General features: G+C 71.4%; 52 protein-coding genes, 4 tRNA genes, 1 other RNA gene and 1 pseudogene (2 of these 58 running past the window's edge). 17 read left to right on the plus strand and 41 right to left on the minus strand.

Translation table 11 applies throughout. The annotated features are described in order from the left end of the window. Positions 1-224, plus strand: partial view of a phosphate ABC transporter ATP-binding protein PstB gene (gene pstB / locus FHS08_RS01885; protein WP_167034963.1) — the final stretch only. 556 nt of this gene lie to the left of the window's left edge; the window shows 224 of its 780 coding nt (coding positions 557-780); its start codon lies off the left edge, out of view; its stop codon occupies positions 222-224. A gap of 105 nt (positions 225-329) precedes the next feature. On the opposite strand, the gene FHS08_RS01890 is transcribed toward pstB, so the two are convergent. From FHS08_RS01890 to FHS08_RS01915, 6 genes and pseudogenes are all read right to left on the minus strand, one after another. After that, positions 330-1,217, minus strand: coding sequence for an aminotransferase class IV (locus FHS08_RS01890; protein ID WP_167034965.1), 888 nt, complete (start codon positions 1,215-1,217; stop codon positions 330-332). Between the two features lie 266 nt (positions 1,218-1,483). Then, complete coding sequence (locus FHS08_RS01895; RefSeq protein WP_167034967.1) at positions 1,484-2,119, minus strand: DNA-directed RNA polymerase subunit beta; 636 nt, start codon at positions 2,117-2,119, stop codon at positions 1,484-1,486. Positions 2,120-2,350: 231 nt separating this feature from the next. Then, positions 2,351-2,623: pseudogene (locus FHS08_RS01900) on the minus strand (VOC family protein); the annotation flags it as partial. Between the two features lie 60 nt (positions 2,624-2,683). Further along, complete coding sequence (locus tag FHS08_RS01905) at positions 2,684-3,031, minus strand: helix-turn-helix transcriptional regulator (RefSeq protein ID WP_167039509.1); 348 nt, start codon at positions 3,029-3,031, stop codon at positions 2,684-2,686. 89 nt (positions 3,032-3,120) lie between these two features. Continuing rightward, positions 3,121-5,073: an anti-sigma factor domain-containing protein gene (locus tag FHS08_RS01910; RefSeq protein WP_167034969.1), complete on the minus strand. Its 1,953-nt coding sequence runs from the start codon at positions 5,071-5,073 to the stop codon at positions 3,121-3,123. Continuing rightward, on the minus strand, positions 5,070-5,597 hold the full coding sequence (locus tag FHS08_RS01915; protein WP_167039511.1) for a sigma-70 family RNA polymerase sigma factor: 528 nt from the start codon (positions 5,595-5,597) through the stop codon (positions 5,070-5,072). Before FHS08_RS01915 ends, FHS08_RS01910 begins: the two co-directional genes overlap by 4 nt. A 78-nt stretch (positions 5,598-5,675) precedes the next feature. Here FHS08_RS01915 and FHS08_RS01920 point away from each other — a divergent pair. The 3 genes from FHS08_RS01920 (at position 5,676) to FHS08_RS01930 (ending at position 7,102) form a co-directional block, all read left to right on the plus strand. Beyond that, positions 5,676-5,748, plus strand: a tRNA-Lys gene (locus FHS08_RS01920). Positions 5,749-5,785: 37 nt separating this feature from the next. Further along, positions 5,786-6,169 carry a hypothetical protein gene (locus FHS08_RS01925; RefSeq protein ID WP_167034971.1) on the plus strand — a complete coding sequence of 128 codons (384 nt, stop codon included), beginning with the start codon at positions 5,786-5,788 and terminating at the stop codon, positions 6,167-6,169. Positions 6,170-6,178: 9 nt separating this feature from the next. Then, positions 6,179-7,102 carry a phosphotransferase gene (locus tag FHS08_RS01930; protein ID WP_167034972.1) on the plus strand — a complete coding sequence of 308 codons (924 nt, stop codon included), beginning with the start codon at positions 6,179-6,181 and terminating at the stop codon, positions 7,100-7,102. 205 nt (positions 7,103-7,307) lie between these two features. On the opposite strand, the gene FHS08_RS01935 is transcribed toward FHS08_RS01930, so the two are convergent. Then, a complete protein-coding gene (locus FHS08_RS01935; RefSeq protein WP_341800287.1) occupies positions 7,308-7,979 on the minus strand; it encodes a M23 family metallopeptidase in 672 nt (223 codons plus the stop codon). A 19-nt stretch (positions 7,980-7,998) separates the two neighbouring features. Further along, a complete protein-coding gene (locus FHS08_RS01940; RefSeq protein WP_167034976.1) occupies positions 7,999-8,580 on the minus strand; it encodes an isochorismatase family protein in 582 nt (193 codons plus the stop codon). A gap of 309 nt (positions 8,581-8,889) precedes the next feature. On the opposite strand from FHS08_RS01940, the gene FHS08_RS01945 reads away from it, so the two are divergent. After that, positions 8,890-9,837: an EamA family transporter gene (locus FHS08_RS01945; protein ID WP_167034978.1), complete on the plus strand. Its 948-nt coding sequence runs from the start codon at positions 8,890-8,892 to the stop codon at positions 9,835-9,837. A gap of 216 nt (positions 9,838-10,053) precedes the next feature. Here the strand turns inward: FHS08_RS01945 and FHS08_RS01950 are convergent, their stop codons facing one another. From FHS08_RS01950 to FHS08_RS02000, 11 genes are all read right to left on the minus strand, one after another. Then, positions 10,054-10,446 (minus strand): hypothetical protein, encoded by a 393-nt coding sequence (locus tag FHS08_RS01950; protein WP_167034980.1) that lies wholly within the window; start codon positions 10,444-10,446, stop codon positions 10,054-10,056. A 50-nt stretch (positions 10,447-10,496) separates the two neighbouring features. After that, a tRNA-Thr gene (locus tag FHS08_RS01955) sits at positions 10,497-10,572 on the minus strand. 71 nt (positions 10,573-10,643) lie between these two features. Then, positions 10,644-12,203 carry an alpha/beta fold hydrolase gene (locus tag FHS08_RS01960; protein ID WP_167034982.1) on the minus strand — a complete coding sequence of 520 codons (1,560 nt, stop codon included), beginning with the start codon at positions 12,201-12,203 and terminating at the stop codon, positions 10,644-10,646. After that, positions 12,200-13,387 (minus strand): DNA polymerase III subunit delta', encoded by a 1,188-nt coding sequence (locus FHS08_RS01965; protein ID WP_167034984.1) that lies wholly within the window; start codon positions 13,385-13,387, stop codon positions 12,200-12,202. Before FHS08_RS01965 ends, FHS08_RS01960 begins: the two co-directional genes overlap by 4 nt. Before the next feature lie 10 nt (positions 13,388-13,397). After that, entirely contained in the window at positions 13,398-14,051 is a 654-nt protein-coding gene (tmk, locus tag FHS08_RS01970; protein ID WP_167034986.1) for a dTMP kinase, read from the minus strand. Beyond that, complete coding sequence (topA, locus tag FHS08_RS01975; RefSeq protein ID WP_167034988.1) at positions 14,048-16,780, minus strand: type I DNA topoisomerase; 2,733 nt, start codon at positions 16,778-16,780, stop codon at positions 14,048-14,050. The genes tmk and topA overlap by 4 nt, the downstream gene beginning before the upstream one ends. A 92-nt stretch (positions 16,781-16,872) precedes the next feature. Then, complete coding sequence (locus FHS08_RS01980) at positions 16,873-17,199, minus strand: helicase (protein ID WP_167034990.1); 327 nt, start codon at positions 17,197-17,199, stop codon at positions 16,873-16,875. 55 nt (positions 17,200-17,254) lie between these two features. After that, on the minus strand, positions 17,255-17,578 hold the full coding sequence (locus FHS08_RS01985; protein ID WP_167034992.1) for a TadE family type IV pilus minor pilin: 324 nt from the start codon (positions 17,576-17,578) through the stop codon (positions 17,255-17,257). Next, entirely contained in the window at positions 17,575-17,769 is a 195-nt protein-coding gene (locus FHS08_RS01990) for a DUF4244 domain-containing protein (protein WP_167034994.1), read from the minus strand. The genes FHS08_RS01985 and FHS08_RS01990 overlap by 4 nt, the downstream gene beginning before the upstream one ends. Positions 17,770-17,823: 54 nt before the next feature. Then, entirely contained in the window at positions 17,824-18,702 is an 879-nt protein-coding gene (locus FHS08_RS17060; protein WP_167034996.1) for a type II secretion system F family protein, read from the minus strand. Then, positions 18,687-19,763, minus strand: a complete 1,077-nt coding sequence (locus tag FHS08_RS02000) for a TadA family conjugal transfer-associated ATPase (protein ID WP_167034998.1) — start codon at positions 19,761-19,763, stop codon at positions 18,687-18,689. The genes FHS08_RS17060 and FHS08_RS02000 overlap by 16 nt, the downstream gene beginning before the upstream one ends. A gap of 431 nt (positions 19,764-20,194) precedes the next feature. On the opposite strand from FHS08_RS02000, the gene acs reads away from it, so the two are divergent. Next, the gene (acs, locus tag FHS08_RS02005; protein ID WP_167035000.1) at positions 20,195-22,162 is read left to right on the plus strand and encodes an acetate--CoA ligase; all 1,968 of its coding nucleotides are present in this window, start codon (positions 20,195-20,197) and stop codon (positions 22,160-22,162) included. Between the two features lie 137 nt (positions 22,163-22,299). On the opposite strand, the gene FHS08_RS02010 is transcribed toward acs, so the two are convergent. Together FHS08_RS02010 and sp36 are read right to left on the minus strand one after the other, a co-directional pair. Then, positions 22,300-22,767: a RidA family protein gene (locus tag FHS08_RS02010; protein ID WP_167035002.1), complete on the minus strand. Its 468-nt coding sequence runs from the start codon at positions 22,765-22,767 to the stop codon at positions 22,300-22,302. Continuing rightward, the gene (gene sp36 / locus FHS08_RS02015; RefSeq protein WP_167035004.1) at positions 22,767-23,018 is read right to left on the minus strand and encodes a Sp36 family protein; all 252 of its coding nucleotides are present in this window, start codon (positions 23,016-23,018) and stop codon (positions 22,767-22,769) included. Before sp36 ends, FHS08_RS02010 begins: the two co-directional genes overlap by 1 nt. Positions 23,019-23,132: 114 nt before the next feature. Here sp36 and FHS08_RS02020 point away from each other — a divergent pair, with 114 nt between their 5' ends. The 4 genes from FHS08_RS02020 (at position 23,133) to FHS08_RS02035 (ending at position 27,603) form a co-directional block, all read left to right on the plus strand. Beyond that, positions 23,133-25,724, plus strand: a complete 2,592-nt coding sequence (locus FHS08_RS02020; protein WP_167035006.1) for a transglycosylase domain-containing protein — start codon at positions 23,133-23,135, stop codon at positions 25,722-25,724. Then, on the plus strand, positions 25,724-26,680 hold the full coding sequence (locus tag FHS08_RS02025) for a metallophosphoesterase (protein ID WP_167035007.1): 957 nt from the start codon (positions 25,724-25,726) through the stop codon (positions 26,678-26,680). The genes FHS08_RS02020 and FHS08_RS02025 overlap by 1 nt, the downstream gene beginning before the upstream one ends. A gap of 16 nt (positions 26,681-26,696) precedes the next feature. After that, positions 26,697-26,773, plus strand: a tRNA-Pro gene (locus FHS08_RS02030). A gap of 59 nt (positions 26,774-26,832) precedes the next feature. Further along, positions 26,833-27,603, plus strand: a complete 771-nt coding sequence (locus tag FHS08_RS02035; protein WP_167035009.1) for an HAD-IIB family hydrolase — start codon at positions 26,833-26,835, stop codon at positions 27,601-27,603. A gap of 57 nt (positions 27,604-27,660) precedes the next feature. Here FHS08_RS02035 and FHS08_RS02040 read toward each other — a convergent pair whose 3' ends face one another. Together FHS08_RS02040 and FHS08_RS02045 are read right to left on the minus strand one after the other, a co-directional pair. Beyond that, complete coding sequence (locus FHS08_RS02040; RefSeq protein WP_167035011.1) at positions 27,661-28,947, minus strand: alpha-hydroxy acid oxidase; 1,287 nt, start codon at positions 28,945-28,947, stop codon at positions 27,661-27,663. A 16-nt stretch (positions 28,948-28,963) separates the two neighbouring features. Next, positions 28,964-29,671: a FadR/GntR family transcriptional regulator gene (locus FHS08_RS02045; RefSeq protein ID WP_167035013.1), complete on the minus strand. Its 708-nt coding sequence runs from the start codon at positions 29,669-29,671 to the stop codon at positions 28,964-28,966. Positions 29,672-29,776: 105 nt separating this feature from the next. Here FHS08_RS02045 and FHS08_RS02050 point away from each other — a divergent pair, with 105 nt between their 5' ends. Then, on the plus strand, positions 29,777-30,607 hold the full coding sequence (locus FHS08_RS02050) for a DUF1295 domain-containing protein (RefSeq protein ID WP_167035015.1): 831 nt from the start codon (positions 29,777-29,779) through the stop codon (positions 30,605-30,607). Here FHS08_RS02050 and galE read toward each other — a convergent pair. The 8 genes from galE to FHS08_RS02090 form a co-directional block, all read right to left on the minus strand. Beyond that, entirely contained in the window at positions 30,592-31,611 is a 1,020-nt protein-coding gene (galE, locus tag FHS08_RS02055) for a UDP-glucose 4-epimerase GalE (RefSeq protein ID WP_167035017.1), read from the minus strand. The genes FHS08_RS02050 and galE overlap by 16 nt on opposite strands. Positions 31,612-31,678: 67 nt before the next feature. Then, the gene (locus FHS08_RS02060; RefSeq protein ID WP_167035019.1) at positions 31,679-32,317 is read right to left on the minus strand and encodes a thymidine kinase; all 639 of its coding nucleotides are present in this window, start codon (positions 32,315-32,317) and stop codon (positions 31,679-31,681) included. Positions 32,318-32,364: 47 nt separating this feature from the next. Then, positions 32,365-33,837 (minus strand): malate:quinone oxidoreductase, encoded by a 1,473-nt coding sequence (locus FHS08_RS02065; protein WP_167035021.1) that lies wholly within the window; start codon positions 33,835-33,837, stop codon positions 32,365-32,367. 106 nt (positions 33,838-33,943) lie between these two features. Beyond that, positions 33,944-34,669 (minus strand): VIT1/CCC1 transporter family protein, encoded by a 726-nt coding sequence (locus tag FHS08_RS02070; protein WP_167035023.1) that lies wholly within the window; start codon positions 34,667-34,669, stop codon positions 33,944-33,946. Between the two features lie 7 nt (positions 34,670-34,676). Then, positions 34,677-34,889, minus strand: a complete 213-nt coding sequence (locus tag FHS08_RS02075; protein WP_167035026.1) for a PLDc N-terminal domain-containing protein — start codon at positions 34,887-34,889, stop codon at positions 34,677-34,679. 10 nt (positions 34,890-34,899) lie between these two features. Then, positions 34,900-35,988, minus strand: a complete 1,089-nt coding sequence (locus tag FHS08_RS02080) for an aspartate-semialdehyde dehydrogenase (protein WP_167035028.1) — start codon at positions 35,986-35,988, stop codon at positions 34,900-34,902. A 71-nt stretch (positions 35,989-36,059) separates the two neighbouring features. Beyond that, on the minus strand, positions 36,060-36,365 hold the full coding sequence (locus FHS08_RS02085; protein WP_208382186.1) for a hypothetical protein: 306 nt from the start codon (positions 36,363-36,365) through the stop codon (positions 36,060-36,062). Positions 36,366-36,489: 124 nt separating this feature from the next. Beyond that, positions 36,490-37,776, minus strand: a complete 1,287-nt coding sequence (locus tag FHS08_RS02090; protein WP_167035030.1) for an aspartate kinase — start codon at positions 37,774-37,776, stop codon at positions 36,490-36,492. A 169-nt stretch (positions 37,777-37,945) separates the two neighbouring features. Here FHS08_RS02090 and FHS08_RS02095 point away from each other — a divergent pair, with 169 nt between their 5' ends. Further along, entirely contained in the window at positions 37,946-38,434 is a 489-nt protein-coding gene (locus FHS08_RS02095) for a hypothetical protein (RefSeq protein ID WP_167035032.1), read from the plus strand. Between the two features lie 36 nt (positions 38,435-38,470). On the opposite strand, the gene FHS08_RS02100 is transcribed toward FHS08_RS02095, so the two are convergent. From FHS08_RS02100 to ffs, 8 genes are all read right to left on the minus strand, one after another. After that, positions 38,471-39,403 carry a DMT family transporter gene (locus FHS08_RS02100; RefSeq protein WP_167035034.1) on the minus strand — a complete coding sequence of 311 codons (933 nt, stop codon included), beginning with the start codon at positions 39,401-39,403 and terminating at the stop codon, positions 38,471-38,473. Between the two features lie 15 nt (positions 39,404-39,418). Then, complete coding sequence (gene recR, locus FHS08_RS02105) at positions 39,419-40,012, minus strand: recombination mediator RecR (protein ID WP_167035036.1); 594 nt, start codon at positions 40,010-40,012, stop codon at positions 39,419-39,421. Between the two features lie 3 nt (positions 40,013-40,015). Continuing rightward, entirely contained in the window at positions 40,016-42,370 is a 2,355-nt protein-coding gene (locus FHS08_RS02110) for a DNA polymerase III subunit gamma and tau (RefSeq protein ID WP_341800288.1), read from the minus strand. Between the two features lie 107 nt (positions 42,371-42,477). Continuing rightward, complete coding sequence (locus FHS08_RS02115; protein WP_167035039.1) at positions 42,478-45,000, minus strand: glycoside hydrolase family 65 protein; 2,523 nt, start codon at positions 44,998-45,000, stop codon at positions 42,478-42,480. Further along, positions 44,997-45,728, minus strand: a complete 732-nt coding sequence (locus FHS08_RS02120) for an HAD-IA family hydrolase (RefSeq protein WP_167035041.1) — start codon at positions 45,726-45,728, stop codon at positions 44,997-44,999. The genes FHS08_RS02115 and FHS08_RS02120 overlap by 4 nt, the downstream gene beginning before the upstream one ends. A 170-nt stretch (positions 45,729-45,898) precedes the next feature. Next, positions 45,899-47,140 (minus strand): acetate/propionate family kinase, encoded by a 1,242-nt coding sequence (locus tag FHS08_RS02125; RefSeq protein ID WP_167035043.1) that lies wholly within the window; start codon positions 47,138-47,140, stop codon positions 45,899-45,901. Positions 47,141-47,198: 58 nt separating this feature from the next. After that, positions 47,199-49,328, minus strand: a complete 2,130-nt coding sequence (gene pta / locus FHS08_RS02130; protein WP_167035045.1) for a phosphate acetyltransferase — start codon at positions 49,326-49,328, stop codon at positions 47,199-47,201. 73 nt (positions 49,329-49,401) lie between these two features. Beyond that, positions 49,402-49,498, minus strand: an RNA gene (ffs, locus tag FHS08_RS02135) — signal recognition particle sRNA small type. 216 nt (positions 49,499-49,714) lie between these two features. Here ffs and FHS08_RS02140 point away from each other — a divergent pair. The 5 genes from FHS08_RS02140 to FHS08_RS02160 all read left to right on the plus strand — a co-directional run bounded on the left by FHS08_RS02140 (position 49,715) and on the right by FHS08_RS02160 (position 55,359). After that, positions 49,715-50,659 (plus strand): AAA family ATPase, encoded by a 945-nt coding sequence (locus FHS08_RS02140; protein WP_167039515.1) that lies wholly within the window; start codon positions 49,715-49,717, stop codon positions 50,657-50,659. 7 nt (positions 50,660-50,666) lie between these two features. Further along, positions 50,667-51,914, plus strand: a complete 1,248-nt coding sequence (locus tag FHS08_RS02145) for a DUF58 domain-containing protein (protein ID WP_167035047.1) — start codon at positions 50,667-50,669, stop codon at positions 51,912-51,914. Beyond that, entirely contained in the window at positions 51,901-54,255 is a 2,355-nt protein-coding gene (locus FHS08_RS02150; protein WP_167035049.1) for a transglutaminase TgpA family protein, read from the plus strand. The genes FHS08_RS02145 and FHS08_RS02150 overlap by 14 nt, the downstream gene beginning before the upstream one ends. 91 nt (positions 54,256-54,346) lie before the next feature. Further along, positions 54,347-54,431 (plus strand) — tRNA-Ser (locus FHS08_RS02155). Positions 54,432-54,495: 64 nt separating this feature from the next. Beyond that, positions 54,496-55,359 carry a hypothetical protein gene (locus FHS08_RS02160; RefSeq protein WP_167035051.1) on the plus strand — a complete coding sequence of 288 codons (864 nt, stop codon included), beginning with the start codon at positions 54,496-54,498 and terminating at the stop codon, positions 55,357-55,359. 209 nt (positions 55,360-55,568) lie between these two features. Here FHS08_RS02160 and FHS08_RS02165 read toward each other — a convergent pair whose 3' ends face one another. Further along, positions 55,569-56,642, minus strand: a complete 1,074-nt coding sequence (locus FHS08_RS02165; protein WP_167035053.1) for a Gfo/Idh/MocA family protein — start codon at positions 56,640-56,642, stop codon at positions 55,569-55,571. Next, positions 56,639-57,227: the 3' portion of a Gfo/Idh/MocA family protein gene (locus FHS08_RS02170; RefSeq protein WP_167035055.1), read on the minus strand. Its footprint extends 566 nt past the window's final position; 589 of the gene's 1,155 nt are visible here — the last part of the coding sequence; its start codon lies beyond the right edge, outside the window; it ends in the stop codon at positions 56,639-56,641. The genes FHS08_RS02165 and FHS08_RS02170 overlap by 4 nt, the downstream gene beginning before the upstream one ends.

Consider the following 57,227-nt stretch of genomic DNA (forward strand, 5'->3'; position numbering starts at 1 on the left):
ACGCGATCGAGGAGCTGATCGAGGAGCTGAAGCAGGAGTACACGATCGTCATCGTGACCCACAACATGCAGCAGGCCTCGCGCGTGTCCGACAAGACGGCGTTCTTCAACATCGCCGGCACCGGCAAGCCCGGCAAGCTCATCGAGTACGACAACACGTCGGCGATCTTCACGACGCCCTCCGTCCAGGCGACGGAGGACTACGTCTCGGGCCGCTTCGGGTAGGTCCCGCCGACACCGCGGCGGCCTCCGGTGGTGGTCTCTCGCGGAGCGCCGGGTGCGGCATCCGCCCGTCGGCGCGTCGTGCGGCACCCTCCCGCCGGCGCGCGCTCAGTCGCGCGGGCTCAGCAGGTATCGGTTGAAGGCCGCGGTCAGCTCGCCGTCGACGGCGATCGGCGCTGCGTCGATCGCCGAGACAGGGGCGGCGAGCCGCACGCTCGAGACGAGCCACGCGGCATCCGCCTCGGCGAGCGCCGCGACCGGGATCGTCTCGTACGCCGTCTCGTGGCCCAGGGACGCGAGGTGCTCGAACAGGCTCAGCTGGGTCGTCCCGGGCAGGATGCCGCCATCGTGCGCGGGCGTCACGAACCGGTCGCCGAGACGCAGGATGACGGACGCGGTCGGCGCCTCCAGCACGATGCCGTCGGACGACACGAAGATCGCGTCATCCGCCCCCCGTCGCCTCGCCTCGCGGATCGCGGCCATGTTGACCGCGTACGAGAGCGTCTTGGCGCCCAGCAGCAGCCACGGAGCACGCGCCGGCGCTCCGCTGTCGAGTCCGCGATCGAGGGTCACGATCCGGATGCCGCGCTCCCGCGCGCCGCGGAAGTCCGCGGCATCCGCCCCCGTGACCCATGCGGTGGGGGTCGGCCCGTGCTCGATCCCGCGGCTGAGGATCAGCTTGACGACGCCCTCCCCCACCCGGGGGGCCTCTGCGGCCGCCGCCGCGATCGCCTGACGCCACTGCTCGACGTTCGGGATCGGCAGATCGCACAGGCGGGCGGAGTGCGCGAGGCGTTCGAGGTGGGCCGCGACCTCCTGCGGGTGGCCGTCGACGACGCCGATGGACTCGAAGATCCCGTCGCCGCGCTGCGTGCTGAGCTCGCCGACGCTCAGCGCGGGCGTCGCGGCGTCGACGACCTCGAAGGTCGCGGCGAAGTCCGTGCGAGGGTCGTCGGCCGGTGCGGGCTCGATCAGGAGGGCGAAGCGCCAGGTCATGCGTCGAGCCTAGGGTCTGGCCCGCGCGGCACGCCCGGGCGCCGTCGCCGGGAATGTCCTCGGCTCCGTCTCGGTTACACTGGAGCAGCCGGGCCGCAGTAACCCCGGGCTCCATCTTCTGCCGCCGAGAGCGGCCTTGCGCCGAGAGGCGTTCTGCGGCCCGGCTTCTCTTCGCCCGCCGTCAGGTCAGCGCGTCGACGTGGAACGGCTCCCGCCCGAGGCGGGACGGCGCGGAGCCCCTTGCCGCTCGGTCCCGCCACCCGTCGTCAGGTCAGCGCGTCCAGACGCCAGAGCGCCGCCGCAGCGCTGAGATCGCGCGCATAGTCGGAGAGCCGCGCCGCGCGGGTCGTGAACGCCGACGCCCGCTCGGGCTCCGTCGTCTCGTAGTCGTCTGCGAGATGCGCCGATCCGGAGGCCTGAACCCGGCTGAAGGCGGCGGCACGGTCGAGCGCGACGGCGAAGTCCCCTTCGAACAGCCCTCGCAGGATCGTGTCGATGAGCGCGACGAGCTCGTCGGGCCCTGCGGGCACCGGGGCGCCCGCGACGACGGGATCGGCCGAGTCGACCGCCGTCCGACCCCGCTCGTAGAGGAGCGCGGCGGTCTGCGGATCGTCGTGGATCATCAGCTGCAGCAGATAGAGCCGCCAGAGCGTGCCCGGGAGCGACCGCGACGGCGAGCGCGACCAGAGCTCGGCGATGTCGTCGATGCCGTGGTCGGACGTGAACGCGACGAGGCGGTCGACGACCGCGCTGTCCGGGTCGGAGCGCACGCGCGAGAGGAGGGCATGGGCCGTCGAGTGGGCCACACGCGACACCTCTGCAGGGTCCTCGGCCGCGAAGAGCCTGTCGAAGAGCTCCGCGGGCCGACGCACTGGCTTGTGGAACTCCCTCGCGTCGCTCATTCCATCCAGGCTACTCGCGAACTCCGGGAAGGTCCGCGAAGGGGCCGGATGCGGCATCCCTCGCGCGGCGATCGCGAGGGATGCCGCGCGCCGGTCACGCGGACTGGTTGACGCGGACGTGGTTGCCCGCGGGGTCGCGGAACGCGCAGTCGCGCGGGCCCCACGGCTGCTCGATGGGCTCCTGGAGCACTTCGCGCCCCAGCCCCGGACGCGCTCGAACGTCGCGTCGAGATCGTCGGTCGCGAAGACGAAGGGACCCGGGCCCGACCCCTTCGCGACGAGCCGGTGCAGCGTGTCGCCGTCGTCGGGCGAGCGCCCTGCGCCGGGGTCGGACAGCACGAGCCGGAGCCCGTCCTGGCCCGCGAGGCCGAAGCTGACCCAGCGGTGGCCGTCGGAGGCCACGTCGCTCACGAGCTCGAGCCCGAGCGCGTCGCGGTAGAAGGGGATGGCGGCGTCGATGTCGTCGACGGTGATGGGGCAGTAGGCGAGAGAGATGCTGGACATGCATGCCACGCTAGGTCGCCCGCGGGCGGAATGCTTCTCCGATCCTGCTCGACCGGCGGGTCACACGAAGCGGGCGGGACGCGTCAGCAGCTTCGCAATGCACGACGGCATCGCCTCGGCCGCGTCGTGCGGACGCGCGCGATACGCGCTCGGCGTCTCGCCGACGATCTCGGTGAAGGTCGAGCTGAAGGATCCGAGGGATGTCGCGCCCACGGCGGTGCAGGCATCCGTCACGCTCGCGCCTGCGCGCAGCAGCGCCATGGCCCGCTCGATGCGACGGGTCATGAGGTAGGCGTACGGGGTCTCGCCGTACGCGGTCTTGAACTCACGGGAGAAGTGCGCGGGCGACATGAGGGCCTGCTGCGCCAGCGTGGGGACGTCGAGCGGGCTCGCGTAGTCGCGATCCATGAGGTCGCGCGCCCGCCGAAGGTGCGCGAGCGTCTGCGGAGACTGTTCCGTGCGCGAGCGGGATGCCACGGCTCGACGATACCCGCGGGTCAGGACGTCGGGATCGTCGCGATCGGATCCGTCGTCGGCTCCGTCGAGCCCTCGACGGGCTCGACTGTGATCGTGATGCTGTCGCCGGTGGCGGGTGCGCCCGCGAGGAGCACCGTCGCCGTGCCGTCGGCCGCGGTCGAGAACAGCTCCGCGGGCGTGGACCCCGTGGTGCTCGTGAACCACGCCTGATACGTGTCGGCGGAGTCGACAGGGGCGAGCCCCGTCACGACGAGGACCGTCTTGGCGGCCTCCTGCGACCAGTGGGCGGTCACCTGTCCCCCTCCCGTCGCGTCGGCGGTCGCCTCGCGCGCGTCCGACGCCGCACGGATCTCGTCGAGCGCGACGACGGCGTCCGGCCTGTCGTAGAGAAGGTTTCCGACGAGCGCCGCGAGGAATCCGAGCGCGACCAGGACGACGAGGGATGCCGCCACCGCCAGCAGCGCGCGCGTCCAGGTGCGCCGCTGGACGGTCTGGATGATCTCGGTCGACGGGGCGGAGCCCGTCCCGGCACGCCGCACGGGCGGGCCGACGAGCTCGGGGGCGAGCTCTGCCAGTGGGTTCGTGACGACCGGGATGTCCGGGGCGGTCTCGGGGTGCGGGGCGGTCTCGGGGTGCGGGGCGGTCTCGGGGTGCGGGGCGGTCTCGGGGTGCGGTTCGTGCGGGGGCGAGTCCGCGACGCTTGCGCCCTGCGCGGGCCAGGGCGCGGGCTCGGCCAGCGGCTGTGCGGGCCAGGGCTCAGTCAGCGGCTGCGCGGGCGAGGGCTCAGTCGGCGGCTGCGCGGACCAGGGCTCGGTCGGCGGCTGCGCGGGCGCGGGCTCGGTCGGCGGCTGTGCGGGCGAGGACTCGGGTTGCGGCTGTGCGGGCGAGGACTCGGGTTGCGGCTGCGCGGGCGAGGACTCGGGTTGCGGCTGTGCGGGCGAGGACTCGGGCGGCGGCTGTGCGGGCGAGGACTCGGGCGGCGGCTGTGCGGGCGAGGACTCGGGCGGCGGCTGCGCGGACCAGGGCTCGGCCATGGCCAGCGGCTGTGCGGACCGGGGTGTAGGTGCGGTCGGCGGGCTCGCCGGCGAAGAAGCTTCAGACGGCGGGTTCGGGACCAGCAGCGAGTCGAAGAGCGCTCGCAGCTCATGCGCGCCTTCGGACCTCGGCTCGGACTCTGGGGCGTCTCCCGACTCGGGCTCGGATTCTACGCGGTCACCAGGCCCGGAGTGGGCTCGAGCCGACTCTCCGACGGCGACACCGGGCGGTGCCGGCGTGCCCCCGAGGGGAATTTCCCGAGCGACCGGCGGCACCCCGGGCCGCGTCGGCGGGGGAACCTCGGGCGGCGGGATCGGGGTCAGCAGCGAGTCAAAGAGCGCTCGCAGCTCGTGCGCGTCGTCCGACCCCGACTCGGTTGCCGCCGCCCCTTCTGGCGCAGGCTCGGCCTCTGCGCCGTCCTCGGGCGCGGACGCGAGCTCTGCGCCGCGCACGGGCCCGGACTCGGCCTCTGCGCCGCGCACGGGCAGGGGCTCAGCCTCTGCGCCGCCCACGGGCACGAGCTCGGTCTCTGCGCCGTCGTCGGCCCCGGATCGGGGGTGGGCCGTCCCACTGGAGGGGGCGACGGGCGGAACCGGGGCGCCCAGGATCGGGATCGCCTGCGCGAGCGCGACGGAAGGACCGAGCGGCTCGGCGCTCTGCAGCGCGCCCGCGGTCGGGTCTGCAGACCCGGGCGCGCGGCGCGCGGCCTGCTGCGCGCCCGCCGCGATCGCCGCGAGGACATCGGCGCGCACGTGCTCGGGGGGCTCGACCTCCGCGACGCCGTCGGCGAGCGCGGCGGCGGTCTCGGCATCCGCACGCGCGATGCCGTCCCACTCGGGGTGCTGCGCGAGCGCGGCGCGGAACGCCCGCTCGTCGTCGGGCGAGAGCGCGTGGAGGGCGTGGGATGCCGCGAGATCGGCGAACTCGTGCACGTTCACGATGCCGCCCCGAGCTCGGAGCGCACCCGCGACAGCCCGTCGCGCAGTCGCGCGCGCACGGTCTCGGCCGTCGCCCCTGTCAGAGCCGCGATCTCGGCCTCGCTGCGGCCGCCGAAGTACGCGTGGGTCAGGGCGACGCGCTGCTCGTCGGACAGCGCGACGAGAGCGCGCGCGAGCCGGCGGCCGTGCACGCGCGGCTCTGCGGCGTCGAGAAGCTCCGCCGATGCGCGCGGACCGCGTTCGTCGACCGCGCGCCTGTGCGCGATCGCGAGGAGCCAGGCCCGCCCGGAGGACTCCACCGGGTCGAAGCCGGCGGCGGTTCGCCACGCCTCGAGGAATACGTCTCGCAGCACGGCCTGCGCGCGATCCGGGTCGTGGACGATCCTGCCGACGATGCCGAGGACGCGCGGCGCTCCCAGGTCGTAGAGGCGGGCGAAGCCCTCTCGATCGCCGCGCGCAGACGTGACGATCAGCATTCCGATCCGATCCTCGGCCTCGTCGCCGGGACCGCCGACACCGTCCATGACCACCAGCCCAGCATGCCGCAGACGGCGCCGGCGCGCACGATGCCGTGGATCGCACGAAGTAGGCTTGGACGTCGAGGGCCTCTAGCTCAGTCGGTAGAGCATCGGACTTTTAATCCGCGGGTCGTGGGTTCGAGCCCCACGGGGCCCACTCATCGGCCACCTCCCCCACGAGGTATGCGACCGACGTGTTCAGCGTGCGCGCCGCCGACACGAGATCGGTCGAGTTCCCGCTGATCCGTCCGCGGCGTCGACGGGCGATGCCCGTCTGGCTCGTGCCGAGTGCGACGTCTAGCGGGTGGACAGCCGAACCCGCCGACCTCGGCGATCTCCTGTCACGGGATGCGCAGACGATCGTCCGCGTCGTGCATCCGCCGTCCGGGACAGTCATCGACTACCCGCCGGGCGCCGCGTACGACTCGGTGCAGCAGGGCGATCGCGACGGGACGGCCGATGGTCGTCCGAGCGAGTACGGCGCCGACTGGGACGCTTCCTGCGCCATCCGAGCGGTGCGGGCAGCGCGTGTCATGGATCGCGGCGAAACCGGGATCTCGATGAACGGGGGACCTTAGGTTGGTGGGGTGGAGCTCTCGCACCTCGGCGTGCCGGTCGGGCCCTTGACGCGCATTCACGGCGGGTTCGCCAATCGGGTTTACCGGCTCGACACCGACCAGGGATCGTTCGCGGTGAAGGAGCTGAACCTCCTCGACCGACGCCGGCCCTATCGCGTCGAGGATGTGTTCAAGTTCGAGCGGGCGGCCTTCGCTGCCGGCATCCCGATGCCGGAGCCGGTCTCGGCAAGCCAGGACACGCTGGTGCACCGGTGGGTCGAGGGGGAGACGGTGCCCGAAGCGCCGGTGTCGGCGGAGTACGCGTTCGAGATCGGTGAGATCCTCGCGCGCATCCACGCGCTCGATGTCGAGTGGACGCACGAGCCGACCGACGACCCGACACCACGGGACTGGCCCGAGCTCGCCCAGCGGGCCACCGCGACCGGGCAGCCGTGGGCGGACGAGCTCGCCTCACAGGTCGACACGTTCCTCGCGATCGCCCACTTCGTCGACACCTGCGAACGGCCGGGACCGGTCGTGCTGACCCACAAGGACATTCAGCCGTGGAACCTGCTGGTCCGAGACGGCCGGCCGGTCGTGCTGGACTGGGAGCTCTCGGGGCTGCTGGACCTGTCCGGCGAACTCGGCTCGACTGCGCTGAGTCTGGCGAAGGGACCCGGCTTCGACGACATCGAGCCCGCCGTCTTCCGCTCGGTTCTGGACGGCTATCTCGCAGGGGGTGGGGCGCTGCCGCCGTCGGGTCCGAGCTGGTTCGTGTTCATGATCGACGGCTGGCTGGGGCACACGAGGTGGAACATCCGGCGTTGCCTCGCCGGCGTAGAGGCGCGCACCGGTCCCGACCTCGCGGTGTCGCACGAGTCGGTGCGTCACGGCATATGCGGCCTCCCCGACCTGTTCAGCCGACTTCCGAGCCTTGACGCGCTGCTCCTGTGACAGCGAGCGTCCAGCACCTGATGCACTTCCGGGCATGTGCACGGCTCCAAGACGCCCGCGAAAGGTCCTGGACAGTTCTCGCCGACCATCGCGCGATGGCTCACCACGTTCTCGACGTGACACTCGGAATCGAGGTCTGGACCACCCCAGGGGGCATCACCCGCGTCTGGTCCGACCCGCTCCGCAGCGGGTGCTGTCGCGATCCTCAGGGTCGCAGCGGTTCGACGATCGATCCGCTGTCCGGAAGTCCGACCTCGACCGTCTCGAAGCGATCGCCGCCGACACGCTCGCGGTAGCCCGCGAATCGGAACGGGATGCCGCGCGCGACGCGGGCATCGGCATCCGTCATCGCCTGCACGTGGACGTGCGGCTGCGTCGAGTTGCCGGAGTTGCCGCACTCCCCGACGAGGCCGCCCGTCGCGATGCGATCGCCGGCGACTCCCCTGACGCTGCCTTCGCGCAGGTGTGCGAGGAGGACGAAGACCGACCCCTCCCCTCGGCGGATGACGACGTGGTTGCCCGCGATGGCGCTCGGACCACCGCGGATGCGCCCGCGTTGTGTCACGGCGTACGCGAGCAGCGCGGGGACGGATCGCCGCGCCCGATGATCGGCCTCGCCGTCATGGACGGCCACGATCGTGCCGGCGCAGGGTGACAGCACGGGCCTGCCGAAGCCCGTGAAGCGCTCGGGCGGCTCGGCCCCGACGAGCGCGCCCCATCCTGGCGGCGCCGAGCGGCCCCGTTCGTCGACGGGGACGAGGTCGATCGCGAAGGTCGTCGCGAACAGATCGGTGCCATGGCTCGGCACTCGTCGCGCGGGACTGTTCTCGACGAGGCTGAGACCGTCGAGGGGAAGCCGCAGGATGACGTCGCTCACGCGAGCCGAATCCGGCGGATCAGGCGCCCGACTCTGCAAGCTCGGCCCCCGCGTGCGCCAGCTCGGCCAGCGCCGCCTCGCTCGTGCCCGGGGCGACGCCCGCCACCAGGTCGGTGAGAACGCGCACATGCCGCCCGTGCTCGATCGCGTCGAACGCGGAGGCGCGCACGCAGTAGTCGGTCGCGATCCCCGTGACGTCCACTTCGACGACGCCGTGCTCGTCGAGGATCTCCGAGACCGTCCGGCCGTCGTCCGTGACGCCTTCGAACAGCGAGTACGCGGGCTTGCCCTGGCCCTTCTTGACGTGGTGGGTCACGGCATCCGTCACGAGCCCGGAGTCGTACTCCGCACCCTCCGTGCCGCTCACGCAGTGCACGGGCCACGTGTCGACGTAGTCCGGCTCGCCCGACGCGAAGTGGCCGCCGTTGTCGTTGTCTCCGTCGTGCCAGTCGCGCGACGCCACCACGACGGCGTACTCCCCCGCGTGCGCCGCGAGATGCCGCGAGATCCCTGCCGCGACGGCGTCGCCGCCCGTCACGCCGAGAGCTCCGCCCTCCGTGAAGTCGTTCTGCACGTCGACGATGAACAGTGCCTTGCTCATGATCCGAGCGTACGCCCGCGCGCGGGGACGTGCCCCGACCGGTGCATCGTGCGTCCACCGCCCGCTCCACGCGACGCGACCTCTGCCGGGCGACCTCTGCCGGGCGACCTCGGCCGGGCGACCTCGGCCGGGCGACGATGGAGCAGCGGCAGGCGCCCCGCGCTCCCGAGCCGTGTCAGGAACGACGGAGGCGCCCCGCGCTCCCGAGCCGTGTCAGGACCGACGGGTGCGCCCCGCGCTCCCGAGCCGTGGCGGCGACAACGCCCGCACCCGGCGCCCGGGCCGGGGCGTCCATATGCTGGAGCGACGATGCTCTCCGCCGCGCTCGCCCTCGTCGGCGCCCTGGTCTACGGCTCGGCCGACTTCCTCGGCGGGCTCGCGGCCAAGCGCCTCCGCTCCATCGTCGTGACGGCCGTCGCGGCGGTCGCGGGACTCGGGATGCTGCTGCTCGCCTTCCCGTTCATCGGCGGCGAGTGGCGCCCCGCCGACATCGCGTGGGGTGCTCTCTCAGGCGCGACGGGGGCCGTCGCGATCGTGCTCCTCTACGCGTGCCTCGCGATCGGGCCGATGAGCATCCTGTCGCCGCTGACGGCGGTCGTCTCCGCGATCGCCCCGATACTGTGGGGGCTGATCGTCGACGGCGAGTCCCTGTCGCCGATCGCGGGCGCGGGCCTCGGTGTGGCGCTCGTCGCTGTCGTGCTCGTCGGATTCGTCCCGGGCGACGGCGTCGTGCGCCCGAGCGTACGCGGACTCGCGATGGCGATCGGCGCAGGCCTCGCGATCGGCGCGTTCCTCATCATCATCGATCAGACCAGCGACGAGAGCGGCCTCGTTCCGCTCCTGCTCAACCGCGCAGTGAACGGCGCCATCACGTTCGGCGCCGTGGGCGTGCTCGCCCGCGCGGCGGTGCGCGCGGGCAGGACCGCGGCATCCGTCCTCGAGGCGTCTGGCGATGCGCCGGGTGCTACGCAGACCGGACACGCCGACCTCGAGCACGCGTCCGCTCGCATTGCGCTCTCGCGCACGCGCGCGTGGTGGCTCGCCGCGGGATGCGGAGTGCTGGATGCCGCAGCCAACGTCCTGCTGCTGCTCGCCCTGCGCGCCGGCGACCTGTCGATCGTGTCCGCGCTCACGGCGATGTATCCCGCCGGGACGATCCTGCTCGCCGCCGTCGTGCTGCGGGAGCGGATCGCGGCCGTGCAGTGGCTCGGCCTCGTGCTCGCCCTCACGGCGGGTGTGATGCTCGCCGTCGCGTGACCCCGACGGTCCGATGCTCGCCGTCGCGTGACCCCGCGGCCGTGCAGTGGCTCGGCCTCGTGCCCGGCCTCACGGCGGGCACGCTGCTCGCCGTCGCGTGACCCCGCGACCGTGCAGTGGCTCGGCCTCGTGCTCGCCCTCACGGCGGGCGCAATGCTCGCCGTCGCGTGACCCCGACGGTCCGACGCTCGCCGTCCCGTGACGTGGGGCCGCTGCTCAGCCTCGCGTGAAGAGCATCGTGAGCGACACGATGACGGCTGCGATGCCGAGCGTCAGGAGCCCGACTCCGAGGAGCACGATCGACCGCACCGCCGGCGAGCGCCTCGTGAGCCGGATGCGGTCGTGCACGGCCGCGCGCGTGTAGACCTCGGCGGCGTCCTTCCCCGCCAGCGCATGCTCCTGCTCGTGCGTCAGGCGGGCCTCGCCGACACCGCCGTCGTCCGAGAACCAGCGCGCGACACGGCCGCCGTCGGCATCCTCGAGCACGACCGCCGTCGGCACCCAGACGCCGTCCGCGAGCTGAGCGAGCGAAGCGACGAGCAGGGCGAGGAGCCCTGCGCCGAGACCGACCCACGTGAAGACCTCGACGACGGCGTCTAGCGCGTGCACCGGGCCTCCCGTGTGACGAAAACGGGCCGCGAAGCGCGACCCGTTCTCTGTGGAGCCACCAAAGGGAATCGAACCCTTGACCTATTCATTACGAGTGAATCGCTCTGCCGACTGAGCTATGGTGGCGTGTGCCTGCTCCCGCATGCACGATCATCGATCTTACAGGGTCGGAAGGCCGCTCGCGAATCGAGCGCGGGTCACTCGCACCGCACGTCGCCGTCGGGCACCGTCCCGTCGATGAGGTACGCGTTGACGGCGGCGTCGACGCACGCGTTGCCCTTGTTGAACCCCGTGTGGCCTTCGCCGACGCGCGTGATCAGGATGCCGGACTCGAGCTGCTGCGCGAGCGCGACGGCCCACTGGTAGGGCGTCGCAGGATCGTTCGTCGTGCCGACGACGAGGATCGGTGCGGCGCCCGCCGCGACGATCGGACCGCGCACGCCCGTCGCGGGATGCGGCCAGACCTCGCAGGGGTCGGGTCCGTCCCAGTACGGGGCGAACGTCGGCGCCTCCCTCTCGATGAGCGCCGCCGCTGCCGCCTCGGCGGCAGGGTCGATCCCGCGCGGATAGTCCATGCAGTTGTACGCGCGGAAGGCCTCGGTCTGGTTGTCGAGGTACACGCCGTCCTGTCGCGAGTTGTAGGCGTCGGCGAGCACGAAAGCGATGTCGGGGTCGCCTTCCAGCGCCGAGGACAGCGCGGCGGAGAGGTTCGTCCAGTTTCCGGGCGAGTACATCGCGAAGACGATCGCCGTGAGCAGCGTGTCGGCACCGAGCATGCGGCCGTCGGAGCCGCGGAGCGGCCGCGCATCGACGCTCTTCAGCAGGGTCGACACGTCGGCGAGCGCGTCGTCGACCGTGCCGCGGAAGGGGCACTCGCTGGTCGTGAGGCAGTCGGCCATGTACGCGCGCAGCGCCGACTCGAAGCCGATCGTCTGGATCGTGCTGACCTCCAGCAGCGACGTCGTCGGGTCGATCGCGCCGTCGAGCACGAGCCGCCCGACACGGTCGGGGTAGAGCTTCGCGTAGGTCGCGCCGAGGAACGTGCCGTACGAGTAGCCGAGATAGTTGAGCTTCGTGTCGCCCAGGACGCCGCGCAGCAGGTCGAGATCGCGCGCCGCGTTCTCGGTCGTGATGTACGGCAGGATGCCGTTGCTGTTCGCCTCGCACGCCTCGGCGAAGCCGCGATGCGCGTCGAGGAGCTCCTGCGTCCACGCCTCCGAGCCGCGGGGGTTCACCGGGACGTCGTACAGGTAGGCGTCCATCCCCGCCGTGTCGAAGCAGCGGACGGCCGTCGACTCGCCGACGCCGCGCGGGTCGAAGCCGATGACGTCGTAGGACTGCACGGCACGCTCGCCCACCATGAACTGGAGGGAGTCGCGGACGATCGAGATGCCGCTCGCTCCGGGGCCGCCGGGGTTGGTGAGGAGGGACCCGATGGGTGCGCCGCCCGTCGCACGATGACGGATGACCGACAGCTCGAGCTCTCCCCTGCCCGGGTCCGCCCAGTCCAGCGGTGTGCGGACGGTCGTGCAGTCGAACCCGTCCGTCGCGCACGCCTCCCACGTCAGCGTCTGTCCATAGAACGGCAGGAGCGCGTCGTCGACGCCGCCCGTGTCGGGGGCTGCCGTGGGCGGCGCGGTGGGGTGCGATGCGGGCAGGAGTGTGGAGAGGCACCCCGAGAGCGCGAGGGATGCCGCGGCGGCGAACGCGACGACGGCGACGAGGCGCCGCACGCGGCGCCGGGGCGTAGAGCTCACGGGATCCTTCCGCTCGCGACAGTCACGAGCATGCTCTCGAGTGCGAGGGCGGGTGCGACGTTCTGGTCGAGGTTTCGCCGCGTCTCGGCGATGCGGTCGAGCACCGTCAAGGTGCGCTCGGGCGTCCACGCGTCGGCGAGCGCGCGCAGGTCGACCTCGAGCTCGCGATTGATGAGGTCGTCCTCCCGTCCGAACTGCAGCACGACGACATCGCGGAACATCGACTGCAGATCGGTCAGCACCCGGTCGATGCCATCGCGCAGGCTTCGCGTCGCGCGGCGCTTCTGATCGTCGTCGAGCGCCGAGAGCTGCGACCTCACGGCGGGCGGCACGGCCGCCCCCTCGGCGATGCCGAGAGTGCGCAGCAGGCTCGCTCGTTCGGCGTCGTCGCGCTCAGCTGTGAGGGCTCTCGCATCGTCGGTCGCGGCCTGGACGATGCGGCCGGCCACCTCGACCGCGTCGCCGACACCGCGCACGCGGAGAACGCCGCGCAGCGTCTCGTCTCGTCGTCCGCGGGCCGCGGCATCCGTCGCGAGCCGCTGCGCCATTCCGATGTGACGCTGAGCGTGCCGTGCGGACTGCTCGGCGATCGCCTCGTCGACGCCCGTGCGGGCCGCGATGAGTCGTGCGACATCGGCGATCTCAGGATCGCGCAGCCGCAGCGTGCGCACCCGGGAGCGGATCGTGGGCAGCAGGTCTGCGTCGCTCGGCGCGCACAGCACCCACACTGTGCGCTCGGGCGGCTCTTCGAGCGCCTTCAGGAGCACGTTGGAGGTGCGCTCGGCCATGCGATCCGCATCCTCCATCACGATGACGCGGTACCTCCCGAGCGAGGGCGCGAAGTAGGAGCGCTCGACGAGGGCGCGCGCGTCTTTGATCGAGATGATGACGCCCTCCGTGCGCAGCGCCGTCAGATCGGGGTGCGTGCCCGCGAGGACCTGGCGCATCGCGAGCCGGTCTCCCGGCTCGGCGATGAGCGCCGCCGCGAACGCGTACGCGAGAGTCGAGCGGCCCGAGCCCGGGGGTCCTGTGATGAGCCACGCGTGGGTCATGCTCGCGGGGTCGGATGCCGCGGCCTGCAGCGCCTCGACGGCGACGTCCTGACCCCACACGGCGCCCCACGGGAGCGCGACGTCGGCATCGGCGGTCGAACCGGCGCGCTCGGTGCTGGCGACGGCATCCATGTCGATCAGCCTAACCGCGCCCGCCGACGCTCTCCCCGAGCAGGCGGGCGACGCGAGAACGGATGCGGGCTGCCAGCTCGGCCGCCGGCTGCGCCGCGTCGAGCACGAGGAAGCGGTCCGGCTCGGCCTGCGCGAGAGCGAGGAACTCGGCCCGCACGCGGTCGTGGAACGCCGACTCCTCCGCCTCGAGCCGGTCGAACGGCTTGTCGGCCGCGTCGAGGCGCTCCCGCGCCCTGGCGTGGTCGAGGTCGAGCAGCACCGTCAGGTCGGGAAGGAGCCCGTCGGTCGCCCACAGCGAGAGCTCGCGCACTTCGTCGCGCCCGAGCACGCGGCCCGCGCCCTGATAGGAGACGGACGAGTCGAGATAGCGATCCTGGATCACGACGTCGCCGCGGTCGAGCGCGGGGCGCACGACGGTCTCGACGTGGTGCGCCCGGTCGGCGGCGTACAGGAGCGCCTCCGCGCGGGGGGCGACCTCGCCACGGTGGTGCAGCACGATGTCGCGGATCAGCACGCCGACCTCCGTGCCCCCGGGTTCGCGCGTGCGCACGACCGTGCGCCCCTCCCCCGCGAGCCACTCGTGCAGCAGGGCCGCCTGCGTCGTCTTGCCCACGCCGTCGCCGCCTTCGAGCGTGACGAACAGTCCGGCGTGCGGCCGCGTCACTTCTTCGCCGGGGTCTTGCGCGTGGTCGTCGTGGCCCGTCGCGTCGTCGTGCGCTTGGGCGCAGGACCCTTCGCCCGCTTGTCGGCGAGCATCTGCACGGCGATCTCGAACGTGATGTCGTCGGGCGTCTGCCCTCGCGGGATCGTCACGTTCGTCGTGCCGTCGGTCACGTACGCACCGAAACGGCCGTCCTTGACCCTGATCGGCTTGCCGCTGACGGGGTCGGCCTCGAACTCCTTGAGAGCGCTCGTCGCGCCGCGAGCCCCGTACTTGGGCTGCGCGTAGATGGCGAGCGCCTCCTCGAGCGTGATGTCGAGCAGCTGCTGCTCGCTCTGCAGCGTCCGCGAGTCCGTGCCCTTCTTGAGGTAGGGCCCGTACCGGCCGTTCTGGGCCGTGATGGGCTCGCCCGACTCGGGATCGAGACCGACCGTGCGGGGCAGCGCGAACAGCTGGAGGGCCGTCTCGAGCTCGATCGTCTCGGGCGACATCGACTTGAACAGCGAGGCACGGCGCGGCTTGGGCGCGGCATCCTTCTTCGCCGCGCTCTTCGCAGCGGTGCCCCGCTTGGCTGCTGCGCCCGTCTTGGGCGCTTCGACGATCTCGCCCGTGTCGGGGTCGACCGCGACGGGCTCTGCGGGGAGGGCCTCTTCGAGGTACGGCCCGAACCGGCCGTCCTTCACGACGATGAGCAGGCCCGTCTCGGGGTTCTCGCCCAGCACGCGGTCGCCGCCGATCGGCGCGTCGATGAGCTCCTGCGCCTTCTCGGGCGTGAGCTCGTCCGGGGCGAGATCGTCGGGGATGTTGACGCGGCGGGGGTCGGCATCCGGGTTCTGCGCGTCCGTCACCTCGAGGTACGGGCCGTACCGGCCGATGCGCAGCGTGACTCCCTCCGAGATGCGCGTCGAGTTGAGGTCGCGCGCGTCGATCTCGCCGAGGTTGTCGACGACCTGACGAAGCCCCACCTGGTCGCCGGACCCGAAATAGAAGGAGCGCAGCCACTCGACGCGGTTCTGCTCGCCCCGCGCGATCGCGTCGAGATCGTCCTCGAGGGCGGCCGTGAAGTCGTAGTCGACGAGGTCGGCGAAGTGCTGCTCGAGCAGCCGCACGACGCTGAATGCGATCCAGCTCGGCACGAGCGCCTGGCCGCGCTTGGTGACATACCCGCGATCGAGGATCGTGTCGATGATGCTCGCGAACGTCGACGGGCGGCCGATGCCCTTCTCCTCGAGCGCCTTCACGAGCGAGGCCTCGGTGTAGCGGGGCTTGGGGTTGGTCGCGTGGCCCTTCGGCTCGACCTCGTCGAGGCGGACGACGTCGCCGACCGCGAGGATCGGCAGCGACTGCTCCTCGACCTTGTCGGAGTCGCCGCGCTTCTCGTCGCGCCCCTCCTCGTAGGCCTCCATGAAGCCCTTGAAGGTGTAGACGGTTCCGGATGCCGTGAACTCCGCTGTGCGCCCACCCGCGTCGACGGCGATCGTGACGGTCGTCGTCTCGTACTTCGCGTCGGACATCTGGCTCGCGAGCGTGCGCTTCCAGATCATGTCGTACAGGCGCATCTCGTCGCGGTCGAGCTGAGCCGAGACCTCCGACGGCACGCGGAACGTCTCGCCCGAGGGGCGGATCGCCTCATGCGCCTCCTGCGCGTTCTTGCTCTTGCTCTTGTACAGACGCGGCTGCAGCGGCACGGCCTGCGCGCCGTAGAGCTCGACGGCCTGTGCACGGGCCGCCTCGATCGCCTGCTGCGACAGCGACTGCGAGTCGGTGCGCATATAGGTGATGTAGCCCTTCTCGTAGAGTCGCTGCGCGACGCTCATGGCGTGCTTGGCGCTCATCGAGAGCTTTCTGCCGGCTTCCTGCTGCATCGTCGACGTCGTGAACGGCGCGCCGGGCCGGCGCGTGCCCGGCTTCGCCTCGACCGCCGACACGGTTCCGGATGCCGCGACCGCCACCTGGTCGGCCAGTTCGCGCGCCGCCTGCTCGTCGAGCACGACGACGGCCTTCTTGAGCTCGCCGCGGTCGTCGAAGTCGGCGCCGCGCGCGACGGCGGCTCCGGCGAGGCGGGCGAGCTGGACCCCGAAGGAGTCGGACTCCTTCGCGGCCTGCGCGACGACATCCCAGTACGACGCGGAGACGAACGCCATGCGCTCGCGCTCGCGGTCGACGACGAGGCGCGTCGCCGCGGACTGCACGCGGCCGGCCGACAGCCCCTGCTGCACCTTGACCCACAGGACGGGTGAGACGTCCCACCCGTACAGGCGATCCAGGATGCGCCGCGTCTCCTGCGCGTCGACGAGCGAGAGGTCGAGATCGCGCGTGTCGTCGACGGCGGCGCGGATCGCGTCCTTCGTGATCTCGTGGAACACCATCCGCTTGACGGGGATCTTCGGCTTGAGGGTCTCGAGGAGATGCCACGCGATGGCTTCGCCCTCGCGGTCTTCATCGGTTGCGAGGAAGAGCTCGTCGGCGCCCTTGAGGGCGCGCTTCAGCTCGGCGACGGTCTTCTTGCCGCGCTCCGACTCGACGTAGTAGGGGGCGAAGTCGTTCTCGATGTCGATCGAGTACTTGCCCACGGACGTCTTCTTGAGCTCGGCCGGAATCGCCTTGCGGTCGGCGAGGTCACGGATGTGGCCCACCGAGCTGAGAACCTCGTAGCCATCGCCGAGGTACCCCTGGATCGACTTCATCTTCGTCGGTGACTCGACGATGACGAGCTTCTTGCCTTCTGCCAACGGGGCGTCCTTTCTTCGATGCACACCATACACACCGGTCATGCAAGAGGCGCTGTGAGGATGAGGACCCGCAACGCCGCGACCGCCTCCGGCTATTCCGCAGCCGGCGGCGGCCCCGCCCGCGCCGACGCGCTCACGACGAGCACGCCGAAGCGCGCCGAGACCGTCACGGTCGCGACGAGTCCGTCGACCCGGCAGTCGGCGACGACGGCGTCTCCTGTCGCCGCCAGCTCGGCCGCGCGTTCGCACGGAACGCCGTCGACCGCACCCGAGGCGGCATCCGCGGCGGCCAGGACCGCGGCATCCGCCGTCGCCGCGAGGCGCTGCCCGAAGGCGGCAGCGCCGGCCATCGAGCACAAGCCCACGGCGAGCGCGGCCGTGCACGCGACGACGCCGACGGCGAGCGCCGTGCCGGGCATCAGGCTCCTCCCGTGCGGACGCCGGAACCCGCCCGCGCCGGGGTCGTCGAGCGCATCAGCGCCCTCCCGCGAGCGCGCAGGACGACGCAGACACGTCGCCGAGCATCGACGCGGCGGATGCCGTGACGCACACGAGGTCTGCGCGCTGCTCGAGGTGGGTGCGTGCGCCGGGGACCGCGTCGGCGACGGCTGCGACCGCGCGCGCGTCGGACTCTCCGCGCGCGGCGAGCCGCGCCGCGTCGGCCGCGGCATCCTGCAGCCGTACCGTCGTGGCGCCCGCCGCGAGCGCTCCCGCCCCCAGGAGGAGCACGAGGCCCACGGCGGGCAGGGCGATCGCGAACTCCGCCGTCGCCGAGCCGCGCTCGCCGAGCGGCCTCATGCCACCGTGAGCGCGCGTCGCACGAGATCGGTCAGGATGCCGCGCACCTCGTCTGAGCGCATGATGACGACCAGGAGGCCGGCGAACGCGACGGCGGCCATCGTCGCGATGGCGTACTCGGCCGTCGCGGCGCCCGTGTCGTCGAGGAAGAGGCGGGCGGCACGGCGGTGGGTGAGGGGTGGGAAGGACATGTTCTGCTCCTTATTCATTGGGGTGGACTGCGGGCACGACTGCGGGACGGGGGATCACACCGTGAGCGACATCGTCGACATGACGCTGAGGATCATCGGCGCGACGCCGAGGAGGAGGAAGGCGGGAAGCGTGCAGACGCCGAGGGGCAGCAGCAGCCGAGACGAGAGCTTCGCGGCTCGAAGGCGCCCGTCGACGCGGGCACGGTGACGGGCGTGGGATGCCGCGGCCCGCAGCAGCTCGACGGCCGGCACACCGGCCGACCGCGACAGCGCGAGGACGCGCTCGGCCTCGGCGTCGGGGGCCCCGGCGCCGGACTCGGCGAGGAGCGCGCGCGCTCGATCGAGCGAGACCCCTCCGCTCAGCGCGATCGCGAGGAGCTCGGCGCCGAGTCCGGCAGCCGTGTCGCCGGCACCCGCCCGGCGCACGAGCAGCGCTGTCCATCGGTGCGCCGCGACCAGGAGCGCCAGTCCGGCGCCGAGGCAGGCGAGTCCCGCGGGGTGCGTCAGCAGGACCGCGAGCGTGTCGAACCCGAGCGCGGCGCCGAGCCCGATCGTGACGAGCGGCAGCCAGCCCATGAGCTTCGCGGTGCCGGCGGGCTCGGCGAGGGCGATCCGCACCTGATCCGCGGTCTCCTGCGCGTCGCGGAGCACAGCGGCGAAGCCGCGGAGCGTCTCGGCCAGCGGCGCGCCGACGGTCGCCGCGACCGACCACGCCGCGCCCACGTCCGCCCACGCGCCGCCGTCCGCCGCGATGGCGGCGGGAAGCGGCATCCCCTCGTCGAGCCGCTCCCTCATGCGGAGCGCGACGGGATCGCCCGCCTCGGCGAGGTGCGTCCACGCTCGCGCGGGCGAGACGCCGGCCTGCAGCAGGACCGCGAGTCGCAGCACGGCGTCGGGCGCGGCCGCCGGGTCGCCCTTCACCGCGCGAGCCATGGCAGCTCCTCCATCGCAAGGCGCCCGTCGGGCGCGACGACGGGTCGCCCCGCCCCCGCCAGCCGCCGCACGCCGTCGGCGCCGCGGGCGACGTGCAGGACGCAGCCCACGGCGCTGGCCGCCTGACGCGCGAGCGCACGATCGTCGAGTCCGCACAGCGCCGCGAGCGCCTCGAGGCGCGCGGGGACGTCGGCGAGCCCGTTGGCGTGCACCGTCCCCGCGCCGCCGTCGTGTCCCGTGTTGAGCGCGGAGAGGAGCTCGCGCACCTCCTCGCCGCGGCACTCGCCGACGATGAGCCGGTCGGGGCGCATCCGCAGCGCTTCGCGCACGAGCCGGGCGAGCCCGATGCCGCCCGCACCCTCGAGGTTCGGCTGGCGCGCCTCGAGCCGGACGTGGTGGGGGTGATCGATGCGCAGCTCCGCCACGTCTTCGATCGTGACGATGCGCTCCCCCTCGGACGCCTCGGCGAGGAGCGCGGCGAGAAGCGTCGTCTTGCCCGCCCCCGCTGCCCCGCTCACGAGGAGGTTCTCCCGTCGCGCGACGAGCGCCTCGAGCTGCTCGCGGACGGCCGCATCGAACATGCCCCGCCGCTCGAGATCGATCAGACGCGGCGCGGCGAGCCTGGGCACGCGGATCGAGATGGCCGTGCCCTCGGCCGAGATGGGGGGCAGCACGGCGTGCACGCGGATGCCGCCGTCGAGCCGGACGTCGACACAGGGAGCGGCATCGTCGATATGTCTGCCTCCGAGCGCGATCAGCGCCGTCGCGAGCTCTCGCACGTCGGCCTCGGTCGTGCGCCAGCCGGCGACCCGGCGCGGCCCCGCGCCGCGGTCGACGTACAGGCCCGCGGCCCCGTTCACGAACAGGTCGGTGACGTCGGAGTCGTCGAGGAACGGGGCGAGCGCGCCGAGAGCGGGATGCCGCGCCACGACCGCCCGCGGAGCAGGAGGCTCACCCGGCGCCGGCGCATGCGTCATGCCGGGGAGCTCGAGGACCGCGCCGTCGTGCCGGGCACCCGCGGCGCGGGGTGCGCGGGGCTGGACGACGAACGGCTCGGGCATGCGTCGACGCTAAGGCGGCGCCTGCAGCGGCGCGCGGCATCCGCTCTCCGCCGTGGAGGGCACGACTAGAGCGCCTTCTGGGGAGGAGTGCCTGCGAGGCCTCGGGTCGAACGCGGCCACCCCGGAAAACGAGGGGCGGCATCCCATGGGGGGAATGGGATGCCGCCACGCGCGACATCCGATTTCGGGGGGGGTGGTCCGGATGCCGCAATGCCAGAATCGAATGTTCGGCCGGGATTGAGCATACGCAACTTGTCGCAACGTTTTCAAACAATCTCGACCACTTGCCGAGTGATATATCAGTGGTGTCGCGGACGGCGTGCACCACCCACTATCGGAGGTGGTGACACGAGCCTCGTCTGGGTAAATTGCTCGTGGCATCGACCCCCGGACACGGACTCGTCCACTCCGCACGCAAAGGAGCGCGCTGTATGACCAGCCAGATCGACCACCTCCTCACCGAGAACCGCCGTTTCGCCCCTCCTGCGGCCTTCGCAGCGGACGCCGTCGCCACGGCGGCGCTGTACGAGGAGGCCGCAGCCGACCGCGAGGCCTTCTGGGCGCACCGTGCACGCGAGCTGCACTGGCACACGCCTTTCACGGAGGTGCTCGACTGGTCGACACCCCCCTTCGCGAAGTGGTTCGCCGACGGAGAGCTCAACGTCGCCTACAACTGCCTCGACCGCCACGTCGAAGCGGGCGACGGCGACCGGGTGGCGCTCCTGTGGGAGGGCGAGCCCGGCGACTCCCGCCGCGTCACCTACGCGGAGCTGACCGACGAGGTCAAGCGCGTCGCGAACGTGCTGATCGGCCTCGGGGTGGGGCACGGCGATCGGGTCGCGATCTATCTGCCGATGATCCCGGAGGCGATCGCCGCGATGCTCGCCGTCGCGCGCATCGGCGCGATCCACTCGGTCGTCTTCGGCGGCTTCTCCGCCGACAGCCTGCGTACCCGCATCGATGACGCGGGCGCCAAGATCGTCATCACGGCCGACGGCGGCTACCGCAAGGGCAAGGTGTCGCCCCTCAAGCCCGCCGTCGACCTCGCCCTCGACGGCCGCTCGGGCGCCGGCCCGCAGGAGACCGTCGAGCACGTCCTCGTCGTCCGCCGGGGCGGCAACGACGTCGCCTGGACGGAGGGCCGCGACCTGTGGTGGCACGACGTCGTGCCCGAGGCGTCCGCCGAGCACGAGGCTCAGCCCTTCCCCGCCGAGAACCCGCTGTTCATCCTCTATACGTCGGGGACGACCGGCAAGCCCAAGGGCATCCTCCACACGTCGGGCGGATACCTCACGCAGGCGGCGTTCACCAACAAGGTCGTGCACGACATCCACCCCTCCACCGACATCTTCTGGTGCACGGCCGACATCGGCTGGATCACGGGCCACTCGTACGTCGCGTACGGACCCCTCGCGAACGGCGCGACGCAGGTGCTCTACGAGGGAACCCCCGACACGCCCCATCCGGGGCGCTGGTGGGAGATCGTCGAGAAGTACGGCGTCACGATCCTCTACACCGCCCCGACCGCCATCCGGTCGTTCATGAAGATCGGGCGGAAGATCCCCAGGAAGTTCGACCTGTCGTCGCTGCGCCTGCTCGGCTCGGTGGGCGAGCCGATCAACCCCGAGGCGTGGATGTGGTACCACAAGATCATCGGCGGCAAGACGGCGCCGATCGTCGACACGTGGTGGCAGACCGAGACGGGGGCCATCATGGTGTCGGCGCTCCCGGGCGTCACCGAGACGAAGCCCGGCAGCGCGCAGGTGCCGCTCCCCGGCATCGCGATCGACGTCGTCGACGAGGACGGCACGCACGTCGGCAACGGCAACGGCGGTCTTCTCGTGGTCACGAAGCCGTGGCCGAGCATGCTCCGAGGCATCTGGGGCGACCCCGAACGGTTCAAGGAGACGTACTGGGACAAGTTCGAGAAGCAGGGCTACTACTTCGCAGGTGACGGAGCCCGTCTCGACGACGACGGCGACGTGTGGTTCCTCGGCCGCGTCGACGACGTCATGAACGTCTCGGGGCACCGGCTCTCGACGACCGAGATCGAGTCGGCGCTCGTCGGGAACGAGGCCGTCGCCGAGGCGGCCGTCGTGGGGGCGTCCGACGAGACGACGGGGCAGGCGGTCGTCGCGTTCGTCATCGTGAAGGAGTCGTATCTCGCCGAGCATCCGATCGACGGCCTCGGGAACACGCTGCGCCTGTGGGTCGGCGAGCAGATCGGCCCCATCGCGCGGCCGCGCGACATCTACATCGTGGGTGAGCTCCCCAAGACGCGCTCGGGAAAGATCATGCGGCGCCTGCTGCGGGATGTCGCGGAGGGCCGCGAGGTCGGCGACACGACGACGCTCGCCGACACGGCGGTCATGAGCGTCATCTCCGCGCAGGTGAAGTGACGTTCATCCGACGACCGAACGGACGACTGCGAGCGGTCGGGTGAGCGCGGAGGGATGCCTCCGCCAAAGCAATAGGGTGCAGGGGTCCCCGCTCCTGCCTGGGTGGAGGCATCCCGGAGCGCGTTGCCAGAGCGAAGTCAGGCGTACGAGAAGACGACCTCGACCTCGACGGGGCTGTCGAGCGGCAGCACCGGAACGCCGACGGCGGACCGGGCGTGCTTCCCCGCGTCGCCGAAGATCTCGCCGAGCACCGCGCTCGCGCCGTTGACGACGCCCGGCTGACCCGTGAACTCGGGGACGGATGCCACGAACCCCGTGACCTTGACGACACCCGTGAGGCGGTCGACGCCGCCGACGGCCGCGGCCGCCGCGGCGACGGCGTTGAGCGCGCACTGGCGCGCATAGGAGCCGGCGTCGGATGCGGGGACGAGTCCGTGCCCCTCGCCGACCTTGCCCGTCGCGGGCAGCGATCCCGAGACCATGGGGAGCTGACCCGCCGTGTAGACGAGGTCGCCGTGCACCTTCGCCGGGACGTAGGCGGCGACGGGCGGCACGACGTCGGGGAGGTCGATGCCGAGCTCTGCGAGGCGCTGGGAGACAGACATCAGGCCTGCTCGAGCTGCGCGGTGTCGTCGAGCTGCGCGGTGTCGTCGAACTGCTTCGCGGCGACGGCCGCGGCATCCAGCCCCGCGTTCGCGGCGCCGCCGCCCGACGGACGCTTGAGGTACGCGACGAGTCCGCCCTCAGGGCCCTGCACGATCTGCACGAGCTCCCAGCCCTGCTTGCCCCAGTTGTTGAGGATCGCCGCGGTGTTGTGGATGAGAAGGGGCGTGGTCAGGTACTCCCACGTGGTCATCGCTGCTCCAAGAAGATCGGTCGCCGACGGCGGGGGAAGGCGGCACATCACGGTGCGATCGCGCCCGTGTGCCTGTGAAGGGATCGCCCAGGGTTCTCCCTTACGATCAACCCTATGCCTGAAACGAAACGGACTGCCAGCGGCGTGCTCGGGGGCCTCGCCGGGCTGGTCGGCCTCAGCGTCGTCGCCGCGGTTCTGGTCACGGCGACGGTGACTCCGGCGATCGCCGTCAGCGGCACGGCGGCGACGAGCGCGATCTCGATGTTCGACAACCTGCCCAAGGTGCTCGACATCGAGAAGCTCATGCTCCCGTCGACGGTCTACGCCAAGGTCGACCCCGGATCCGATCAGTATCAGCCGATCGCGAAGTTCTACGACCAGAACCGGTCGCCCGTCGCATTCGACGAGATCGCGCCCGTCGTGTACGACTCGATCCTCTCGAGCGAGGACAAGAACTTCTACAAGCACGGCGGCATCGACCTCATCGGCACCCTGAGCGCCGTCGTCGACAACGTCCGCGGCCGCGACTCGCGCGGCGGCTCGTCGATCAGCCAGCAGTACGTCAAGAACGTCCTGGTGCAGAAGTGCGAGGCCACGGCGGAGACGCAGGAGGCGCTCGACAGCTGCTACACGCAGGCGACGCAGAGCAAGGGCTCGGAGGGCATCCAGCGCAAGCTCCAGGAGATGCGCTACGCGATCGCGCTCGAGGACAAGTACTCCAAGAACGACATCCTTCTCGGCTACCTCAACATCGCAGGCTTCGGCGGCACGACGTACGGCGTCGACGCCGCCGCCCGCTACTACTTCAACGTGCCCGCCGCGCAGCTGAGCCTCAGCCAGGCCGCGACCCTCGCCGGCATGGTGCAGAACCCCAACACGTACCGCATCGACAAGCCCGGCGGGTCGACGACCGACAAGGCCGGCAACCCCCTCAACAGCGCCGAGGACGGCTACAAGCTCACGAAGGATCGCCGGGACTACGTCCTCACGCGCCTTCTCGCCGACGGCAAGATCACCAAGGAGCAGCACGACGCGGCCCTCGCCGAGCCGATCACGCCGGCGATCACGCCCGCGACGACGGGCTGCGCCGCGGCGGCGCAGTTCAACGCGGCGTTCTTCTGCCAGTACGTCAAGAACATCATCAAGACGGACACGGCCTTCGGCGAGACGCCGGAGGACCGCATGAAGACGCTGCAGCGCGGCGGCCTCGACATCTACACGACCCTCGACTACCGCATCCAGAACACCGCTCAGGACACGATCGCCCAGAACGCGCCCGCGGCGCTTCCGAACCTCGAGTTCGGCGCGGCGTCCGTGAGCGTCGAGGTCGGCACGGGCCGCATCCTCTCGATGGTGCAGAACAAGAACTTCAGCGAGGACGCGAACCTCACGGCCAACGACCACTCGTACACGTCGCTCGTCTACGGCGGCGACTACGCGTACGGCGGCTCGATCGGCTTCGCCGCCGGTTCGACGTTCAAGCTGTTCACGCTCGTCGACTGGCTCGAGCAGGGTCACTCGCTCAACGAGAACCTCAACGGCAAGTGGCGCGTCATCAAGCGCGTCAAGAACTCGTGCGAAGGCGACTGGGTCAACACGAGGAACGAGAAGCCGTCGAACTTCGGCATGGGCGGCGGCCGCGTGGGCACGCCCATGCAGTTCACTGCGGCGTCCCTCAACTCCGGCTACTTCGCGATGGCCGAGAAGCTCGACCTGTGCGACATCGGCAAGGTCGCCGCGAAGATGGGCGTCAAGAACGGCGACGGCAGCCCGATCAAGATGCCGAACCTCTTCGACATCATCGGCTCCGCCAACGTCGCGCCGATCGACATGGCGGGCGCCTATGCGACGATCGCGAGCAACGGTGTGTACTGCCAGCCGAAGGCGATCGACCGTGTGACGGATGCCGACGGCAACGATCTCACACCGCCTCAGACGTCATGCTCGCAGGTGCTCGACCCCAAGATCGCCGCGACCGCCGCCTACGCGCTGCAGGGCGTCATGAACGGTGGGACCGGCGCCGTCTCCAACCCGCGCGACGGCACCCCCCTCATCGGCAAGACCGGCACCAACGAGGACACGCAGACCTGGATGGTCGAGTCCTCGACCAAGGTCGCGACGGCGGTGTGGGTCGGCAACACGACGGGCGAGGGCTCGCTGAGCCGGAACCGCTCCGGCGGCGTCGCGCTCAACCAGCTGCGCCACCGCATCGCTCCCCCCATCCAGCACGCGGCGAACGAGGCCTACGGCGGGGACAAGTTCCCGGCGCCCGACCAGGACCTGCTCAAGACCGTCATGACCGACCTGCCCAGCGTCGTCGGCCTGCCCGTCGATCAGGCCAAGCAGACCCTCGAGGACGCCGGCTTCGACGTCGTCGTGGGCGACCCGGTCGACTCCGGCGAGGCCGAGGGCATCGTCGCGGCACAGGATCCCGGCGCGGGCAAGGTCGCGGGCGGCACGACCGTCACGATCAACCCGAGCAACGGGCAGGGGCTCGCGATCCCCGACGTGACGGGCAGGAACCTCATGGATGCGATCGGGGCCCTCCGCGGCGCAGGGTTCGGCAACGTCCAGCCCGGCACGTGCACGGAGGACGACACCGCCACGGGTCAGGGCAAGGTGACGAGCACGAGCCCGCCCGCGGGCACGGTCACGAACCGCAACGCCGCCATCAGCGTCAACTACTCGCGCGAGCACTGCTCCTAGTGCCGGCGACCGGCTCACGCGCCGCCCTCACCGCCCTCGCGGCGGTGGGGGCGGTCGGCGCGGCCGTAGCCGTGTGGGGCATCGGGATCGAGCGCTACCTGTTCACGGTGCGCCGGCACGAGCTGCGGGTCCTCCCGCCCGGCTCGGCATCCGTCAAGGTGCTGCACGTCTCGGACGCGCACATGGCGCCGTGGCAGACGCGCAAGCAGCAATGGATGGCGGCCCTCGCGTCTCTCGAGCCCGACCTCGTCGTGAACACGGGCGACAACCTCGGGCACGTCGACGGCCTGCGTGGGCTCCGCCGCGCGTTCGACCCGCTGCGCGGCATCCCCGGCGTCTTCGTGCACGGTTCCAACGACCACGCCGCCCCGACGCCGCGCAATCCCCTCAAGTACTTCAGGGGCCCCTCGAACGTCAAGCGGCGCATCGAGCCGCTCGACACGCAGGCGCTCGACGGCTACCTCACCGACGAGCTCGGCTGGGCAGACCTCAACAACGCCGCCACGGCGCTGGAGGTGGGGGGACTGCGCGTCGACGCGTTCGGCGTGAGCGACGCGCACCGCGAATGGGATCGGCTCGAGGTGCTTCCCGGCCTCCTGGAGGACCTGCGCGGCGACGAGCCGGGCGCTCTCACGATCGGCGTGACCCACGCGCCGTACCGCCGCGTGCTCGACGCGTTCACGGGCCTCGGCGCCGAGGTGATCTTCGGCGGCCACACGCACGGCGGGCAGGTGCGGGTGCCCTTCCTCGAGGCGGCGCTCGTCGCCAACTGCGACATCCCGCTCCGTCAAGCCCGCGGCCTGTCGGAATGGACTGCGTGCGGCCGCACGGTCCCGCTCAACGTGAGCGCGGGCCTCGGCCACTCGATCTACGCGCCCGTGCGCTTCGCGTGCCGCCCGGAGGCGTCGCTCATCACCCTCCTCCCCCGGTTCGAAGCGGGGTCGGAGATCGGGTAGACTCGGAGGGTTGCCACGGGGTGTGGCGCAGTTTGGTAGCGCGCGTCGTTCGGGACGACGAGGCCGCAGGTTCAAATCCTGTCACCCCGACCAGAGAAAGGCTCCACCATCGCGGTGGGGCCTTTCGTGCAGGACCCACAGGAGAACTCAGGATGCCGGCACCCCTCCTCGTCGCCTTCGACCTCGACGACACGCTCGCGCCGTCCAAGAGCGCGATCGATCCCCGCATCGGCGAGCTTCTCGTCGCACTCGCGGAGCGCGTCGACGTCGCGATCATCTCGGGCGGGCAGCTCGCGCAGTTCACGTCCCAGGTCGTGGACAGGCTCCCGGATGCCTCCGCCGACGCTCTCGGGCGACTCCACCTGCTCCCCACGTGCGGCACGCAGTACTACCGGCTGACCCCCGACGGGGTCGTGACGGTCTACGCCCGCTCGCTCACCGACGACCAGAAGGGGCGCGCGCTCGCGGCCGTCGAGGGCGAGGCCCGTCGCCTGGGCCTGTGGGAGTCGGAGACGTGGGGAGACATCCTCGAGGACCGCGGATCGCAGATCACGTTCTCGGCCCTCGGCCAGCGAGCTCCCGTCGACGCGAAGTCGGCGTGGGATCCGACCGGCGCGAAGAAGAACGCGCTGCGCGCGGCCGTCGCCGAGCTCGTCCCCGATCTCGAGGTGCGCTCGGGCGGATCGACGTCCGTCGACATCACGGAGCGCGGCATCGACAAGGCGTACGGCATGCGCCAGCTCGCGGAGCAGACCGGCATCCCTCTCGACGACATGCTGTTCGTCGGCGACCGCCTCGACCCCGACGGCAACGACTACCCCGTGCTCGCCCTGGGCGTGCCCTGCCAGGCCGTCGGAGGCTGGGAGGACACCGCCGCGTTCCTGACGGAGCTCATCCCGACGCTTCCGCTCGCGCAGCGCTGAGCGGAGCGCTCGCAGCGCGGGGCTCGTAGCGCAGCGCTGAGCGGAGCGCTCCGCTCGTCAGGCCTTCGCGGACGAGCCCGTGCGAGCGCGCGGCGCCCGCACGGGCGCGGGCTGCGCGACGGGCACGAGCCGGGTCAGCTGCGTGACGTGCCGCGGCTCGAGCTCGGCGAGGTTCTGCACGCCGAGGAGCTTCATCGTGCGCTCGATCTCGTCGCGCAGGATCGCGATCGTGCGGTCGACGCCCTGCCGCCCGCCCGCCATGAGGCCGTACAGGTATGCACGGCCGATGAGCGTGAACTTCGCGCCGAGCGCGATCGATGCCACGATGTCGGCTCCGTTCATGATGCCCGTGTCGATCATGACGGTCGCGTCGGCTCCCACCTCGCGCACGACCTGCGGCAGGAGATGGAACGGGATCGGCGCACGGTCGAGCTGGCGTCCGCCGTGGTTCGACAGCACGATGCCGTCGACTCCGAGATCGACGAGCCGCTTCGAGTCGGCGACGTTCTGCACGCCCTTGACGACGATCCTGCCGGGCCAGATGTCGCGGATGACGGCGAGGTCGTCGTAGCTGATCGTGGGGTCCATGGCGGCGTCGAGGAGCTCGCCCACGGTCCCGCCCGTCGTCGACAGCGACGCGAACTCGAGCTTGGGGGTCGTGAGGAAGTCGTACCACCACCACGGTCGCGGAATCGCGTTGACGATCGTGCCGATGGTCAGCTGCGGCGGGATCGAGAACCCGTTGCGCTTGTCCCGCAGCCGCGCGCCCGCGACGGGCGTGTCGACCGTGAACATGAGGGTGTCGAACCCTGCCTCCGCCGCACGCCGCGCGAGGGCGTAGGAGATCTCCCTGTCGCGCATGACGTAGAGCTGGAACCAGTTGCGCCCGTGCGGGTTCGCCTCCTTGACGCCCTCGATCGAGGTCGTGCCGAGCGTCGAGAGCGTGAACGGGATGCCGGCGGCCGCCGCGGCGCTCGCACCGGCCGTCTCGCCCTCCGTCTGCATGAGGCGCGTGAAGCCCGTCGGGGCGATGCCGAACGGCAGCGCCGACGGGCCGCCGAGGATCTCGACGGAGGTGTCGACGTCGCGGGCGGGACGAAGGATGTCGGGGTGGAACTCGACGTCCTGGAACGCCTGCCGCGCGCGCGCGAGGGACAGCTCGCCCTCGGCGGCGCCGTCGGTGTAGTCGAACGCCGCCTTGGGCGTTCGGCGCTTCGCGATCGTGCGGAGGTCGTCGATCGTGAGAGCCGCGTCGAGGCGCCGTCTGCGCCCGTCCAGCTCGGGCTTCTTGAAGCGCAGGAGCTCGAAGAGCTCCGCGGGCTTGGGCAGCTGGCGCTGAACCATGGATCGGGTCCTTCCGTCAGTCCTGGGCGAGTCCGGTGGCGGCGTAGTAGCCGGTGATGTGGTCGCGGACGAGGTCGCGCGCACGCTCGACATCGTGCGCATCGATCGCCTGGAGGATGTCTGTGTGCTCGTGCGCGAGACGGGCGGCCGTCGCATCCCAGTCGGCGATCCGTCCCGCCCCCTGCAGCACGTAGCCCTCGATGGCGCTGCGCAGGCCCCCCATCGTCGCCGCCACGATGACGTTGCCCGCGGCCTCCGACAGGCGCAGGTGGAACTGCGCGTCGAGCGCGAGGAACTCCTCCGCCGTGAGATCGGGGCTCTCCATCGCCTGCAGCGTCACCCGCGCCTCGCCGAGGGCGGGCTCTTCGGCCTCCGCGAGGCGCGCGGCGGCCCAGTCCTCGAGGATGAGACGCGTCTGCACGACGTCTCCGACGGCGAACCCTTTCGCGGCGACCTGCAGCCGCAGCAGAGAAGCGAGCCCGCCGTGGGGCGTCGCGACGATGATGGCGCCGGATGTCGGACCCGAGCCCGTGCCCGTGCGGATGAGCCCCATGACCTCGAGCACACGCAGCGCCTCGCGAACGCTCGATCGGCCGACGCCGAGCGTCGCGGCGAGCTCGCGCTCGGGAGGCAGCCGATCGCCGGGACCGTACGTCCCGTCGAGCAGGTCCTTCTCGATCTTCTCGAGGACGACGCGCCAGGCGCGTGCGGCAGGCTCGGCCATTGAACTCCTTCACGATGGTCTGACCACGTTACCGGCTGTGGTCAGACCGTGCAACCCGCCCCGCGTCGGAGCGCTCCCGCCGCGGGAGGCTCGTAGGCTGTGCGCATGGATCCCCTCCTGCTCGTCGTCCTGGTCGCAGCGGCCGTCTGCGCGTTCTGCTGGATCGCCTCGCTCATCACGAAGGACACCTCGTGGGTCGACCGGATCTGGTCGCTCGCGCCCGTCGCGTACGTGTGGATCTTCGCGATCGCGGCGATCGGCGATGGCCGGGATGCCGCGCGCGTCGTGGTCATGGCGGTGCTCGCGACGGCGTGGGGGGCGCGCCTGACCTTCAACTTCGCGCGCAAGGGCGGCTACACGGGCATGGAGGACTACCGCTGGGCGATCCTGCGCAGCCGGATGAGGCCGTGGCAGTTCCAGGTCTTCAACCTGCTCTTCATCGTGCTGTACCAGAACGCCCTCCTCGTGCTCATCACGCTTCCGGCATATATCGCCTGGCTGCATCCCGTGGGCTTCACGGTGTGGGATGCCGTCTTCGCGGCGCTGTTCGTCGCGTTCCTCGTGGGCGAGTTCGTCGCCGACCAGCAGCAGTGGAGCTTCCACCAGGCCAAGAAGGCGGGGCGCGCGGAGGGGTTCCTCACGACGGGCCTGTTCGCCTACAGCCGGCACCCCAACTTCTTCTTCGAGCAGGCCCAGTGGTGGACCTTCTACGCGCTCGGAGCGACGGCGGCCGCGGCATCCGGTCTCGGGCTGTGGGGCGGAGCGCTCAACTGGAGCATCGCCGGCGCGTTCCTGCTGACCGTCCTGTTCATCGGCTCGACGATCTTCACGGAGTCGATCACGGCGTCGAAGTACCCCGCCTACGCCGACTATCAGCGCACGACGTCGATGCTCGTGCCGCTGCCGCGGCGGCGACCTCGTCAGGCCGTCGCGTAGCCCTGCGGGTTCTTCGACTGCCAGTTCCACGAATCGCGGCAGGCGTCGTCGATCGTGAGTCGCGCGGTCCAGCCGAGATCGCGCGCCGCCTTCCCCGGGTCGCAGTACGTCGCCGCGACGTCGCCGGGTCGCCGAGGGAGGATGCGTACGGGCAGCTCGCGCCCTGCCGCCCTCTCGAACGCCGCGATGAGCTCGAGCACGCTGACGGGCCGGCCCGTGCCGAGGTTGTAGACCGCGTATCCGGGCTGCGCCTGCTCGAGGGCGACGACGTGCCCTTCCGCGAGGTCGACGACATGGATGTAGTCGCGCAGACCCGTGCCGTCCGGCGTCTCGTAGTCGTCGCCGAACACGCCGATCTCGTCGAGCGTGCCGACCGCGACGCGCGAGACGAAGGGCATGAGGTTGTTCGGGATGCCGGTCGGGTCCTCGCCGATGAGGCCGCTCTCGTGCGCGCCGACGGGGTTGAAGTAGCGCAGGACCGTGACGTTGAGCGCGGGGTGGACGCGCGCCAGGTCGGCCAGGACGACCTCGTTGATGCGCTTGGACTTGCTGTACGGGTTCGACAGCTCGATGCTCGTCGTCGACTCCTCCGTGAAGGGCAGGTCGGCGGGGTCGGAGTAGACGGTCCCCGTGCTCGAGAAGACGAACGAGCGGATGCCGCGCGCGACGCCGACGCGCGCGAGGGCGAACGTCGTGTCGAGGTTGTTCGAGTAGTACTCGAGGGGCTTGCGCGTCGACTCCCCCACGGCCTTGAACGCCGCGAGGTGGACGATCGCGTCGAACGGCCCGTGCTCGTCGAAGGCCGCCTCCACGATCGCGTCGTCGGCGGCGTCGCCGACGACGAGCGGCACCGGCGTGCCCGTGATCCGCGTCACGCGATCCGCCGCGACCGCCGTCGTGTTGGAGAGATCGTCGAGGAGCACGGCCTCGTGGCCTGCGTCGATGAGGGCGACCGCGATGTGCGTGCCGATGTATCCGGCGCCGCCGGCAAGGAGAACTCGCATACGACCAGCCTAGATCGCGCGGCCCGCGCCCCCTCGCCGCGCGACGGCGGCCGCGGGCAGGCCCCCGTCAGCGCAGGCGACCGCCCGACTCCCGCAGGTAGCACTCGGCGCACATGGACTCGTAGGTCACCCTGTCGGCCGTGAGCTCGTCGATCGCGACCTGGTCGCCGTCGAACACGAATCGACCGCCCACGAGCCGCGCATTGAAGATCGCCTTGCGCCCGCAACGGCAGATCGTCTTGAGCTCCTCGAGGCTGTGCGAGAGCTCGAGGAGGCGGCGCGAGCCGGGGAAGGCGTGCGTCTGGAAGTCGGTCCGGATGCCGTAGGCGAGGACGGGGATGCCGTCGAGCACGACGATCCGCAGCAGGTCGTCGACCTGCTCGCGCGTGAGGAACTGCGCCTCGTCGACGAGGAAGCATGCGACATCCGCGGGGCTCTCCGGGATCAGGGCGGCTGCGGCATCCCGTCGCACGCGTGCGCGGTGCTCGGCGAACAGTGCGCGCACTTCCGCGTCGGGGGCGACGAGGAAGTCGACCGTGCGCGAGACGCCGAGACGGCTCGCGATCTGGTCGGCGCCCTTCGTGTCGACCGCCGGCTTGGCGAGGAGCACGTGCTGTCCGCGCTCCTCGTAGTTGAACGCGGCCTGAAGGAGCGACGTCGACTTGCCGGAGTTCATCGCCCCGTAGCGGAAGTACAGCTTGGCCACCCAGCGAGTCTAGAGGGCTCCCATCCGGGGCGACTCCGCGCGCGGCGCTACGCCGTCAGCGCAAGCGTCTCGGCGGTCTCGGCGAGCGCCTCCTCTGCCGCCTCGGGGTCGGGGTTGAGCGTCGTGCCGTAGCTGGGGATGAGCTCGTGCAGCCGCGGCCGCCACTCGTCGATGCGGTCGGGGAAGCAGGTCGCCAGCACGTTGAGCATGATGGACACGGCCGTCGACGCACCGGGGGATGCTCCGAGAAGGCCGGCGATCGTGCCGTCCGCCCCCGTGACGACCTCCGTGCCGAACTGCAGGACGCCGCCCTTCTCAGGGTCCTTCTTCATGACCTGAGCGCGCTGGCCGGCCTGGATGAGCTCCCAGTCCTCGTCCTTCGCTGTCGGCATGAAGACCCGGAGGCTGTCGACCTTCTTCCTGTGGTTCTTCATGAGCTCGCCCACGAGATAGGTGATGAGCGACGGGTTGTCGAAGGCGACCTTGAGCATGGGCCACAGGTTGCCGGGCCGCACCTGCGTGACGATGTCGAGGATCGAGCCGTTCTTGAGGAACTTGGGGCTGAATGTCGCGAACGGGCCGAACAGGAGCGACGCCTCGCCGTCGACCACGCGCGTGTCGAGGTGCGGCACCGACATGGGAGGCGCGCCGACCGACGCCTGCGAGTAGACCTTCGCCTTGTGCTGCGCGACGATCGCGGGGTTCGTCGTCTTGAGGAACTGCCCGCCGATCGGGAAGACGCCGTAGCCGGAGATCTCCGGGATGCCGGAGCGCTGCAGGAGCTTGAGCGCCCACCCGCCCGCGCCGACGAACACGAAGCGGGCGGTCGCGGTGCCGGGCGTCTTGCCGAGGGAGTTCCGCCACCTGACCCGCCATGTCCCGTCCGCCTGGCGCTTGAGCCCGCGCACCTCGCGGTTCGTGACGACGTGCGCGCCCTTCGCGCGGAGGTCGTCGAACAGCTGGTGGGTGAGCGCACCGAAGTCGACGTCGGTGCCGGCGGGAACCCGCGTGGCGGCGAACGGCTCTCCCCTGCGGCGCTTCTGCATGAGCAGCGGCGCCCACTGGTTGATGACGCGCGAGTCCTCCGAGAACTCGATGCCCGCGAACAGCGGCTCGTCCTTGAGCGCCTCGTAGCGCTTGCGCAGGTACTCGACATCCTTCTCGCCCCGCACGAACGTCATGTGCGGGGCGGAGTTGATGAACGTCCGCGGCGAGTCCAGCACGCCGCGATCGACGAGCGTCGACCAGAGCTGACGGCTCTGCTGGAACTGCTCGTTGATCGAGATCGCCTTGGCCGGGTCGACGGTGCCATCGGCGGACTCGGGCATGTAGTTCAGCTCGCAGAGCGCCGCGTGACCGGTGCCCGCGTTGTTCCATGCGTTCGAGCTCTCGAGGGCGACGTCGTGCAGCCGCTCGTACACGCCGATCCTCCACTCGGGCTGGAGCTCGGACAGCAGCGTGCCCAGGGTGGCGCTCATGATGCCGCCACCGATGAGCAGCACGTCGAAATTCTCTGTCACCAGACGATTCTAGGTCGCCCGGGTGGGTGCTCTCCGCGTGAGAGGTCTGCGCGAGGGCGCGAAATGCGCTGTTCTTTCATGGGGCGCAAGGCGGCGGCATCCCGTGTCAGGGCGGCGGCATGGCCGAGACGTCGTTGTCCACGTCGATCTGCGGGATGAACTGGTCGATGAGCTCGAACGCATTGCCCGCGAGGAATGCGAGGACGGCGATGAAGAGCCCGATCGTGATGGAGCGCAGGATCGCGTGGACCGGCTGCCCCGTGCCTGCGCGCGCCGAGACGAGACCCGTCGCGGTCAGCGAGGCGACGATCACGAGGAGGGAGAGGACGAGCTTGAAGGGCTCGGGGATGAAGACGACCGCTGCGGTGACCGGAAGCGCACCCGAGATGAACCCGAGGAATCCGCGGATCGCGACGGCCCACGGGCGCGTCGCGGGGGCGGCGCCCTCGAGCATGCCGTACTCGGTCTCGAGCTGGGCGCCGAGCGCATCGCGGCGCATGAGCTGACCTGCGACCTGCTCGGCGAGGCGCGGATCCAGTCCCCGGGCGATGTAGTGCTCGCGCAGCTGCGCGCGCTCCTCGGCCGGGCTGCGCGCGAGCCGCTCCTTCTCGTCGGCGATGATCCGCAGCTCTGCGGCGCGGTCCTGTGCCGCCTCGGCGAAAGCCGCTCCCCCGAGCGAGAGCCCGCCCGTGATCATGAGCGCCATCGCGGCGAAGAGCACGGTCCGCTCGCTCGCGCCGGCCCCCTCGAAGCCCTGGATGATGCCCGTCGTCGAGATGATCCCGTCGTTGGCGTCGAGCACCCAGCGCCGGATGATCGCCGTGTCGACCATGCCCGCGTCAGCGACGGATGCCGAAGACGAAGTAGATCGCCGGTCCGATCCAGTTCACGAGGATGACGGGGATCCAGGCGGGCTTGGGGCCCTTCACCTCCGCGGTCTCGCGGTGGGCGAGATCCCAGAAGGCGAGGAAGGCGAAGGCGACCTGCAGGACGCCACCGACTCCCAGTGCGACACGCGCCGCCGGACTCTTCAGCTCACGCGACCCCGTCATGGGGCATACTCTATGCGCTCGCGGCGGGCTTCGACACGCTCAGGGAGCGAGCCGCGACGAGCTCCGCGATCTGCACGGCGTTCAGCGCCGCGCCCTTGCGGAGGTTGTCGTTGCTGATGAAGAGCACGAGGCCCTTCCCCTCGGGCGCGGACTGGTCGGCGCGGATGCGGCCGACGAAGCTCGGGTCCTTGCCCGCGGCCTGCAGGGGCGTCGGCACCTCCTCGAGCAGGACGCCCGGCGCGCTCGCGAGCACTTCGCGCGCCCGCTCGGGCGTGATGTCGCGCGCGAACTCGGCGTTGATGCTGAGCGAGTGGCCCGTGAAGACGGGGACGCGCACGCACGTGCCGGCGACGCGGAGGTCGGGCAGCTCGAGGATCTTGCGGCTCTCGTTGCGGAGCTTCTTCTCCTCATCGGTCTCGTTGAGGCCGTCGTCGACGAGGCTGCCGGCGAACGGGATGACGTCGAACGCGATGGGGGCGATGTACTTGTCGGGCTGCGGGAAGTCCAGCGCCGAGCCGTCGCGTGCGAGCCGCTCGACGCCGCCCTGCGCGAGCACGCCCTCGATCTGGCCGAGCAGCTCCTGAACGCCCGCGAGGCCCGAGCCGCTCACCGCCTGGTACGTGCTGACGATGAGACGCTCGAGCCCGGCCTCGGCATCCAGGACCTTCAGGACGGGCATCGCGGCCATCGTCGTGCAGTTGGGGTTGGCGATGATGCCCTTGCGGGCCTCGGCGATCGCGTGGGGGTTGACCTCGCTCACGACGAGCGGCACATCGGGGTCCATGCGCCACGCGCTCGAGTTGTCGATGACGATGGCGCCGGCGTCGGCGAAGCGGGGCGCATGCGCGCGGGATCCGGTCGCGCCGGCCGAGAAGAGGGCGACGTCGATGCCCGCGAGATCGGCGGTCGCGACATCCTCGACGGTCACGGCCCTGCCCTGGAAGATGACGTCCGACCCCGCGGAGCGCGCGGTCGCGAAGGCGCGCAGCTCGCGCACGGGGAAGCCGCGCTCCTCGAGGATGTCGAGCATCGCGCCGCCCACCTGGCCGGTGGCGCCCACGACGGCGACGGAGAGTCCTGAATCGGAGATGCGGGTCATGACGTGATCCTTGCGTGCGGGGCGGGGGATGCCTGAGCTGAACCACGATTCTACCGGGCGGGTGATGCGAATCAGCCGCCGAGGATCAGCCGCGGGCGCGGGCCCTCCCACCGTGCGACGGACACCTTGACCTCGGTCAGCTCGCGTCCCATCGCGTCGATCCGCTCGACGAGCTTGTCTTCCACGGCATCGATCCGAGTGGTCAGCTTGCTCTCCACGGCGTCGATCCGCCGGACCACCCAGGCGAGCCCCGCGAACAGGGCGACACCGACCGTGACCACCACGCCAGCGCTGCTGACGACGATCGCGATGATCTCCGTGGACACGTACACGCCCCGATTCTGCCCGGCCCGTTCCGGACGCGCCACCGATGCCATGGCGCACGATCCCACGCGCGCTCAGATCGATGAGAGCGTCGAGATCGTCGGGTGTCGCGAACCGCAGCATCAACGTCTCGCGGCGCGCCTCCAGAGCCGCGGGAAGCTCGAGCGCGTCGAGCACTCAGCGCCCCGTGCCGGCGTAGACGACGGCGTCGCCATCCCCGTCCAGGCCGTAGGCCGTGTGGACGACGCGCGCGGCGCCTGCGAGGTCGTCGCCTCGGACGACGACGGAGATGCGGATCTCGGACGTCGAGATCATCTCGATGTTGATGCCCGCGACGCTCAGCGCCTCGAACAGCGTCGCCGAGACACCCGAGTGCGTGCGCATGCCCGCGCCGACGACCGAGAGCTTGCCGATCTGGTCGTCATGGATGAGCGACTCGAACCCCACCTCGGACTGCTCGGCGGCGAGCGCCTTGAGCGCCGTCGCGGCGTCGGACTTGGGAAGGGTGAACGAGATGTCGGTGCGGCCCGTCGTGGCCGCCGACACGTTCTGCACGATCATGTCGACGTTGGCCCCGGACTTGGCCACGATCTTGAAGATCTCGGCGGCCTTGCCCGGCACGTCGGGCACCCCCACGATCGTGATCTTCGCCTGGCTGAGGTCTGTCGCCACACCTGCGACGATCGGCTCTTCCATCTCTTCTCCCTCTGAGGCGTCGGGACGCATCATCCCCGCGCCGAGAACGTAGGTTCCCACGCCCGACGAGAAGGTCGAGCGTGCGTGGATGAGCACGCGGTGGCGGCGGGCGTACTCGACGGCGCGGATGTACAGCACCTTCGCGCCGTTCGCGGCCAGCTCGAGCATCTCCTCCGACGAGACGACGTCGAGCTTGCGGGCCCTCGGCACGACGCGCGGGTCGGCCGTGAAGATGCCGTCGACGTCGCTGTAGATCTCGCAGACGTCGGCCTGGAGCGCTGCGGCGAGGGCCACGGCGGTCGTGTCGGAGCCGCCGCGGCCGAGCGTCGTGATGTCGCGCGTGTCGCGATTGAAGCCCTGGAATCCTGCGACGATGACGATCGCGCCTTCGTCGAGCGCCTCGCGCAGGCGCACCGGCGTCACGTCGACGATGCGCGCCGAGCCGTGATCGGCGGTCGTGATCATGCCCGCCTGGCTGCCCGTGAACGACCGGGCCTCGAAGCCCATCGAGTGGATCGCCATCGCCAGAAGGGCCATCGAGATGCGCTCGCCGCTGGAGAGCAGCATGTCGAGCTCGCGCGGCGCCGGGATCGGGGCGACCTGGGCGGCCAGGTCGAGCAGCTCGTCGGTCGTGTCGCCCATCGCGCTCACGGCGACGACGACGTCGTGGCCTGCGCGGCGGGTGTCGACGATGCGCTTGGCGACGCGCTTGATGCTCTCCGCATCGGCGACGGACGATCCGCCGTACTTCTGGACGATCAGCGCCACGATTCGGAACTCCCTGGAGTGCGACGCCGACGCGGCGCACGGCTTCGGACGAGCGGATGCCGCGCCCGACGTTCCATCTTACGGACGTCGAGGCGCCGCCCCTGCCAGGCCGCCGCCCGCGCGCGGACACCCCTGCGTCCGCAGCGCGCCGGCCCGATACGCTTCCGGCATGGACGCACTCGAAGCGTGGAGCGAGTTCAACGTCGCGATGGCCGGCGCGACGGCCGCTCTCGCTGGTCTCGTGATCGTCGCGGCGAGCGTCAACATCGCCGAGATCGTGAAGGCCGGCTCGATCACGTCGCGGCTCGCGGCATCCATCGCGACCCTCGTGCTCGCGATCGCGGCATCCGGGCTCGGGCTCGTCCCGCAGATCTCCTCGCTCGTCTACGGGTCGATCCTCGGCGCGGTGACGATCGGCGCCGCCGTCTTCCAGGTGCACGCAGCGCGGGTCGTGATCTCCAACCGCGATCGCCGCAACCGCATGAGGTTCCTCAAGGCGTCGGTCGGTGCGATCCCGCTCGTCGTCTACCTCGTCGCCGCAGTCCTGCTGATGATCGAGCAGCCGTCGGGTCTGTACGTCGCCGCCGCCGGATGCCTCCTCGCGATCGCCGCGGCGCTCGTGATCTCGTGGGTCGCGCTCGTCGAGGTGCTGCGCTGAGGATGCCGCGGCGCGTGGCCGCGGCATCCGTCGCCGTCACCCTGATGCGACGGGCGGGAGCTCCTGATCGACGCGAGGACGCTCTCGGAAGCGCCCGCCGGTGGCCGCGAGCCAGCAGCCCAGGATCACGAGGGGGAACCCGACGAGCAGGCCCGCGCTCAGGTGCTCGCCGAGGATCACGACGCCGAGCGCGATCGCGACGACGGGGTTGACGTACGTGAACAGCGGCGCCCGCACGGGTCCGACCTCGGCGATGAGCGCGAAGAACGCCATGAAGGCGACGGCGGTGCACAGCACGCCGAGGCCCACGAGCGAGACGGCGCTGCGGACGGTCGGCACCTCGTGCTGCGTCAGGATGCCGATCGGCAGGTAGAACAGCCCCACAGCCGCGAGCGAAAGGGTGATCGTGCCGAGCGACGGCACGTCCTTGAGTTTGGTCGCGACGATGAACGGCGCGATCGCGTAGCAGACGGCGACGAGCAGCACTTCGCCGATCGCGACGAGAGCACCCGGGCCGCCCGAGGTCAGCCCGGGACCGCCGACGATGATCGCGACGCCCGTGAACCCGACGACGAGGCCGATCGCCCGAGCGGGCTTGAGGACGCTCCGATCGCCGCGCGTGACGGCGATGAGCGCTGCGAACAGCGGGACGGTCGCGACGAGGAGTCCCGTGAGTCCCGACGGCAGCGTCTGCTCGGCGTGGCCCAGAAGGAGGAAGGGCCCTGCCATCTCGATCGCGCCGAACGCGAGCACCCACGGCCACAGCGCGAGCGCAGGGCGCAGAGCGCGGCGGTGGATCGCGATCGGCAGGAGCAGGAGGGCGCCCAGCAGCGTGCGGCCCGCGACGATCGCCGCGGGCGAGATGGAGTCGACCGCCTCCTTGATGAACAGGTACGGGATGCCCCACAGGACCGCCATCACGGCGAACAGCACCCACCCGCGCGTCGTGACGGCGCGCACGTCAGCCATCGGCGTGCCCCCGCATCAGATGCTGCGCCGGCCCTCGAACGCGCGGCCGAGGGTGACCTCGTCCGCGTACTCGAGGTCGCCGCCGACGGGAAGGCCCGACGCGAGGCGGGTGACGTGGATCTCGATCGTGTGCAGGAGTCGGCTGAGGTAGGTCGCCGTCGCCTCTCCCTCGAGGTTGGGGTTGGTCGCGAGGATGACCTCCTGCACCGTGCCGTCGGCGAGGCGCTGCATGAGCTGGGCGATGCGCAGATCGTCGGGGCCGATGCCCGCGATGGGGCTGATCGCCCCGCCGAGCACGTGGTACAGACCGCGGAACTCTCGCGTGCGCTCGATGGCGGCGACGTCCTTCGCGTCCTCCACGACGCAGATGAGGGTCTGGTTGCGCCGCGGGTCGCGGCAGATCGCGCACCGCTCCTGCTCCGACACGTTGCCGCACACCTCGCAGAACCGCACCTTGTCGCGGATGTCGCCGAGCAGCTGCGAGAGCCGTGATACGTCGAACCCCGGGGTCTGCAGGATGTGGAACGTGATGCGCTGCGCCGACTTCGGCCCGATGCCCGGGAGGCGGCCGAACTCGTCGATGAGGTCTTGGACGATGCCGTCGTACATGGTCTAGCTGAACCTCGTCGGGGGCTCGTACGGCTCTTCGCGCACGAACGTCGCACCGAGCACCTGACGCACGACGGCTTCGCCGTAGCGCTGCACGCCGTCGTCGCGCGACCGGACGACGGGAAGCGGCGGAGCGACGACGGGAGGGACGGGCGCATCGACGGATGCCTCGGCCTCCGGCTCGTCGTCGGAGTCGTCGTCGGGCTCGAACGAGCGCTCGACGTCGCCGGCGGGCAGGACCTCGCCTTCGCGCGGCGGCACCAGCGTCGCCGTGAGGGCGGGCGCCGCCTCTTCGGGTTCGTCGTCGACGGCGAGCTGGGCGACCTCCCTCGGCACGGCGGCGGCCGGCGCGTCGGCGTCGAGAGCGCCGGGGCCCGGGATGCCGGTGGCGAGGCTGCCAGGACCCGGGATGCCGGTGGCCGGGATCCCCGTGCCGACGGGCCCGGCGCCACGGGCACCAGCCGCCGGTCCTGCGACGGAGGACCCGTCGGGGACGGATGCCTCGGCCTGGCCGCCCGGGATCGGTGCGACGGCCCACTCCGTGACAGGCGCGGCGGCCTGGCGCGCGGGCGCGGCCGGACGTCGCTCGCGGGCAGGCTGCGCAGGCGGCTGCGGCCCGGCGGCGGGCGGGGCCGGGGCGGCCGACGAGGAGTCGTCGTCGGGGGGAGCGTCGTCGTCGGAGGGCGCCGGCGGGTCGTCGTCGCCCGTGCGGTCCGCACGCCCGGGCTGGGGCGGCGCAGCCGCGGCGGTGCGGGTCAGGAACTTGACCGGCTTGCCGAACACCTCCTCGATCGCCTGCCGCACGTCGAGGAACGCGCCGGAGCCCTGCGGCTTCGGCTTGAACCTCCTCTCGTCGGCGGCGCTCGCGAACTCGAGCGTCACGACGTCGTCGACGCCCTGCCTCACGACGTCGACGGCGCGCGCGCCGGACAGCACGAGCCACGATCCGCGATCGATCCGCTCGAGCCGGCTCAGGACGTCGTCCCACGCAGCCGTGAGCGACGCGAGACCCAGCTCGCGGGCGACGGATGCAGCGGCCGGCCTCTGCGGCGGCTCGACGCGTCTCGCCTCGCTCGCTCGCTCCTCGACCTGCGTGGAGTCTCGGGAGGCGAGCGTGGTGGACGAGGAGTCCCCCGCCGCGCTCGGGGCTGGCGAGGGCTCGGGACGTGCCGCCTCCGACGCTGCGCCCACCCGCGCGACGGCCGGGGCCGCGGCATCCCCCGCCGGCTCCTGAGCGTGCCGGAGCGCCGCGAGCACGCGCGCGACCATGAGCTCGAGCTGCAGTCGCGGCGATGTCGCCCCCGACATCTCGTCGAGCGTCGCGACGACGAGATCGGCCGTGTGCGAGAGTCGCGCGGCGCCGAAGGCCGTCGCCTGCCCCCCCATCCGCGCGAGCTCCTCCGCGGGCACTCCGCGCAGCACCGCCGCCGCTCCCTGGCCCGTGGCCGCGATGACGATGAGGTCGCGCAGGCGCTCGAGCAGGTCGTCGACGAACCGCCGCGGGTCCTGCCCCGTCTGCACGACCCGGTCGACGGCGGCGAAGGCGCCGGCGGCGTCGCCCGCCGCGAAGGCGTCGACGACCTCGTCGAGCAGCTCGGCGTGCGTGTACCCGAGGAGCGAGACGGCCCGCTCGTAGCGCACGGTGACGCCGTCGCTTCCCCCGGTCGGCTCGGAGCCCGCGATCAGCTGATCGAGCAGAGACAGCGTGTCTCGCGGCGAGCCGCCGCCCGCGCGCACGACGAGCGGAAGCACGCCGGCCTCGACCTGCACGCCCTCCTGCCCGCACAGCTCTTCGACGTACGCGAGCATCGCGGCAGGCGGAACGAGCCGGAACGGGTAGTGGTGCGTGCGCGAGCGGATCGTGCCGATGACCTTCTCGGGCTCTGTCGTCGCGAAGATGAACTTGACGTGGTCGGGCGGCTCTTCGACGAGCTTGAGCAGGGCGTTGAACCCCTGCGGCGTCACCATGTGCGCCTCGTCGAGGATGAAGATCTTGAAGCGGTCGCGCGCCGGCGCGAAGATCGCCCGCTCGCGCAGGTCGCGCGCGTCGTCGACGCCGTTGTGACTCGCGGCGTCGATCTCGACGACGTCGAGCGACCCTCCTCCGCCGCGGCCGAGCTCGATGCAGCTGTCGCATTCGCCGCACGGAGTGTCTGTCGGACCCTGCGCGCAGTTGAGGCAGCGCGCGAGGATGCGAGCCGACGTCGTCTTGCCGCATCCGCGCGGACCGGAGAAGAGATACGCATGGCCGACGCGATCGCTGCGCAACGCCGTCATGAGCGGCTCGGTGACCTGCGCCTGCCCGATCATCTCGCCGAACGACTCGGGTCGGTAGCGGCGGTAGAGGGCGGTGGTCACCACCACAGCCTACGGCGTGCCCGCGACATCGAGACAGGACGCTGTGCCGGCCCGCAGTGCGCGCGGGAGCGGCATCCGGCATCCTCTCCCCGGGGTGATCCTGACGATCAGGCGGGCTTCTCCTGCGCGACATCGATGACGGGGTTGGCCGCCGTGATGATCGGGATCGACGTCGTGACGGCGGGCACGGATGCCGACAGCAGCGTGCCGTCCTCGAGGCGCACATCGGCGAACTGCCGGAGCGAGGGCTTGCCGGGGATGACGGGACCCTGATCGGACAGCGGCACGACCAGCTCCTCGCCGGCTCCGATCACGTACGCCGCGCCGCGCACGGAGAAGGCGACGGGCTCCCCCTCGCCGGCTGCGAAGCGCATGCGGTCGCGCATGATCGAGACGTCGAGCTGCGTCCCCTGCCAGTGGACGACGAACGCGAGCTCGTCCCACGTGGAGGGGAGGCGCGGATCGAACGAGAGCTCGCCGAAGTGGTCGCGCATGCCGCCGAACCCGCTCACGAGCGCCGTCCACACCCCGCCGGCCGATGCGACGTGCACGCCGTCGGCGGCGTTGTGGTGGAGGTCGCCGAGATCGACGAACGCCGACTGCTCGAAGTACTCCAGCGCGAGGTCCTGGTACCCGACCTCGGCCGCGAGGATCGACTGCACGACGGCCGACAGCGTCGAGTCGCCCGTCGTCAGCGGGTCGTAGTACTCGAAGTCGGCGAGCTTCTCCTCGGGGCTGAAGTGGTTGCCCTGCAGGAACAGCGCGAGCACGACGTCCGCCTGCTTGAGCACCTGGTAGCGGTAGATCACGAGCGGGTGGAAGTGCAGCAGCAGAGGACGACGATCCGGCGGCGTGTTCTCGAGGTCCCACACCTCGCGCTCGAGGAACACGGCATCCTGCGGATGGATGCCCAGCGCCGGGCTGTACGGGATGTGCATCGCCTCGGCGGCCCGCGTCCAGGCCTCGGGCTCGCCGGGGTCGAGCGCCAGGCGGTCGACCATGCGGCGGTACGCCTCGGGATCGGCCTCGGACATCTCCCGCACGGTCCGGGCGGCGAAGCGCAGGTTGAAGCGCGCCATCACGTTGGTGAACAGGTTGTCGTTGACGACCGTCGTGTACTCGTCGGGCCCCGTGACGCCGTGGATGTGGAAGACCTCGTGCTGGTCGCCCTCGTCGCGCCAGAACCCGAGCGTCGTCCACAGACGAGCCGTCTCGACCGCGACGTCGATCCCCTCCCGGTGCAGGAACTCGACATCCCCCGACGACCGCACGTACTTGGCCAGCGCGAAGCTCACGTCGGCGTTGATGTGGTACTGGGCGGTGCCGGCCGCGTAGTAGGCGGACGCCTCTTCGCCGCTGATCGTCCGCCACGGGAACAGGGCTCCGGCCTCGTTGAGCTGGACGGCCCTGCGCCGCGCCGCGGGCAGCATGAGCACGCGCATCCGCAGGGCGTTGCGGGCCCACAGCGGCGTCGTGTAGGTGAGGAACGGCAGGACGTAGATCTCGGTGTCCCAGAAGTAGTGGCCGCTGTACCCCGAGCCCGTCACGCCCTTCGCAGGGACCCCCTGCCCGTCGGCGCGCGCGGCGGCCTGCGCGAGCTGGAACAGGCACCAGCGCGTCGCCTGCTGCAGGGAGTCGTGGCCGGCGATGCGCACGTCGGATCGCGCCCAGAACTCGTCGAGCCACGAGCGCTGCCGCACGAACTGCGCCTCGACGCCCTCCGTGAGCACGCGGTCGAGGGTGCGCCGGCACCGGTCGACGAGCTCCCGCGCCGGCACCCCGCGCGACGTGTGGTAGCTCACGAGCTTCGTGACGCGGACGGGCACCCCCGCCTTCGCCTGCACGCGGAACACGTTCTTGGCGATGTCGGGCTCGACGAGACCGCGCTTGGAGACCTCGTTCTCGGTCTCGAGGACGTGATCGGCCACCACGGCGAGCGTCATCCCCGACTCCGTCACGCGGTACGAGAGCGCGGAGCGCAGTCCGTCCTGCCAGTACTCCTGCGGCTGGAGCACGCGTTCCTGGAACCGCTCGGCCTTGCGCGGGTCGAACCCTGCGCGCTTCGGCGCCGTCGGCGTGCCGCCGTACACGTTCTCGCCGTCCTGGCGGTTGATGATCTGGCTGCTGATCGTGACGGGAGCGTCGGCGTTGAGCACCGTGACCTCGACGCGCATGATCGCGACGTGCTTCTCCTGGAAGGACACCATCCGGTCGAAGTCGATCCGCACCTCCTTGCCGGAGGGCGTCACCCACAGGATGCGCCGCCGCAGCACGCCCTCGCGCAGGTCGAGCACGCGCTCGTACTCGCGGATGTCGGCGACGTCGAGCGAGAGGGGCTCGTCGTCGACGTAGACGCGCATGACCTTCGCGTCGGGCGCGTTGACGATCGTCTGGCCCACCTCCGCGAAGCCGTACGCCTCCTCCGCATGCCTGATCTGGAACGTCTCGTGGAACCCGTTGATGAAGGTGCCCTGCTCGTGCGCCTGCCGCCCCTCGGGGTGGTTTCCGCGAAGGCCCACGTACCCGTTGCCCACGGCGAACAGCGTCTCGGTGACGCCTGCGTCCTCGAGCGTGTACGAGGTCTCGATGAGCCGCCACGGGTCGACGGGAAAGCGGTCGCGATCGATCATGGGACGAGCTCCTCCAGGTCTCGGACGACGATGTGGGCGCCGGCGTCACGCAGCGCGTCGACTCCGACGCCCCGATCGACGCCGACCACGAGCGCGTAGCCCGCCGCGACGGCGGACTGCACGCCGCTGATGGCGTCTTCGACGGCGGCGCTGCGCGCAGGGTCGACGCCGAGCATGCGCGCCGCCTCGGCGAACACGTCGGGAGCGGGCTTCGAGGCGAGATGATCCCGCTCCGCGATGACGCCGTCCATCACGACGGGGAAGCGGTCGCGGATGCCTGCGACCCCGAGCACCTCCTCCGCGTTCTTCGAGCTCGACACGACGGCGACGGGCGTTCCCGCGGCCTCGAGCACGTCGAGGAGGGCGATCGACCCGGGGTAGGGCGCGATGCCGTCCTGGCGCAGCACGCGCTCGAAGAACGCGTTCTTGCGGTTGCCGATGCCGCACACGGTGTCGGCGGCGGGATCGTCCGACGGATCGCCCCACGGCACTTCGACGTCACGGCTGCGCAGGAGGCTCGCGACGCCGTCGTACCTCTTCTTGCCGTCGAGGTACGCGAAGTAGTCGTCGTCGCTGTACGGCGGCTCGATGCCCCACGCCTCGAAGAGCTCCTCGAACATCGTGCGCCACGCATGCATGTGCACCTCTGCCGTGGGCGTGAGCACGCCGTCGAGATCGAACAGGACTCCGTCGTAGGTAGTGAGGTCGGACGGTCTGTCAGCAGCCACGGAACCCCCCGGCGAGTGCGGATGAACGAGCCGGCTCGATGCCGCGCCGTGCTGCCAGCCTAGTGAGGTCGCCCCGCGTCCGCACGGGCCCGCGGCGTCGGCGGAAGCGGCACCCGGCGCATGCCGCGGTGCGCCCGGGGCCGGGCCCGACCGCACCGCGACGGGCACCCCTATGCGGCGTCGACGAGCCCCGCGGCGACCTCGACGGTCTGCCGCGCGATCTCGAGCTCCTCGTTCGTCGGGACGACGAGCACCGTCACGCGCGAAGCGTCCGTCGAGATGACGCGGATGCCGCGTCCGCGGGTCTGATTGCGCACGGAGTCGATCTCGACCCCCGCGAAGCCGAGGGTCGCGAGCGCGCCCGCGCGCGTCGCCGCCGAGTTCTCGCCGACGCCGGCCGTGAACGAGATGACGTCGACGCCGCCGAGCTGCGCGAGATAGGCGCCGGCGTACGCGCGCAGGCGATGGATGTACACGTCGAACGCCAGGACGGCCGCGGCATCCCCCTTCTCGACGCCCGCCTCGACGTCGCGCATGTCGGAGACGCCCGCGAGCCCGAGCACGCCGGAGCGCTTGTTGAGCAGGTCGTCGAGGTCGTCGATCGACATCCCTGCGCGGCGCGCGAGCTGCAAGAGCGCCGCGGGGTCGATGTCGCCGGAGCGCGTGCCCATGACGAGGCCTTCCAGCGGGGTCAGGCCCATCGACGTCTCGACCGACCTGCCGCCGTCGACCGCCGTCACGGAGGCGCCGTTGCCGAGGTGGAACACGATCTGCCTGAGCTCCGCGGTGGGGCGCCCGAGGAAGGCCGCCGCGGCCTCGCTCACGAACTTGTGCGACGTGCCGTGGAACCCGTAGCGGCGGATGCGGTGCGCCTGCGCGAGCTCGCGGTCGATCGCGTACGTGTAGGCGGCGGGCGCGAGCGTCTGATGGAACGCCGTGTCGAAGACGGCGACGTGCGGGAGGTCGGGGAAGGCCGCCCTCGCCGCCCTGATCCCCTGCAGCGCCCCCGGATTGTGCAGCGGCGCGAGCACCGAGAGCTCGTCGATGTTGATCTCGACGAGCGGCGTGACGAGCGTCGGCTCGAAGAACCGCGCTCCGCCGTGCACGACGCGATGGCCGACGGCGACGGGAGGGGTCTCCTCGAGCGAGGGCCCATGCTCGGCGAACGCGTCGAGCATGACCCGGAAGCCGGCCGTGTGGTCGGGGATCGGCAGCTCCCGCTCGTACGTCGCGTCGAGGGCCGCGACGGCCTCGGCATCCGTCTCGGAGAAGTGCACCTTGTGCGTCGCCCGCCCGATGCCCTCTCCGATGCGCTCCACGAGCCCGGAGGCCAGCGGCCGCTGCGTGTCGGTGTCGATCAGCTGGTACTTGAACGACGACGACCCGCTGTTGACGACGAGGACGGGACTCACAGGAGCGCCCCCCTCAGGCGATCGGCGCGCTCGCGCGCACCGGACGCACACCGCGTGCTCATTCGGATGCTTCCCCCTGGGCCTGGATCGCCGTGATCGCGATCGTGTTGACGATGTCCTCGACGAGCGCTCCGCGCGAGAGGTCGTTGATGGGCTTGTTGAGGCCCTGCAGGACGGGCCCGATCGCGACGGCTCCCGCGGAGCGCTGCACGGCCTTGTACGTGTTGTTGCCCGTGTTCAGGTCGGGGAAGACGAACACCGTCGCGCGGCCGGCGACGGCGGAGTCGGGCATCTTCGCCTTGGCGACGGCGGCGTCGGCGGCGGCGTCGTACTGGATCGGCCCCTCCACGAGCAGCTGCGGCGCGCGCTCGCGGACGAGCGCGGTCGCGGCGCGCACCTTCTCGACGTCGGCGCCGGCGCCCGACTCCCCCGTCGAGTACGACAGCATCGCGATGCGGGGGTCGATCCCGAACTGCTGCGCCGTCGCGGCCGACGAGATCGCGATGTCGGCGAGCTGCTCCGCCGTCGGATCCGGGATGACGGCGCAGTCGCCGTAGACGAGCACGCGGTCGGCCAGCGCCATGAGGAACACCGACGACACGACCGAGACGCCCGGCTTGGTCTTGATGATCTCGAACGCCGGGCGGATCGTGTGGGCCGTCGTATGGGCGGCACCCGAGACCATCCCGTCCGCGAGCCCGAGGTGCACCATCATCGTGCCGAAGTACGACACGTCGGTGACGGTGTCGGCCGCGCGGCCGTACGTGACGCCCTTGTGCTTGCGCAGCCGCTCGTACTCGCGGGCGAACTTGTCGACGTGCACGGCGTCGAACGGCGAGAGCACGCGCGCCTCGCGGATGTCGATGCCGAGCTCGAGCGCACGCCCACGCACCTCGATCTCCTCGCCGAGGATCGTGAGGTCGGCGATGCCGCGCGCGAGCACGGTCGCAGCCGCCCGCAGGACCCGGTCGTCGCCGCCCTCCGGCAGGACGATGCGCTTTCGTGCGGAACGGGCCCGCTCGAGGAGCTGGTACTCGAACATGAGCGGCGTCACGACGGTCGACTCCGCGAGGCCGAGCGCGCGCGCGAGCTCCTCCGTGTCGACGTGCTGCTCGAACAGCGCGAGGGCCGTGTCGTACCGGCGCTTCGAGTCGGCGGCGAGCCGTCCGCGCGTGTTCATGATGCGCAGGGCCGTCTCGTACGTGTCGGCGTCGGCCGCGAGGATCGGCAGGGACGAGTCGAGGCCGTCGATGAGCGTGTCGACCGGCTCGGGAAGCGGGAAGGGCCCGTTCAGGACGATCCCCGACAGGGACGGGAAGGTGCCCGACTGGTTCGCCAGGAGCGCGCCGAGGAGGACTTCGGTCCGGTCGGCCGGGATCGTGACGATCGCGTTCTCCTCGAGCCGCGGCAGGACGTTGTTCAGCGACATCCCCGCGACGACGACGCTCATCACCTGGCGGCCGAGGAGATCGGGATCCCCCTTGAGCAGGCGCGCGTCGAGGGCCCGCATGATGTCGCTCACGGACGGCGCGACGAGGGTCGGGTCCTCGGGGATCGCCCATACGCCGATGGGCGCCGACTCCGAGGCGGCGGGCTGCACGACCTCGCGGACGACGTCGATGAGCGCGGGCAGATCGACCGGCTCTGCCCTGTTCACGACGACGGCGAACAGCCGCGCACGCGCATGCGCGATCTCGGTCAGGGCGAGCGCCGCGAGCTGGCCCACCTGCTCGGGGGTGCGCGAGACGGAGGCCCCGAGGCGCCCGCCCTCGCCCGAGCGCCCCGTGAGGACGAGGAGGACGGGAGCGCCGAGGTTCGCCGCGATGCGCGCGTTGTAGCCGAGCTCGGCGGGGCTTCCGACGTCGGTGTAGTCGCTGCCGACGATGACGACGGCGTCGCACTGGGCCTCGACGGCCTTGTACCGCTCGACGATCGTGCCGAGGGCGCCCTCGGGGTCGCTGCGGACGTCGTCGTACGAGACGCCGATGCACTCGTCGTAGCCGAGCTCGACGCCGTCGTGAGACAGGAGCATCTCGAGAACGTAGTCGCGCTCGATGACCGACCGTGCGATGGGACGGAAGACGCCCACCCGCGGCGTGGAGTGGATCAGGGTGTCGAGCACGCCGAGCGCGACCGTCGACTTCCCCGAGATGCCTTCCGTCGACGTGATGTAGATGCTCTGCGCCACGGTGTCAGCCTACGGCCGGGCCGGATGCCGCTGCCAGGCCATCTCTCAGGAACGGGAAGGGCACCGCGGGGAAAAGTAAGACTCTCCGCGAACCCGGCAGAGCCTGGTTACCCTTGCTACGTTTCCGTCCTGGGGGAGTTGGCCTGGATGCCGCCTCGCGGAGAGCTGACCCCAGTCTACCGGGTTCCCGCGGCGCCTCCGGTCGACGGCATCCCTTCACTCCACATCAGCGCATTCCCAGGCCCGCCCCGGCCCCCTGATTGTTACGATCGTGACAAGGGAGCGAGGGCGCTCCCGCACGACGGTTCCAGCGAGGGGGTCGCATGGCGGACACCGTGACGACGGAGGCCGAGGCCGGCGCGTTCACCGGCGACGACTTCTCCCGCATGACCGACGAGATCGTCGCCTCCGTCTCCAAGGTGATCGACGGCAAGCCGGATGCCGTGCGCTCCGCGCTGGTCTGCCTGCTGGCCGAGGGGCATCTGCTGATCGAGGACGTGCCGGGCGTAGGCAAGACGATGCTCGCGCGGGCGCTCGCCGCCTCCGTCGACGCGACAGTGCGCCGCATCCAGTTCACTCCCGATCTGCTCCCCGGCGACGTCACGGGCGTCAGCGTCTTCAATCCCGTCGACCGAGAGTTCGAGTTCAAGCCGGGCGCCGTGTTCGCGAACATCGTGATCGCCGACGAGATCAACCGCTCCTCCCCCAAGACGCAGTCGGCGCTGCTCGAGGCGATGGAGGAGGGCCAGGTCACGGTCGACGGCCGGACGCACCTGCTCCCGGAGCCGTTCCTGGTCGTCGCGACGCAGAACCCGCTCGAGATGGAGGGGACGTACGCCCTCCCCGAGGCGCAGCGCGACCGGTTCATGATGCGCATCTCGATGGGATACCCCGACCAGCGCTCGGAGGCGCTCATGCTGCGCCAGCGCGACACCGTGAACCCCCTCGACGCCGTGACCCCCGTCGTGACGGCCGCAGGCGTCAAGCAGCTCGTGACGTGGGCGCGCAACGTCCACGTCGCGCCGGCCATCGAGGACTACGCCGTCGCCCTCGCCTCCGCCACCCGCTCGCACCCCGACCTGCGCCTCGGCGCGAGCCCCCGAGCGACGCTGCAGCTCGCGCGGGCCGCGAAGGTCTGGGCCGCTCTCGACGGCCGCGGCTTCGTCATCCCCGACGACGTGACGGCGCTGCTCACCCCGGTCTTCGCACATCGCCTCATCCCGACGCGCTCTGCCGGGGGAGCGCGTGCGCGCACGACCGCGGACGCGATCGCCTCGATCCTCGAGCGCATCGCAGCGGGCGTGCGAGTGCCCATCGCGTCGCGTCAGTGAGTGCGGCATGAGACGCATGTGGCCGCTGACCGTCCGGGGGACGGGCGCCCTCGCTCTCGCCGTCGGATGCTTCATCCTCGCGGGCGAGCTCGGCGTCGTCGAGCTCATGTACATCGGCGTCCTGCTCCTCGCGATGCTCGCGGCCGCGGCATCCTCCCTCTACGTCGTCCGCCGCTCGGATCGCGTGACCCGCTCGCTGTCGCCCGACGTGGTCGCCGTCGGGCGCAACGCCCTCGTGACGGCGCGGATCGGCGTGCGCACGGCCCTGGCCTCGCCGCCCGGGGTGTGGCGCGACACCGTGCCCGACTCGCTCGGCGGGCGGGCCGAAGGCGTCTTCCCCGCACTCGGCTCAGGGCTGCGCGCGGGCGAGCGCGTCGTCGAGATCTCGTACGAGGTGACGGGGATGCGGCGGGGCGTCCACTCCGTCGGACCCCTCTCCGTCACGTCGACCGACCCGTTCGGGCTCGCGCGCCGGAGCACGGTGTTCGGCGAGCAGACGAAGATCACCGTCGCCCCGGCCGTGACAGATCTCCCGCCGCTCACCGACTACGCGGGCGAAGCGGGCGGGACACTGCACACGACGACCAACCAGCTCGGTCAGGGCGCGGACAACCTCGTCGCCCGGCCCTACGTCTCGGGCGACTCGATGCGCCGCATCCACTGGCGTGCGAGCGCGCATCAGGGCTCGCTCATGGTGCGCCAGGAGGAGCAGGAGTCGACGCCGGAGGCCACCGTCGTGCTCGATCGCGGCGTGGTCCGATGGGCGGCGGAGGCGCTGCGGGCGCCGGGCGCCGACCCCGGCTTCGAGATCGCCGTCGCTGCGGCGGTCTCCGCGCTCACACGCCTCACGCACGACGGGTACGCCGTGGAGGTCGTCGACACCGACGGCACCGAGCTCGCCGAGCGGATCGACGGCGGCGACATGACCGAGGTCGAGCGGGTCGTGAACCAGTTCGCGACGCTCACGGCGCGCCGGGGCGATCAGCTCCCACAGCTCGCCCACCTGTTCGCCGGCGTCATGACCGGCCCCGTCGTGCTCGTGGTGGGGCGCTTCGACCCCGCGGACGCCGACGCCGTCGCCCCCATCCCCCACCACAGCACGATGCCGATCCTGTTCGCCGTCGCTCCCAGAGGCGATGCCCTCGAGCGCGCCGTCGAGGCGGGGTGGCACGTCGCCCGCATCGACCCGGACGCCGACCTGTCGGTCGCGTGGGCGTCGGCGGCCGAGCGAGGAGTGAGCGATGTCCTCGGGTGAGAGCCCCGTCGACAGGCTCGTCGCCTTCGCAGTGCGGCCGCCCGCGCGTCCTCCGCGCCCTGCCGGCGTCGACATCGCCCTGACGGCGGCCACGTACGTCGCGCTCATCGTCGTGATGCTGCCGCTCACGCGGGTCGTCGCGACGGGCCCGTGGACGTGGGGCGTCCTGCTCCTGCCGCCGATCCTCCTCGCGACCGGATGGCTCGCTCGCCGTCGCCGCCTGCCGGCGGTCGCCGTGAGCCTCGCCGAGACGGTCGTGGGGCTCGTCGCCGTCGTCGTGCTCTTCCTGCGCGACACGGCCCTGCTCGGCATCCTGCCCACCCCGCGCTCGGTGGGCGAGGCGTCGGAGCTCGTCGTCGACGCCGTCGACCAGATCGTCAACGGCGCAGCGCCGCTCGAGGCGCGTGCGGGCCTCGAGTTCCTCATCGTGGGGGGGATGCTGCTGCTCACGGTCATCGTCGACCACGTCGTGCTGACGGCACGGATGCCGCTCCTGGCCGCCATCGCGCTCATCGCCGTGTGGCTCATCCCGTCGATCGCCGTTCCGCGCGAGATCGATCTCATCGCCTTCGTGCTCCTCGCCGCGGTCGTGCTGCTGATCCTGCGGCTCGAGACGAGCGCACGGGAGCAGGATGCCGCGCCCCCGCCGCCGCGCTCCCGCGTCGCCGCATCGACCGCGGGCGGCATCGCCGCGGCCGCGACGGGGATCGGCGCCGTCGCCGTCGTCGTCGCGCTCGTGATCGCGCCCGTGTTCTCAGGACTGGTCATACGGCCCGGCGCCGGCGCCGCGACGCGATGGAACACGATCGACCCGACGCTCCAGCTCGGCGACGATCTGCGCCGCGCATCGAACGGCGAGGTCCTGCGGGTGCGCACGACGGGCGGATCCGCGCCCTACCTCCGCGTCGCGACGCTGTCGGCGTTCGACGGCGAGGAGTGGCGGCCCGATCGGGGCGCGACCGCCCCGATCGACGAAGACGGCGCGATCACGGCATCCCGCCCCGCCGACGACATCCGGGTCGTCGAGACGACGACCTCGATCGACATCGTCAACCTCGTGAGCGGGTCTGCGCCGGTCGCCTATCCCATCTCGGCCATCGATGGCCTCGACGGCGACTGGGAGTCGCTGCCGTCCAACGGGACGATCGTGAGCCGCACGACGAACGTCAACGGGCAGGATTACGAGTTCGTCGCGCAGACGCCGAGGCCGACGCTCGAGCAGATCCGCGCCTCCCGGGCGACGACGGCCGGGGTCGCGGCCGCCGCGGCATCCGGCGTGTACGAGGAGACGAGGATCCTGCCGCCCGACCTCCCGCCGATCATCGCGCAGACCGCGGCGGAGGTCACGGCCGGCACCGAGACCGACTACGACGCGCTCCTCGCGCTGCAGCGCTGGTTCCGCTCGAGCCAGTTCGAGTACTCGCTCGAGGCTCCCGTCGAGGACGGATTCGACGGAAGCGGCGCCGAGGCCGTCGCCGCATTCCTCGACGTGCGCGCCGGGTACTGCGTGCACTTCGCGTCGGCGTTCGCCCTCATGGCGAGGACGCTCGGGATGCCGGCCCGGATCGTGGTCGGCTACCTTCCCGGCTCGGCGCTGTCCGATCCGATGATGGGCAACCAGGTCTACTCGGTCATGAGCTCGCAGCTGCACGCGTGGCCCGAGGTGTACTTCTCCGGGATCGGCTGGGTGCCGTTCGAGCCGACGAAGAGCCTCGGCACCGCGACGAGCTTCTCCCCCGCCTTCGTCGCCACGGATCCGCTCGACCCGGATGCCGAGACCGGCGAGACGCCCCTCCCGACCGCGTCGCCGACCGCGTCGCTCCGGCCCGAGGGGATCGACGAACGCGGGTCCGAGGCATCCTCCTCCGCGAACCCCGTGGAGCAGGCGCTGCCCTGGATGGGGCCCCTGTTCGGCATCCTCGTGGTGCTGGCGATCCCGAGCGTCATCCGTGCGTTCCGGAGGCGCGACCTGATGTCGGCCGCACGCGCAGGCGACGCGGGCGCGGCGTGGCGGAGCCTGCAGGAGGAGGCGATCGATCTCGGCATCCCCGTTCCGCCCGACGAGTCGCCGCGCGCCTTCGGCGCCCGGCTCGTCCGCCGCAGCGGCGCACCCGACGCCGCCGTGCAGGCTCTCGTGGAGGCGATCGAGCACGCGAGCTACTCGCGCTCCGGCAGCACGCAGACCGGGATCGACCTCGCCGCGGTCGTCAAGGAGGTGTGCGCGGGCCTCACGACCCACGCCGTCCGACGCGCGCGCGTGCTGGCGCTGCTCGCGCCCCGGTCGCTGCTGATCCGCCCGGGGAGCGTCTACGCGGGCGACGGTGCGCTCACGCGGAGGTGAGGGCCGGGCCGCTGTCCGGCGTTCGCCACGGGCTCCGGTAGGATGTCCTTTGGCCCTCTCGCCTCCGGCTCGCCGGAGCTGCGCGGGCCGAGGAGGATTCGCCTAGTGGCCTATGGCGCACGCTTGGAAAGCGTGTTGGGTGCAAGCCCTCGGGGGTTCGAATCCCCCATCCTCCGCCCTTGTGATGAGTCGCGACACAGGCCGCTCCTGAGTCGCGGCGCGGTCTGATTGGATGGCCCGGTGAGAGTCCTGTCCCGCCGGGTCGCCGCTGCGGTGTGTGCCGTGGGCGTGGCACTGCTGCTGACCGCGTGCTCGCCCTCCGCCGGCGCGGAGTCCGCCTCCACCGAGCCGATCGATGTGCTGTGCGCGGATCCGCTCGTCATCGGATGCGATCTCGGCGGCGGCTCGACCATCGTCGTGATCGACGGCGACGCCTCGGATGAGCGTGTGACGGAGTTCGCGGGCCGGCTCGCCGCCTCCCCCGCATCGACGGGGGCGGAGACGGTGGTCCTGCGGGCCGAGTCCGGCGACCCGCGGATCCTCGACCCCGAGGTCTCGCCGCCGCCGAGGTGGGAGGTCACGCTGCGGCCCGGCGGACGCGAGCAGTTCGAGGCCGCGCTGTCGGACACGCTGGCTGCGGCGGCCGTTCCCGGCGCCACCGGCATCGTCGTCGCCGACGGCTGGCCGAGCGTCACGGTCGAGACGCTCGACCAGTTCGAGGACGTGTTCACGCAGCTGTCGTCGACTCGGCTGTTCCGGGCGGGAGGGACGTACACGCTGCAATCGCTCGACGAGCACCTTCGCATCGTCCACGTGCCGGCTCGCACGACGGACGAGGCGATCCTCGAGATCATCGCCATCGCACGCGACCACCCGGACGCGGAGGTTCTGCTGGAGGCTCCGATATCCGGGCCCCAGTACCCGACCCTGTACGTCTCCAGGCTCACCCCTGCCGAGGTGCAGGAGCTCGACGCACGCCTGAGCGATCCCCGCCTGGCGACGGCGGACGTCGACGGCTACCCGCTCGAGTTCGTGCTGGGCTCCACGGGCGAGGACGGGACGACCTACGTCGCGGGGACGTTCGGAGCGGTCCCCGCCGACTGACCGGCGCCCGGGATCCGATCCGCTCGCACGCGTCCGCATCGCGAGGGGACGCGACCTTCCTCGGGCATTTCGTGCCGGGCGCGGGGGATGTGCCCGAGATCGCGTCGCCGGCCTCTGACGGGCGCCCTGGGGCATCGAGCCGGGTCCGCACCGGACGTCGTCGCCGGGCCTCCGCGGGCGCGCATCGCCGGGACCCGAGCACGACCCCGCTACGGCGCGAGCACCCGCGCCTGCGCCTGCGCCCTGACCGACAGCTCCGCCGCCTTGAACGCGTGCTCCTGCGTCATCGCTGTCTCTGTGCGCTGCAGGCAGTCGAGGATGAGCTGCCCGAAATAGGGGTAGCCGACCTTGCCGTCGGTCCGGATGTGGTGCTCGCCCGTGCCGTCCACGAGGAACAGGTGTCCCCCGCCCTCGCCCGTTCCGACGTTGACGTACTTGCGCAGCTCGATGTAGCCGTCGGTGCCGAGGATGAACGTGCGTCCGTCCCCCCACGTGCTCAGACCCGCCGGCGTGAACCAGTCGACGCGCACGTACCCGGTCGCCCCCGTGTCCATCACGATGTGCGCCTCGCCGAAGTCGTCCAGCTCGGGATGCTCGGGGTGAGCGTAGTTGGCGATCGCGGCGGTCGTGACCTCGGCATCCGTCGCCCCCGCGAAAGTCAGCATCTGCTCGAAGTTGTGGCTTCCGATGTCGCACAGGATGCCGCCGTACTTCGCCTTCTCGAAGAACCACTCCGGCCGCGGGCCTCCCAGGCGGTGCGGGCCGAGTCCGATGACCTGGATGACGCGGCCGATCGCTCCGCGCTCGATGAGCTGACCCGCGAGGATCGCCGACTCGACGTGGATGCGCTCGGAGTAGTACACGGCGTACTTCCTGCCCGTGCGAGCCGTGGCCGCGCGCGCCGCCGCGAGCTGTTCGAGCGTCGTGAGCGGCGCCTTGTCGGTGAAGTAGTCCTTGCCCGCGTCGATCACGCGAAGCCCGAGCGCGCAGCGCTCCGACGTCACGGCGGCGCCGGCGACGAGGCGCACGTCGGGGTCGTCGAGGATCTCGGCCTCGCTGCGGGCGACGCGCGCCTGGGGGAACCGCGTGCGGAAGATGTCGAGTCGCGCGGGGTCGGGGTCGTAGACCCACGTGAGCGTGCCCCCCGCCCCGATGAGCCCGTCGGTCATGCCGTAGATGTGGCCGTGATCGAGGTGGGCCGCGGCGAAGACGAACTCGCCCGGCTCGACGACCGGCCGCGGCATCGGTGCCGGCGCGTACGTCGCGCCGTCCGCAGCGCTCACTCGGCGACTCCTACCGTGATGGTGCCGTCGAGCTCTGCGATCGAGACGGTCTTCTCGAAGAAGTGCGGGGCGCGCTGTTCGAGCGTGCCCGTGCGGTAGTACGGGTCGTCCGGCTGCAGCGGGAAGTCGACGGTCGCGCGTTCGATCCCCGACTTGTAGATCGCGGTGACGAGCTCGACCGCGTTGCGCCCGTCGACCCCGTCGATCGCCGGGCGACGGCCTGCGCGGAGGGCGGCCAGGATCTCGCCGATCTGCCCGCCGTGGCCGGTGTGCGCGAGCGGCGAGTGCGCCGCGAACAGGTCGTCCAGCTGCGCGACGAGCGCGGCATCCCCGCCGGGGACGGGGAAGCCGTTCGGCTGGGTCACCTCGGCGACGGCGCGCCACGGCTGCGAGACCCGTGCGTCGCGACCATGGACGACGATCCCCGCCTCCTGACCGTGGTGCACGACCGAGCTCGTGACCTCCGCGAGCGCGCGGCCGTACTGCAGGATCGCGACGGAGAGGTCCTCGACCTCGGCGTTCTCGTGCTGCGCGTTCGTCAGGACGGCCGTGACGGAGTCGGGCCGGCCCATCATCCACAGCAGC

Origin of the sequence: Microbacterium ulmi, from assembly GCF_011759705.1 — a bacterium.
Taxonomy (GTDB): Bacteria; Actinomycetota; Actinomycetes; order Actinomycetales; family Microbacteriaceae; genus Microbacterium; species Microbacterium ulmi.

Bases quoted from the DNA above. Each gene is read 5' to 3' on its own strand.
- FHS08_RS01890 (WP_167034965.1), bottom strand. From the start codon at position 1,217: ATGACCTGGCGCTTCGCCCTCCTGATCGAGCCCGCACCGGCCGACGAC.
- FHS08_RS01895 (WP_167034967.1), bottom strand. From the start codon at position 2,119: ATGAGCGACGCGAGGGAGTTCCACAAGCCAGTGCGTCGGCCCGCGGAG.
- FHS08_RS01905 (WP_167039509.1), bottom strand. From the start codon at position 3,031: ATGGATCGCGACTACGCGAGCCCGCTCGACGTCCCCACGCTGGCGCAG.
- FHS08_RS01915 (WP_167039511.1), bottom strand. From the start codon at position 5,597: ATGGACGGTGTCGGCGGTCCCGGCGACGAGGCCGAGGATCGGATCGGA.
- FHS08_RS01940 (WP_167034976.1), bottom strand. From the start codon at position 8,580: ATGAGCAAGGCACTGTTCATCGTCGACGTGCAGAACGACTTCACGGAG.
- FHS08_RS01945 (WP_167034978.1), top strand. From the start codon at position 8,890: ATGCTCTCCGCCGCGCTCGCCCTCGTCGGCGCCCTGGTCTACGGCTCG.
- FHS08_RS01965 (WP_167034984.1), bottom strand. From the start codon at position 13,387: ATGGATGCCGTCGCCAGCACCGAGCGCGCCGGTTCGACCGCCGATGCC.
- FHS08_RS01980 (WP_167034990.1), bottom strand. From the start codon at position 17,199: ATGCCCGGCACGGCGCTCGCCGTCGGCGTCGTCGCGTGCACGGCCGCG.
- FHS08_RS01985 (WP_167034992.1), bottom strand. From the start codon at position 17,578: ATGAGGCCGCTCGGCGAGCGCGGCTCGGCGACGGCGGAGTTCGCGATC.
- FHS08_RS01990 (WP_167034994.1), bottom strand. From the start codon at position 17,769: ATGTCCTTCCCACCCCTCACCCACCGCCGTGCCGCCCGCCTCTTCCTC.
- FHS08_RS17060 (WP_167034996.1), bottom strand. From the start codon at position 18,702: ATGGCTCGCGCGGTGAAGGGCGACCCGGCGGCCGCGCCCGACGCCGTG.
- FHS08_RS02000 (WP_167034998.1), bottom strand. From the start codon at position 19,763: ATGCCCGAGCCGTTCGTCGTCCAGCCCCGCGCACCCCGCGCCGCGGGT.
- acs (WP_167035000.1), top strand. From the start codon at position 20,195: ATGACCAGCCAGATCGACCACCTCCTCACCGAGAACCGCCGTTTCGCC.
- FHS08_RS02010 (WP_167035002.1), bottom strand. From the start codon at position 22,767: ATGTCTGTCTCCCAGCGCCTCGCAGAGCTCGGCATCGACCTCCCCGAC.
- sp36 (WP_167035004.1), bottom strand. From the start codon at position 23,018: ATGACCACGTGGGAGTACCTGACCACGCCCCTTCTCATCCACAACACC.
- FHS08_RS02020 (WP_167035006.1), top strand. From the start codon at position 23,133: ATGCCTGAAACGAAACGGACTGCCAGCGGCGTGCTCGGGGGCCTCGCC.
- FHS08_RS02035 (WP_167035009.1), top strand. From the start codon at position 26,833: ATGCCGGCACCCCTCCTCGTCGCCTTCGACCTCGACGACACGCTCGCG.
- FHS08_RS02040 (WP_167035011.1), bottom strand. From the start codon at position 28,947: ATGGTTCAGCGCCAGCTGCCCAAGCCCGCGGAGCTCTTCGAGCTCCTG.
- FHS08_RS02045 (WP_167035013.1), bottom strand. From the start codon at position 29,671: ATGGCCGAGCCTGCCGCACGCGCCTGGCGCGTCGTCCTCGAGAAGATC.
- FHS08_RS02050 (WP_167035015.1), top strand. From the start codon at position 29,777: ATGGATCCCCTCCTGCTCGTCGTCCTGGTCGCAGCGGCCGTCTGCGCG.
- galE (WP_167035017.1), bottom strand. From the start codon at position 31,611: ATGCGAGTTCTCCTTGCCGGCGGCGCCGGATACATCGGCACGCACATC.
- FHS08_RS02070 (WP_167035023.1), bottom strand. From the start codon at position 34,669: ATGGTCGACACGGCGATCATCCGGCGCTGGGTGCTCGACGCCAACGAC.
- FHS08_RS02075 (WP_167035026.1), bottom strand. From the start codon at position 34,889: ATGACGGGGTCGCGTGAGCTGAAGAGTCCGGCGGCGCGTGTCGCACTG.
- FHS08_RS02080 (WP_167035028.1), bottom strand. From the start codon at position 35,988: ATGACCCGCATCTCCGATTCAGGACTCTCCGTCGCCGTCGTGGGCGCC.
- FHS08_RS02085 (WP_208382186.1), bottom strand. From the start codon at position 36,365: ATGGCATCGGTGGCGCGTCCGGAACGGGCCGGGCAGAATCGGGGCGTG.
- FHS08_RS02095 (WP_167035032.1), top strand. From the start codon at position 37,946: ATGGACGCACTCGAAGCGTGGAGCGAGTTCAACGTCGCGATGGCCGGC.
- FHS08_RS02100 (WP_167035034.1), bottom strand. From the start codon at position 39,403: ATGGCTGACGTGCGCGCCGTCACGACGCGCGGGTGGGTGCTGTTCGCC.
- recR (WP_167035036.1), bottom strand. From the start codon at position 40,012: ATGTACGACGGCATCGTCCAAGACCTCATCGACGAGTTCGGCCGCCTC.
- FHS08_RS02115 (WP_167035039.1), bottom strand. From the start codon at position 45,000: ATGATCGATCGCGACCGCTTTCCCGTCGACCCGTGGCGGCTCATCGAG.
- FHS08_RS02140 (WP_167039515.1), top strand. From the start codon at position 49,715: ATGACCGACGAGATCGTCGCCTCCGTCTCCAAGGTGATCGACGGCAAG.
- FHS08_RS02145 (WP_167035047.1), top strand. From the start codon at position 50,667: ATGAGACGCATGTGGCCGCTGACCGTCCGGGGGACGGGCGCCCTCGCT.
- FHS08_RS02150 (WP_167035049.1), top strand. From the start codon at position 51,901: ATGTCCTCGGGTGAGAGCCCCGTCGACAGGCTCGTCGCCTTCGCAGTG.